The sequence below is a fragment of the Streptomyces sp. PL-25 genome (assembly GCF_058344915.1).
This window is the reverse complement of sequence record NZ_CP136997.1, coordinates 1-55794: the sequence shown is the minus strand read 5'-3', so window position 1 is coordinate 55794 and position 55794 is coordinate 1. Positions and strand designations below refer to the sequence as shown.

General features: G+C 72.5%; 57 protein-coding genes and 1 pseudogene (1 of these 58 only partly in view). 32 read left to right on the top strand and 26 right to left on the bottom strand.

The genetic code is table 11. The annotated features are described in order from the left end of the window. A protein-coding gene (locus R4Z62_RS00290; RefSeq protein WP_491518773.1) for a LacI family DNA-binding transcriptional regulator crosses the window boundary here: on the bottom strand, positions 1-665 show its 5' portion. 517 nt of this gene lie to the left of the window's left edge; the window shows 665 of its 1182 coding nt (coding positions 1-665); the start codon lies at positions 663-665; its stop codon lies beyond the left edge, outside the window. Positions 666-739: 74 nt separating this feature from the next. Beyond that, on the bottom strand, positions 740-1810 hold the full coding sequence (locus tag R4Z62_RS00285; RefSeq protein ID WP_491518772.1) for a hydroxyacid dehydrogenase: 1071 nt from the start codon (positions 1808-1810) through the stop codon (positions 740-742). 256 nt (positions 1811-2066) lie between these two features. On the opposite strand from R4Z62_RS00285, the gene R4Z62_RS00280 reads away from it, so the two are divergent. From R4Z62_RS00280 to R4Z62_RS00245, 8 genes are all read left to right on the top strand, one after another. Next, positions 2067-3026 (top strand): ABC transporter permease, encoded by a 960-nt coding sequence (locus tag R4Z62_RS00280; protein ID WP_237305267.1) that lies wholly within the window; start codon positions 2067-2069, stop codon positions 3024-3026. Positions 3027-3117: 91 nt separating this feature from the next. Then, positions 3118-3978, top strand: a complete 861-nt coding sequence (locus R4Z62_RS00275) for a carbohydrate ABC transporter permease (RefSeq protein ID WP_491521814.1) — start codon at positions 3118-3120, stop codon at positions 3976-3978. Positions 3979-4098: 120 nt separating this feature from the next. Continuing rightward, on the top strand, positions 4099-5772 hold the full coding sequence (locus tag R4Z62_RS00270) for an extracellular solute-binding protein (protein ID WP_491518771.1): 1674 nt from the start codon (positions 4099-4101) through the stop codon (positions 5770-5772). Then, positions 5769-7226 (top strand): M1 family metallopeptidase, encoded by a 1458-nt coding sequence (locus tag R4Z62_RS00265; RefSeq protein ID WP_491518770.1) that lies wholly within the window; start codon positions 5769-5771, stop codon positions 7224-7226. Before R4Z62_RS00270 ends, R4Z62_RS00265 begins: the two co-directional genes overlap by 4 nt. Next, the gene (locus R4Z62_RS00260; RefSeq protein WP_491518769.1) at positions 7223-7393 is read left to right on the top strand and encodes a hypothetical protein; all 171 of its coding nucleotides are present in this window, start codon (positions 7223-7225) and stop codon (positions 7391-7393) included. The genes R4Z62_RS00265 and R4Z62_RS00260 overlap by 4 nt, the downstream gene beginning before the upstream one ends. Before the next feature lie 140 nt (positions 7394-7533). After that, positions 7534-9279, top strand: a complete 1746-nt coding sequence (locus R4Z62_RS00255; RefSeq protein ID WP_491518768.1) for a right-handed parallel beta-helix repeat-containing protein — start codon at positions 7534-7536, stop codon at positions 9277-9279. Continuing rightward, a complete protein-coding gene (locus R4Z62_RS00250; RefSeq protein WP_491518767.1) occupies positions 9183-9758 on the top strand; it encodes a discoidin domain-containing protein in 576 nt (191 codons plus the stop codon). Before R4Z62_RS00255 ends, R4Z62_RS00250 begins: the two co-directional genes overlap by 97 nt. 121 nt (positions 9759-9879) lie before the next feature. Then, positions 9880-11079 (top strand): Gfo/Idh/MocA family protein, encoded by a 1200-nt coding sequence (locus R4Z62_RS00245; protein ID WP_491518766.1) that lies wholly within the window; start codon positions 9880-9882, stop codon positions 11077-11079. A gap of 97 nt (positions 11080-11176) precedes the next feature. Here R4Z62_RS00245 and R4Z62_RS00240 read toward each other — a convergent pair whose 3' ends face one another. The 3 genes from R4Z62_RS00240 to R4Z62_RS00230 all read right to left on the bottom strand — a co-directional run bounded on the left by R4Z62_RS00240 (position 11177) and on the right by R4Z62_RS00230 (position 13678). Continuing rightward, the gene (locus tag R4Z62_RS00240) at positions 11177-11350 is read right to left on the bottom strand and encodes a CGNR zinc finger domain-containing protein (RefSeq protein ID WP_079158774.1); all 174 of its coding nucleotides are present in this window, start codon (positions 11348-11350) and stop codon (positions 11177-11179) included. An 11-nt stretch (positions 11351-11361) separates the two neighbouring features. Then, positions 11362-12165 (bottom strand): acetoacetate decarboxylase family protein, encoded by an 804-nt coding sequence (locus tag R4Z62_RS00235; protein ID WP_491518765.1) that lies wholly within the window; start codon positions 12163-12165, stop codon positions 11362-11364. A gap of 175 nt (positions 12166-12340) precedes the next feature. After that, positions 12341-13678, bottom strand: coding sequence for a hypothetical protein (locus R4Z62_RS00230; protein WP_159393051.1), 1338 nt, complete (start codon positions 13676-13678; stop codon positions 12341-12343). A 446-nt stretch (positions 13679-14124) separates the two neighbouring features. On the opposite strand from R4Z62_RS00230, the gene R4Z62_RS00225 reads away from it, so the two are divergent. Continuing rightward, the gene (locus tag R4Z62_RS00225) at positions 14125-14958 is read left to right on the top strand and encodes a PIG-L family deacetylase (protein WP_064530832.1); all 834 of its coding nucleotides are present in this window, start codon (positions 14125-14127) and stop codon (positions 14956-14958) included. A 137-nt stretch (positions 14959-15095) separates the two neighbouring features. Then, on the top strand, positions 15096-15962 hold the full coding sequence (locus R4Z62_RS00220) for a class I SAM-dependent methyltransferase (RefSeq protein WP_491518764.1): 867 nt from the start codon (positions 15096-15098) through the stop codon (positions 15960-15962). Positions 15963-16078: 116 nt separating this feature from the next. Here the strand turns inward: R4Z62_RS00220 and R4Z62_RS00215 are convergent, their stop codons facing one another. Beyond that, complete coding sequence (locus tag R4Z62_RS00215; protein ID WP_491518763.1) at positions 16079-17722, bottom strand: APC family permease; 1644 nt, start codon at positions 17720-17722, stop codon at positions 16079-16081. Between the two features lie 166 nt (positions 17723-17888). Between R4Z62_RS00215 and R4Z62_RS00210 the strand changes: the two genes are divergently transcribed. From R4Z62_RS00210 to R4Z62_RS00190, 5 genes are all read left to right on the top strand, one after another. After that, positions 17889-18851, top strand: coding sequence for a helix-turn-helix domain-containing protein (locus R4Z62_RS00210; RefSeq protein ID WP_491518762.1), 963 nt, complete (start codon positions 17889-17891; stop codon positions 18849-18851). 286 nt (positions 18852-19137) lie between these two features. After that, entirely contained in the window at positions 19138-20004 is an 867-nt protein-coding gene (locus R4Z62_RS00205; RefSeq protein ID WP_491518761.1) for an ABC transporter ATP-binding protein, read from the top strand. A 135-nt stretch (positions 20005-20139) separates the two neighbouring features. Continuing rightward, positions 20140-21210 (top strand): iron-siderophore ABC transporter substrate-binding protein, encoded by a 1071-nt coding sequence (locus tag R4Z62_RS00200; protein WP_491518760.1) that lies wholly within the window; start codon positions 20140-20142, stop codon positions 21208-21210. Next, positions 21207-23306, top strand: a complete 2100-nt coding sequence (locus R4Z62_RS00195; RefSeq protein ID WP_491518759.1) for an iron ABC transporter permease — start codon at positions 21207-21209, stop codon at positions 23304-23306. The genes R4Z62_RS00200 and R4Z62_RS00195 overlap by 4 nt, the downstream gene beginning before the upstream one ends. 85 nt (positions 23307-23391) lie before the next feature. After that, positions 23392-24495, top strand: coding sequence for a peptidase C39 family protein (locus R4Z62_RS00190; protein WP_491518758.1), 1104 nt, complete (start codon positions 23392-23394; stop codon positions 24493-24495). 770 nt (positions 24496-25265) lie between these two features. Here the strand turns inward: R4Z62_RS00190 and R4Z62_RS00185 are convergent. Next, on the bottom strand, positions 25266-25733 hold the full coding sequence (locus R4Z62_RS00185) for a VOC family protein (protein WP_064530825.1): 468 nt from the start codon (positions 25731-25733) through the stop codon (positions 25266-25268). A gap of 109 nt (positions 25734-25842) precedes the next feature. On the opposite strand from R4Z62_RS00185, the gene R4Z62_RS00180 reads away from it, so the two are divergent. The 3 genes from R4Z62_RS00180 to R4Z62_RS00170 all read left to right on the top strand — a co-directional run bounded on the left by R4Z62_RS00180 (position 25843) and on the right by R4Z62_RS00170 (position 28595). After that, on the top strand, positions 25843-26826 hold the full coding sequence (locus tag R4Z62_RS00180) for a helix-turn-helix transcriptional regulator (protein ID WP_382850279.1): 984 nt from the start codon (positions 25843-25845) through the stop codon (positions 26824-26826). A gap of 192 nt (positions 26827-27018) precedes the next feature. Continuing rightward, entirely contained in the window at positions 27019-27468 is a 450-nt protein-coding gene (locus R4Z62_RS00175; protein ID WP_491518757.1) for a universal stress protein, read from the top strand. Further along, complete coding sequence (locus R4Z62_RS00170) at positions 27465-28595, top strand: adenylate/guanylate cyclase domain-containing protein (RefSeq protein WP_491518756.1); 1131 nt, start codon at positions 27465-27467, stop codon at positions 28593-28595. Before R4Z62_RS00175 ends, R4Z62_RS00170 begins: the two co-directional genes overlap by 4 nt. On the opposite strand, the gene R4Z62_RS00165 is transcribed toward R4Z62_RS00170, so the two are convergent. The 4 genes from R4Z62_RS00165 to R4Z62_RS00150 all read right to left on the bottom strand — a co-directional run bounded on the left by R4Z62_RS00165 (position 28561) and on the right by R4Z62_RS00150 (position 32131). Beyond that, positions 28561-29451 (bottom strand): epoxide hydrolase N-terminal domain-containing protein, encoded by an 891-nt coding sequence (locus tag R4Z62_RS00165; RefSeq protein WP_491518755.1) that lies wholly within the window; start codon positions 29449-29451, stop codon positions 28561-28563. The genes R4Z62_RS00170 and R4Z62_RS00165 overlap by 35 nt on opposite strands. A 75-nt stretch (positions 29452-29526) precedes the next feature. Further along, on the bottom strand, positions 29527-30297 hold the full coding sequence (locus tag R4Z62_RS00160; RefSeq protein WP_389595616.1) for an SDR family NAD(P)-dependent oxidoreductase: 771 nt from the start codon (positions 30295-30297) through the stop codon (positions 29527-29529). A 98-nt stretch (positions 30298-30395) separates the two neighbouring features. Beyond that, a complete protein-coding gene (locus tag R4Z62_RS00155) occupies positions 30396-31844 on the bottom strand; it encodes an MFS transporter (protein ID WP_491518754.1) in 1449 nt (482 codons plus the stop codon). Beyond that, a complete protein-coding gene (locus tag R4Z62_RS00150) occupies positions 31841-32131 on the bottom strand; it encodes an Atu4866 domain-containing protein (RefSeq protein WP_064530818.1) in 291 nt (96 codons plus the stop codon). The genes R4Z62_RS00155 and R4Z62_RS00150 overlap by 4 nt, the downstream gene beginning before the upstream one ends. 139 nt (positions 32132-32270) lie before the next feature. On the opposite strand from R4Z62_RS00150, the gene R4Z62_RS00145 reads away from it, so the two are divergent. Further along, the gene (locus R4Z62_RS00145) at positions 32271-33134 is read left to right on the top strand and encodes a helix-turn-helix transcriptional regulator (RefSeq protein ID WP_491518753.1); all 864 of its coding nucleotides are present in this window, start codon (positions 32271-32273) and stop codon (positions 33132-33134) included. A gap of 71 nt (positions 33135-33205) precedes the next feature. Here the strand turns inward: R4Z62_RS00145 and R4Z62_RS00140 are convergent, their stop codons facing one another. Genes R4Z62_RS00140 through R4Z62_RS00120 form a run of 5 tightly spaced genes read right to left on the bottom strand, consistent with a single transcriptional unit; the run spans position 33206 to position 35587 of the window. Beyond that, positions 33206-33598 carry a VOC family protein gene (locus R4Z62_RS00140; RefSeq protein ID WP_355482406.1) on the bottom strand — a complete coding sequence of 131 codons (393 nt, stop codon included), beginning with the start codon at positions 33596-33598 and terminating at the stop codon, positions 33206-33208. 50 nt (positions 33599-33648) lie between these two features. Then, positions 33649-34011, bottom strand: a complete 363-nt coding sequence (locus tag R4Z62_RS00135; RefSeq protein WP_491518752.1) for a DUF3817 domain-containing protein — start codon at positions 34009-34011, stop codon at positions 33649-33651. Further along, the gene (locus R4Z62_RS00130; RefSeq protein WP_491518751.1) at positions 34008-34469 is read right to left on the bottom strand and encodes a hypothetical protein; all 462 of its coding nucleotides are present in this window, start codon (positions 34467-34469) and stop codon (positions 34008-34010) included. Before R4Z62_RS00130 ends, R4Z62_RS00135 begins: the two co-directional genes overlap by 4 nt. Next, positions 34466-34789 carry a hypothetical protein gene (locus tag R4Z62_RS00125; protein ID WP_491518750.1) on the bottom strand — a complete coding sequence of 108 codons (324 nt, stop codon included), beginning with the start codon at positions 34787-34789 and terminating at the stop codon, positions 34466-34468. Before R4Z62_RS00125 ends, R4Z62_RS00130 begins: the two co-directional genes overlap by 4 nt. A 48-nt stretch (positions 34790-34837) precedes the next feature. Then, positions 34838-35587, bottom strand: coding sequence for a DJ-1/PfpI family protein (locus tag R4Z62_RS00120; RefSeq protein WP_491518749.1), 750 nt, complete (start codon positions 35585-35587; stop codon positions 34838-34840). A 198-nt stretch (positions 35588-35785) separates the two neighbouring features. On the opposite strand from R4Z62_RS00120, the gene R4Z62_RS00115 reads away from it, so the two are divergent. The 7 genes from R4Z62_RS00115 (at position 35786) to R4Z62_RS00085 (ending at position 43016) form a co-directional block, all read left to right on the top strand. Then, on the top strand, positions 35786-36724 hold the full coding sequence (locus tag R4Z62_RS00115) for a GlxA family transcriptional regulator (RefSeq protein WP_491518748.1): 939 nt from the start codon (positions 35786-35788) through the stop codon (positions 36722-36724). Positions 36725-36891: 167 nt separating this feature from the next. Then, the gene (locus R4Z62_RS00110; RefSeq protein ID WP_491518747.1) at positions 36892-37146 is read left to right on the top strand and encodes a hypothetical protein; all 255 of its coding nucleotides are present in this window, start codon (positions 36892-36894) and stop codon (positions 37144-37146) included. Next, entirely contained in the window at positions 37146-39434 is a 2289-nt protein-coding gene (locus R4Z62_RS00105; protein WP_491518746.1) for a heavy metal translocating P-type ATPase, read from the top strand. Before R4Z62_RS00110 ends, R4Z62_RS00105 begins: the two co-directional genes overlap by 1 nt. Further along, complete coding sequence (locus R4Z62_RS00100) at positions 39431-39961, top strand: copper chaperone PCu(A)C (protein ID WP_064530808.1); 531 nt, start codon at positions 39431-39433, stop codon at positions 39959-39961. The genes R4Z62_RS00105 and R4Z62_RS00100 overlap by 4 nt, the downstream gene beginning before the upstream one ends. 157 nt (positions 39962-40118) lie before the next feature. Further along, positions 40119-41183, top strand: a complete 1065-nt coding sequence (locus tag R4Z62_RS00095) for an ABC transporter substrate-binding protein (protein ID WP_491518745.1) — start codon at positions 40119-40121, stop codon at positions 41181-41183. A gap of 65 nt (positions 41184-41248) precedes the next feature. Then, positions 41249-42214 carry a FecCD family ABC transporter permease gene (locus R4Z62_RS00090; RefSeq protein WP_491521813.1) on the top strand — a complete coding sequence of 322 codons (966 nt, stop codon included), beginning with the start codon at positions 41249-41251 and terminating at the stop codon, positions 42212-42214. 7 nt (positions 42215-42221) lie between these two features. Next, positions 42222-43016 carry an ABC transporter ATP-binding protein gene (locus tag R4Z62_RS00085; protein WP_491518744.1) on the top strand — a complete coding sequence of 265 codons (795 nt, stop codon included), beginning with the start codon at positions 42222-42224 and terminating at the stop codon, positions 43014-43016. 28 nt (positions 43017-43044) lie between these two features. Here R4Z62_RS00085 and R4Z62_RS00080 read toward each other — a convergent pair whose 3' ends face one another. Continuing rightward, positions 43045-43260, bottom strand: a complete 216-nt coding sequence (locus R4Z62_RS00080) for a heavy-metal-associated domain-containing protein (protein WP_064530805.1) — start codon at positions 43258-43260, stop codon at positions 43045-43047. A 267-nt stretch (positions 43261-43527) separates the two neighbouring features. Here R4Z62_RS00080 and R4Z62_RS00075 point away from each other — a divergent pair, with 267 nt between their 5' ends. Together R4Z62_RS00075 and R4Z62_RS00070 are read left to right on the top strand one after the other, a co-directional pair. Then, a complete protein-coding gene (locus R4Z62_RS00075; RefSeq protein ID WP_064530804.1) occupies positions 43528-44304 on the top strand; it encodes a hypothetical protein in 777 nt (258 codons plus the stop codon). A 172-nt stretch (positions 44305-44476) separates the two neighbouring features. Continuing rightward, positions 44477-45076 (top strand): sigma-70 family RNA polymerase sigma factor, encoded by a 600-nt coding sequence (locus tag R4Z62_RS00070; RefSeq protein WP_064530803.1) that lies wholly within the window; start codon positions 44477-44479, stop codon positions 45074-45076. Between the two features lie 128 nt (positions 45077-45204). Here R4Z62_RS00070 and R4Z62_RS00065 read toward each other — a convergent pair whose 3' ends face one another. Next, entirely contained in the window at positions 45205-45846 is a 642-nt protein-coding gene (locus tag R4Z62_RS00065) for an MBL fold metallo-hydrolase (RefSeq protein ID WP_064537148.1), read from the bottom strand. 90 nt (positions 45847-45936) lie between these two features. On the opposite strand from R4Z62_RS00065, the gene R4Z62_RS00060 reads away from it, so the two are divergent. Then, the gene (locus tag R4Z62_RS00060; RefSeq protein WP_491518743.1) at positions 45937-46377 is read left to right on the top strand and encodes a MarR family winged helix-turn-helix transcriptional regulator; all 441 of its coding nucleotides are present in this window, start codon (positions 45937-45939) and stop codon (positions 46375-46377) included. 107 nt (positions 46378-46484) lie between these two features. On the opposite strand, the gene R4Z62_RS00055 is transcribed toward R4Z62_RS00060, so the two are convergent. Next, positions 46485-46793, bottom strand: coding sequence for a hypothetical protein (locus R4Z62_RS00055; RefSeq protein ID WP_491518742.1), 309 nt, complete (start codon positions 46791-46793; stop codon positions 46485-46487). 75 nt (positions 46794-46868) lie between these two features. Here R4Z62_RS00055 and R4Z62_RS00050 point away from each other — a divergent pair. Continuing rightward, a pseudogene (locus R4Z62_RS00050) lies at positions 46869-47771 on the top strand (SulP family inorganic anion transporter); the annotation flags it as partial. 180 nt (positions 47772-47951) lie between these two features. Here R4Z62_RS00050 and R4Z62_RS00045 read toward each other — a convergent pair. From R4Z62_RS00045 to R4Z62_RS00015, 7 genes are all read right to left on the bottom strand, one after another. Further along, complete coding sequence (locus tag R4Z62_RS00045) at positions 47952-48101, bottom strand: hypothetical protein (protein WP_173860787.1); 150 nt, start codon at positions 48099-48101, stop codon at positions 47952-47954. Positions 48102-48168: 67 nt separating this feature from the next. Next, positions 48169-48375 (bottom strand): hypothetical protein, encoded by a 207-nt coding sequence (locus R4Z62_RS00040; protein ID WP_064530800.1) that lies wholly within the window; start codon positions 48373-48375, stop codon positions 48169-48171. 66 nt (positions 48376-48441) lie between these two features. Continuing rightward, on the bottom strand, positions 48442-49032 hold the full coding sequence (locus tag R4Z62_RS00035) for a DUF5947 family protein (RefSeq protein ID WP_382849611.1): 591 nt from the start codon (positions 49030-49032) through the stop codon (positions 48442-48444). Then, positions 49029-49616: a NifU family protein gene (locus R4Z62_RS00030; protein WP_491518741.1), complete on the bottom strand. Its 588-nt coding sequence runs from the start codon at positions 49614-49616 to the stop codon at positions 49029-49031. The genes R4Z62_RS00035 and R4Z62_RS00030 overlap by 4 nt, the downstream gene beginning before the upstream one ends. Next, positions 49609-51408: a nickel-dependent hydrogenase large subunit gene (locus R4Z62_RS00025; protein WP_064530797.1), complete on the bottom strand. Its 1800-nt coding sequence runs from the start codon at positions 51406-51408 to the stop codon at positions 49609-49611. Before R4Z62_RS00025 ends, R4Z62_RS00030 begins: the two co-directional genes overlap by 8 nt. A gap of 55 nt (positions 51409-51463) precedes the next feature. Then, a complete protein-coding gene (locus R4Z62_RS00020; RefSeq protein ID WP_491518740.1) occupies positions 51464-52552 on the bottom strand; it encodes an NADH-quinone oxidoreductase subunit B family protein in 1089 nt (362 codons plus the stop codon). A 201-nt stretch (positions 52553-52753) separates the two neighbouring features. Then, positions 52754-54334, bottom strand: coding sequence for a hypothetical protein (locus R4Z62_RS00015; RefSeq protein WP_491518739.1), 1581 nt, complete (start codon positions 54332-54334; stop codon positions 52754-52756). A gap of 327 nt (positions 54335-54661) precedes the next feature. On the opposite strand from R4Z62_RS00015, the gene R4Z62_RS00010 reads away from it, so the two are divergent. Continuing rightward, the gene (locus R4Z62_RS00010; RefSeq protein ID WP_491518738.1) at positions 54662-55201 is read left to right on the top strand and encodes a hydrogenase maturation protease; all 540 of its coding nucleotides are present in this window, start codon (positions 54662-54664) and stop codon (positions 55199-55201) included. Positions 55202-55344: 143 nt separating this feature from the next. After that, positions 55345-55734 (top strand): hydrogenase maturation nickel metallochaperone HypA, encoded by a 390-nt coding sequence (gene hypA / locus R4Z62_RS00005; protein ID WP_491518737.1) that lies wholly within the window; start codon positions 55345-55347, stop codon positions 55732-55734. Positions 55735-55794 lie beyond the last annotated feature (60 nt).

The window sequence follows — 55794 nt, the reverse complement described above, 5'->3', positions numbered from 1 at the left end:
AGGTAGAGGATCCGCTCGTGGCCCTGGGTGATCAGATGGTCGGTGATCGCGAAGGCGCCGCCCTCGTTGTCGTACTCCACCCCGACCGTCGGGACGTCCTCGCCGAGCGAGGGCCGTCCGCACAGCACCAGCTTCGAACCGCCCGCGTCCAGTTCGCGCGCCCTGCGGGCCAGTTCGGCCTTGTAGGCGCGGTCCTCGACGCTGCCGCCGACCAGCACCACGGCATCCGCGCGCCGCTCGTGCATCAGCTCGATGAAGGCGAGTTCCCGCTGCGGGTCGCCCTGGGTGCAGCACACCAGGCAGAGCCGGTCACCGGCGGTGGCCTCGCGTTCGACGCCGCGCGCGATGTACGCGTAGAACGGGTCGATCAGTTCCCCGACGATGATGCCGACGGTGCGGCCGGAGGCACCGGCCAGCGCCCGCGCATGGGCGTTGACCACATAGCCCAGCTCCCGCATGGCCGCCTCGACGCGTTCGCGTGTGGCCGCGGCGACCGGGTAGTTGCGGTTCATGACGCGCGAGACGGTCGCCGTGGACACACCGGCCCGCCGCGCGACGTCGACGACGGTCGCGCGGCGCTGCCCGCTCCGCTCCCCCTGCCCGTCGCCCTGTGCCTCGCCGTCCGGCCCGGGTGCCGTGGAACTCTGCCGGGACATCCGGTCCACCCCCTGATGGTCGTGCTGGTCTGCCTGTGCTCGGCCCGCCGCCCCAGAGACTATGGCGTGCGGCGCGGCTGCGCTCACGCGATCCGCTCCAGGTCCTCCAGGAGCACGGCGTGCGCCAGCGGCACGCCGCGCGCGTACCGGGCCAGTTCGTCGACGGCGAGCGCGCCGAGCCGGCCCACCTCGTTGCCCTGGGCGCCGGCCAGATGCGGGGTGATGAAGACGTTGGGCAGGTCCCACAACGGGTGCCCGGTGGGCAGCGGTTCGGGATCCGTGACGTCGAGAACGGCGTCGATCCGGCCGCTGACCAGGTGGTCCGTGAGGGCGGCGGTGTCCACGAGCGGACCGCGCGCGGTGTTCACGAGGAGCGCGCCCGGACGCATCAGGCCCAGCCTGCGGGCGTCGAGCAGGTGCCGGGTCTCCGGGGTGTCCGGCGCGTGCAGGGTCACCACGTCGCTGGTCGCCACCAGGGTGTCCAGGTCGGTGCGGGTGGCGCCGAGCAGCCCCGCCTCGGCGTCGCCGATGTACGGGTCGTACAGCAGCACCTCGGCGTCCAGGGTGCGCAGCAGCTCGGTGACGCGGCGGCCGATGCGGGAGGCGCCGACCACGCCGACGGTGATGCCGCGGGTGCCGAGCCAGTGGTGGCGGTCCAGGTCGGCGTCGGTGCGGTGGGTGCGCCGGTCCTGGAAGAGACGGGCGAGCGGGAAGGCGCGCTTGGCGCCCAGGATGATCGCGGCGAGCGTGAACTCGGCGACCGGCACCGCGTTGGCCGCCGCCGCCGAGGAGACGGCGATGCCGCGCTCGTAGGCCTCCCGGCCCAGGAACGTCTTCACGGTGCCGGCCGCGTGGATCACCGCGCGCAGCCGGGGCGCCCGGTCGAGCGCGGCCCTGTCGACCGGCGGGCAGCCCCAGCCGGTGAGCAGGACCTCGCACTCGGCGAGGGCCGCGCGCGCCGACGGGCTGGTGAACTCCGCCACGACCGACGGAGGCCGGATGTCCGCGGTCTCCTCCAGGCGCGCCCGTACGGACGGCGGGAAGACGTCGTCCACGACGGAGGAGTCCATCGCGAGAACCGTGCGGGGCCGCCGCGGGGGCGGTGTGGCGTCGGCGGCCGTGGCCTCGACCGGCGCCTCGTCAGTGGTACGCACCCTGCCTCCGGACAGTAAACGTGTTCTATGGCGGACCGAACGCTAGGGAGCGCGCCGCTGGACCGTCAAGGTCGGGAAGAAAATCTGACAGCCGAGTTGCCCCGTTTGCAGCAGAAATACCCCGCATAACTGGCCTGTTCGCGCCGTCATCACGACCCGTCAGATCGACGGATCTATTGACGGTGGGGTTAACCGCTTACTAACTTGCCGCCGCAGATACCAGTTCCTGCGCCAACCGGCCGAACAGGACCGCTCCATGACTGTCTCCGTACCACCGACCGCCGTCGACCGCGTTCCCCGCAAGACCCTCTGGCAGCGCGTCAAGCGCGACAAAGTGATGCTGCTGCTGTGCCTGCCCGGCTTCCTGTACTTCGTGGTGTTCCACTACGTACCGCTGCTCGGCTACCTGGTGGCCTTCCAGGACTACCAGCCCTACCTGGGCTACATGCACAGCGCCTGGACCGGCTTCACCAACTTCTCGACGGCCTTCGCCGACCCCGACTTCTGGTCGGCGACCGGCAACACGCTGGAGATCGCGCTCGTCCAGCTCGTCCTGTTCTTCCCGGTGCCCATCGCGCTCGCCCTGCTGCTCAACAGCATCGTCAGCGACAGACTGCGCCGCTTCGTGCAGAGCGTCGTCTATCTGCCGCACTTCATCGGCTGGGTGATCATCGTCTCGATCTTCCAGCAGATCCTGGGCGGCGCGGGCGTCGTGCCCGACGTACTCGGATCGCTCGGCCTGCCGCGCTACGACATGACGACCGACCCGAACGCCTTCCCCTGGCTGCTCGCGCTCCAGGTGATGTGGAAGGACGCCGGCTGGGGCACCATCATCGTCCTCGCGGCGCTGCTCTCCATCGACCGCGGCCTGTACGAGGCGGCGGCCATGGACGGCGCGGCCCGGTGGCGCCGCTTCTGGCACGTCACCCTGCCCGGCCTCTCCCCGGTGCTCGTCCTGCTGCTCATCCTGAACCTCGGCAACATCCTCACCGTCGGTTTCGAGCAGATCCTGCTCCAGCGCGACGCCGTCGGACCCGACGCCGGTGAAGTCCTCGACACCTACGTCTACTTCCACGGCATCAAGGACAACCAGTGGGGAACGGCCGCCGCCGTCGGCCTGGTGAAGGCAGTGATCGGCACCGTCCTCGTCATCGGTGCCAACAAGTTCGCCCACCGGCTCGGCCATGAAGGGGTGTACCGCGGTGCTGACCGTTGAGACGTCCGCTGTGAAGACGCGCCGCGTGCGCGCCGCCCGGCCCGCCCCGGAGGCGGGAGAGCTGCGCCCCTCCGGTGCCCGTCCCCCGTGGATGGAGAAACCCACCCGGATGGGTCTCGTCCTCAAGGGCCTGGCCCTGGTGCTCGTCGTCGGCCTGGTGGCGTACCCGCTGCTCGGGGTGATCGGCACGAGCTTCGCCTCGCAGAGCGACATCATCAAGTCCAACGGGCTCGTCCTGTGGCCCGACCACCCGAGCCTCGACGCCTACCGGACCGCGTTCACCGGCGGACGGGTCACCCGCGCCCTGTTCGTCAGCGTCGGCGTCACCGTCGTGGGCACCGCCTGCAGCCTCCTCGCCACCATCGGCATGGCGTACGGGCTGTCGCGCCGGGGCATCGTCGGCGGCCGGTCCATCCTCATGACCGCCCTGTTCACCATGCTCTTCAACGCGGGCGTCATCCCCAACTTCCTGCTGGTCAAAGAGTTGGGGCTCTACAACACCTTCGCCGCGCTCGTCCTGCCCACCATGGTCAGCGCCTTCAACCTCGTCGTGATGCGGGCCTTCTTCATGAACCTGCCCGAGGAGCTGTACGACGCGGCGAAGGTGGACGGCGCGGGCGACTTCCGGACCCTGGTCCGCGTCGTCCTGCCGCTCTCCAAGGCGGTCATCGCCGTCGTCGGGCTGTTCTACGCCGTCGCCTACTGGAACGCGTACTTCAACGCGCTGCTGTACCTCGGCGACAACGACAAGTGGCCGCTGCCCATGGTCCTGCGCACCTTCATCCTCCAGGGCCAGAACCTCGACACCGCGGCGGCCGGCGAGGTCGTCGCCCCGCAGCAGGCCGTCCAGATGGCCGTACTGGTCATCGCCGTCGTACCGATCCTGCTCGTCTACCCCTTCCTCCAGCGGTTCTTCACCAAGGGCGTCCTCACCGGCGCCGTCAAGGGCTGACCGCGCCGCCGAAGGGCGGGGCCGCCGCGTCCGGCCGCACCACCCGGACCGCCCCGCGGCCCCGTGCATCCCCCGCACCCCGAATCCTCCCGTGCCCGCCTCGTATTGAGGAGTCCCGCCATGTCCGGCACCACATCCGTCGACCGCCGCACCCTGTTCCGCTGGGGTGCGGGCGCCGGTCTCGCCGTCGCCGCGGCACCGCTGCTCGCCGCGTGCGGCGACGGCGGCACCGCGGCCAAGGCCGAGGCCAAGAGCGCCGGTCTGCTGCCGAGCACCACGGTGCGCAACATCGGCATCAAGGCCGACCTGCCCGGCACCGCGGCGGGCGTCCCGAACGCCTTCCTGAAGTACCCGGCCGAACTGGCCCGCGCCACCCGGGGCACCCCGCTCAAGGGCGCGAAGAAGATCACCGCCGTCACCGAGACCTTCGCGCCGCTGCCGCCCGAGCGCGGCAAGAACGCGGCCTGGCGGGAGATCGAGAAACTGCTCGGCACCGAGGTCGACTTCACGGCCGTACCCGCCGACGACTACCCGGCCAAGTTCTCCACCATGGTCGCCGGCGACCAGCTGCCGGACATCTTCATGTACCCGGAGACCGGCGGCGTCGACAACATGGGCTCGTTCCTCGCCGCCAAGTGCGCCGACCTCGGCCCCCACCTCTCCGGCGACAAGGTCAAGGACTACCCGAACCTCGCGGCCGTCCCGCAGTACGCCTGGCGCGACGCCATCAAGGGCGGCAAGCTCTACGGCATCCCCATCGCCCGCTCGGGCACCGGCGGCGCGGGCTTCTACCGGGCCGACCTGCTGCGGCAGGCCGGTGTCACCGGCCTCGACCAGATCGACAGCATCGAACGGCTCGTCGAGCTGGCCAAGGACCTCACGGACACCGGCAAGAGGCAGTACTTCTTCACCGGCAGCGGCACCATCCTGCTCGCGATGTCCGCCGGCGCCCAGCACTTCTGGCACTTCGACCGGCAGACCGGCAAGTGGCGCTACCAGCTGGAGGACGACAAGTACCGCTACGCGGTCGAGACCGCCGCCAAGCTCTACAAGGCGGGCTGCTTCTACCCGGGCACCGTGCAGATGTCCGGGGCCCAGAAGGCCCAGTACACGGACCTGTTCAAGAACGGCAAGGCCGCCTACGTCTACGACGGCATGCCCTCGTACCTGACCACGGCCACCGGCTACGTCGACTCCATGGCGGCCATCGACAAGTCCTTCGACGTACGGCCCATGGTCCCCGTCGGCAAGGACGCGGTCACCTGGACCGACAACGTCTCGCTCCAGAACTGCTACATCACCAAGGCCGGAGAGCAGCGGGTGAAGGAGCTGCTGCGCCTGGCCGACTTCGCCGCCTCGCCGTTCGGATCCCTCGAATACACGCTCATCAACTACGGCGTGGAGAACACCGACTACCGGCGCGACGCGAACGGCACGCCCGTCCTCACCAAGCAGGGCACCCAGGACGTGACCGTGCCGTGGGGCAAACTCGCCTCCGCGACACCCGCGTTCTTCAGCGCCACGCATCCCGAGGCCGCCCGCTATGTACACGAGGCGTACACGGTGCTCATCCCCAGGCTCATCGAGGACCCCACCCTCGGCTACTCCTCGCCGACCTGGGACTCCAAGGGGTCCGGCAGCCTCTACACCATCCACCTGGACGGCCTGAAGGACCTGATCACCGGGCGCAAGCCGATGTCCGCGTACGACGCGCTGGTCAAGAAGTGGCGCCGCGCCGGAGGCGACACCTGCCGCGCCGAGTTCGAGCAGGCCTCGCAGAAGGGGAAGAAGTGACCACCAGCAGACGCGCGTTCCTCACCAAGACGGCGGTCGCCGCCGCGGTCACCGTACCGGTGCTGGGCTCGCCCGCCCAGGCCGCGGGCTTCGACCCCCGCCCCGGCTCCGACGGCGTCGGCGACCCCCTCTTCCCGACCCTCGGCAACGGCGGCTACCAGGTCGACCACTACGACCTCACCTTCGACTTCACCCCGGTGACCTACGACTTCACCGCGCTGGTGAAGCTGAACGCGCGGGCGACGCAGGACCTTTCGGCGTTCAACCTGGACACGGACGGCCACACCATCGACTCGGTCACCGTCAACGGCCGCCGCGCCTCCCACACCCTGTCCCTCGGCATGTCGGGCCAGGAACTGACGGTCACCCCGGCCGCACCGCTCCGCAAGGGCGCCCCGTTCCAGGTCGCGGTCGCCTACCACGGCAACGGCAAGGCGGCGCGGTCCGGGCTGACCGGCTGGCGGTTCGGCTCGGACGGCGGCTTCGCCTGCGCCGCGCAGTCGTCGCGGGCCGACACCTTCCTGCCCTGCAACGACACACCCTCCGACAAGGCCACCTGGACCTTCCACCTCTCCGCGCCCGCCGGATACGTCGCGGCCGCCAACGGTGTCCTGACCCGCAAGGACAAGCGTGCCGACGGCGCGACCGTCTGGCACTTCGCCCTGCGCGAGCGCATGCCGACGGAACTGCTCGGCATCGCCGTCGTCAAGGGCACCTATCTGTACGGCACCTCGCACACCGGGCTGCCGCTGCGGCACATCGTCCCGCGGGGCCGCGAGGACGAGTACGCGCCGGTCGTGGCTCGCACGGCCGACCATCTCGCCTGGCTGGAGCGCAAGTTCGGCCGCTACCCGTTCTCCGTGTACGGCATCCACATCTACGACGGATACACCGACGCCCTGGAGAACACGACCCTCACCCTGATGGGCACCAACTGGTTCAAGCCCGACGCCGACGGCCACCCCACGTACGAGAACACCATGGTGCACGAGCTGACCCACCAGTGGTTCGGCGACAGCGTGACGCCGCACGACTGGCAACAGGCATGGCTCAACGAGGGGCCGGCCGTGTACTACGCCGCGCTCTACAGCCAGGAGCGCGGCTGGTCGGACATGGCCGCGAAGATGAAGGCGACGTATGCCAAGCTCGACGCGGTCCGCGCGAGCGACGGGCCGCCCGGACTGCCGGCCGCCCTCGGCGGCACCAACATCTACGACGGCGGCGCACTCGTCCTCTACGCTCTGCGACTCCGTGTGGGATCGAGGAAGTTCGACCGGATCATGGGCCTGTGGCCGCGCCGCTTCAAGGGCCGCACGGTCACCAGCGAGGACTTCATCGCCCACGCCGTGACCGTGACGGGCGACCGGTCGCTTGACCGGTTCCTGCGGGACTGGCTGTTCGGCGCGAAGAACCCGCCGATGCCGGGACACCCGGACTGGACGACCACGGCATGACCGAGCCCGGCATGACCGGCCATGGCGTGACCGGTCCCGGACTCACCGGTCCCGGACTCACCGGTCCCGGACTCACCGGTCCCGGACTCACCGGTCCCGGACTCACCGGTCCCGGACTCTCCGGCCCCGGCACGACCTGCCACCGGCCGGTGCCGATGGCCGGCTGACCCGGCAGGACCCGCCCCGCCGCATCCCCGCCGTCCCGCCCCGCGCGAAAGAAGCGTGCCCCACCCTCGCACCCGAACGCCGCACCCCATCGTCCCGGCCCGCCCCTGTGCGGCGGGCCGTCCGAGCGGAAGGTCCTCGCATGCGACCATTCACCCCCGCGGCCCGCGCCGCCGCGGCCGCCCTGCTCACCGGCGCCGCCCTGCTCCTCGGCCCGCTGCCCGCCGCCCAGGCGGCCCCCTCGCCCAAGGTCCTGCACGCCGCACCCCATGGCTCGGGATCCCGCTGCACCCAGGGGCACCCCTGCTCCGTCGAGGGGGCGCGGAACGCCGCCCGCGCCATCGGCGGCCGGGACGTACGCGTCGAACTCGCCGGCGGGACATACGAACTGGACGCGCCGCTGCGGCTCGGTGCCCAGGACTCCAAAGTCATCTGGATCGCCGCGCGCGGCGCGCACCCCGTGCTCTCCGGCGGCCGCACCCTGACGGGCTGGTCCGTGAACGCCGACGGCACCTGGACAGCGAAGGTGCCCGGGGGCGTCGCGCCGCGCCAGCTGTTCGTCGACGGGCGACGCGCCGTGCGCGCCCGGGGAGGGGCCTGCGCCGCCGCCGTCTGCGACGCCACCAAGTCCGGTATGACCGGCGCGGAGAAGACCGGCATCGCCCACTGGGCCCGCCCCACCGACGCCGAGGCGGTCATCAGCGTCCGCTGGCGCAACTACCACTGCCGCATCGCCGCCGTCACCGGCGACCTCCTGACCTTCGCCCAGCCCTGCTGGACCAACTCCGCCTCCGGAACCGACCGCACCGGACCGTCCTGGGACACGACGACCGTCGACTCCGCCCGCTACAGCGGCGTCGCCCACTTCGAGAACGCCCGCGAACTCCTCGACACACCCGGCGAGTTCGTATGGGACTCGGCCGCGCACACCGTCACCTACCTGCCCCGCGAGGGCGAGAACCCGCGCCGCTCCCGGGCCGTCACCCCGGTCACCGAGGGGCTCCTCGTCCTCGACGGCGCCCATGACGTCCGCGTCAGCGGCATCGGCTTCGCCTACGCCGCCTACCGGCAGCCGGACACCGACGAGGGCTACGCGGGCACCCAGGCCGGACTGACCCTGACCGGCGCCACCGGCCCCGTCGACCACGCGGGCCGCTTCTACACCAAGCCCGCCGCCGCCCTCACCGTACGCGCCGGCCGCCATGTGGTGATCGACCACGGCAGCTTCACCCACCTCGGCGGTGCGGGCGTCGTCTTCGAACAGGGCACCCAGGACTCCACCCTCACCCGCTCCCGCTTCACCGACCTCTCCTCCGGCGCCGCCTACATCGGTGACACCGAACCCATGCCGGCCCCCGAACTCACCGGGGCCCGCAACACGGTCTCCTACAACACCGTCAGCCGCACGGGCGTGGAGTACACGGACTCCGTGGGCATGTGGGCGGGCTACGAGGCCGGCACCGTCATCGACCACAACACCCTCGACCACCTTCCCTACTCCGGCATCTCCGTCGGCTGGGGCTGGAACCAGCCCGAGGCCCGGCAGTCCGTGCTCCGCGACAACCGCATCACGGACAACCGGATCACCGACGTCATGCTCGTCGAGGACGCACAGCACGACGGGGCCGCCACACCCAGGGCGCCCAGCCCGGCACCGTCGTCTCCGGGAACTACATCAACCGGAGCGCGTACGGGAACACCGAGCGCGACGGCAACGGCATCTACCTCGACGAGCAGTCCAGCCACATCACCGTCGCCCGGAACGTCATCACACGTGTCGGCTACAAGTGGGTGTCCAACTGGGCCGACTACGGCATCGACAACCACGCCACCGGGAACTGGACCGACACCGACGCCCCGACTCTCGGCGGCACCGGCTCGACCATGACCGGCAACCGCACGAAGCTGGACCGGCTCCCCGCCGAAGCCGCCCGGGTCGCCGCGGCCGCCGGCGCCGGACGCGCGGGCGGCGTCGAACAGCTCCGCCCCGACCTGGCCCGTACCGGCACCGCCACCGCCACCCAGTCGTCCACGGACGGCACGGCGACAGCGGCCCGCGCCACCGACGGCGACACCTCCACCGACACCCGCACCCTCTCCGAGGCGGGCGCCTGGTGGCAGGTGGACCTGGGCGCCGTCCACCACGTCGGACAGGTCGAGATATGGAACGACAGCGCCATGACCACCACCGACTTCGACGTACAGCTCGCCGCCTCCGCCGACTTCTCCGACGCCGTCACCACGCACATCACCGGCAAGGCACTGCGCCCCACCCTCCTGGACACCGACACCCACGCCCGCTACCTCCGCGTCCGGCTCACCGGCACCGGACGGGTCGCGCTCGCCCACGTCCTGGCGCATCCGTAGCTCCCGCCCCCGCAGTGACGCGCCGCGGACCGCTCACCGGGTCCGCGGCGCACGCACGCTCCCTGCTCCCTCGCCGCACGGCACCACTCGATCCACGATTCAACGGAAAGGCGGTCACGTCATGACCGACGCCCCCAGCGACCTGCGCCTCGGCGTCATCGGATACGGACTGCGCGGCAGCATCGCCCGCACCGCGCACCGGCCGGGAGCCGGCTCCCGGGTCACGGCGCTCGCGGACCACGACCCGGCCGCGCGGGCGGACGCGGCCCAGGCGTTCCCCGGCGCGCTGATCTGCGGCGACCACCACAAGGTGATCGCGGACCCGGACGTCGACGCCGTCCTCGTCCTCACCCCCGACCACACCCACACCGACATCGCCCGCGAAGCGCTCGAAGCGGGCAGGCCCGTCTTCGTCGAGAAGCCTCTCGACATCACCGTCGAACGCTGCGACGCCCTCCTGCGCACCGCCCACGACACGGGAAGCCGCCTCTACGTCGGTCACAACATGCGCCACATGCCCGTCGTCCGGCTGATGCGCGACATCATCGCGCGCGGCGAGATCGGCGCGGTCAAGACGGTCTGGGTACGGCACTTCGTCGGCTACGGAGGCGACTGGTACTTCAAGGACTGGCACGCCGAACGGCAGTACACCACGGGCCTGTTGCTACAGAAGGCCGCCCACGACATCGACGTCCTGCACTGGCTCGCGAACGGCTACACCCAGCGGGTCCAGGCCCTCGGGGACCTCATGGTCTACGGCGACAGTCCGCACCGGCGTGCACCCGGTGAACCCAAGCACGAGGACTGGTACACGAAGGACGGCCACTGGCCGCCGCACACCCAGCGCGGCCTGAACCCCGTCATCGACATCGAGGACGTGTCCCTCGTCAACATGCGCCTCGACAACGGCGTACTCGCGGCCTACCAGCAGTGCCACTTCACCCCCGACTACTGGCGCAACTACACCGTGATCGGGGACGCGGGACGGCTGGAGAACTTCGGGGACGGCCCCGGGGCGGTGGTGAAGGTGTGGAACTCCCGCCGCTCCGTCCACCGCCCCGAAGCCGACGCCGAGTACCCCGTCCCGGACGCCGCGGACGACGCCGGACACGGCGGCGCCGACCCCCTCCTGATCGACGAGTTCGTGCGCTTCGCCCGCGACGGCGGTGTCACCGACACCTCGCCGGTCGCCGCGCGCATGGCCGTCGCGGCCGGGGTGCGGGCCACCGAGTCGCTGCGCGCGGGCGGCACACCCCACGAGGTCCCCGCCCTCGACCCGGAACTGGCCGCGTACTTCGAGCGAGGCCAGACGAAGCGGTAGCGGGGACCCGCGCCCTCGGCCGATGCCGGGAGAGCGGGAGTGGCGTCGGGCGCCGACGCGCCGGCCCGGCCCACGCGGACGGCGGCGTCGCCGCGGGTCACCGGCTCCGACGGCGGTGGGCGGCGACCCGGACCCGCGTTCCGCAGCGGGTCGAGCAGGAGCGCTGCGGGGCGCGGCGTCCCGTGTCGATGAAGCGGAGGTCGCAGCAGGGTGCGGCGCAGCGGCCCCATGCGCGGTAGCCGTGTGCGCCGAGCCAGAGGGAGGTGGCCATGACGGGACTCCTCACTCCGGGCTCCGGACCGAGGTCGGGACGGGCATGTGCAGGGCGAGCTGACCCTCGGTCATGACGTCGAACCGGACCGGCCGGACGGGCCTGAGGGAACGCAGGTCGTCGGCCATCCGGCCCTCCCCGACCTGGAGCGCGACACCGCGCGGGAGGAGTGCGGTCCCGGCCGACAGCACATGGGTCTGGCTCAGCGTCGCGTGCCACGCCCCGCCGATCGATGTGTACGAGGTCAGGGACGAGACCCGCTCACCGCTGCGGTGGGTGGTCTGGGCCGGTGTCGCCGCCGAGAGCGCCAGGTCGGTCCCGCCGGCGTCGTTGGCCACGCGCGCCGTCGTCCGGTCGGTGCCGATGCCGACGTCCAGCCCGGTGACCCACTTCGGGAAGCCGTAGCCGTCGTGGCCGCGCACCTGGGCGATCTCCGTGCTCACCGGCAGCGACAGGACGTAGGTGTCGAGGTGCTCGTTCTTGAGGTCGGCGACCAGATCGACGAACCCGAGCCTGCCGTGCCGTGCCGGCTTCACGGCGACGCCCACGGCGGCTTCGGTGTAGAAGTCGATGTCGCACACGTCGTACCGGAAGAACATCACCGACACCAGTCCCAGACCCGGCGCGACCTCCAGCGGCGCCAGCTCCCGGGGCAGCCGGGAGCGGACCGCGCGGGACGGGGCAAGCATCGTCAGCCGGGCGGTCGAGACGCGGTAGTAGAAGTTCGGGGTGAGGGTGGGGCCGATGGGGGAGTCGACACGTGTCTTGGGCAGCCGCCGGAAGGCGATGACATGGCGCTGCTCCCTCGCTCGCATGTTAGCGGTGATTACATCACGGTAGCCGTGGATGTAAGCACCGTCAACAAGGGGGGCGTGGTGCCGGACGGCCGGCCCGGAGTGGCCCGGACCGCGAGGGCGTACGGGGTCGGGGTGGCCGTCCTCCGGGCGGCCACCCCGACCGGGGCCTCGAACGGACCTGCTGGGAAAGGGCTCAGCGCTGGGGTGTGGTGCCGGGCCGGAACGTCACGTTCGGGGTGTAGTAGAAGCTCCCGCCGCTGACCTGGTTGCCGGTGACCAGGACATCGCTCACCGGTGAGACGAACCCGACCGTGTCCGCGCTGACGCGCACCGCGTTGCGCGCGACTCCCGAAGCGCCTGGCGTGATCGTCACCTGGTTGTCGACGATGTCTATCCCGGAGATGGGATTCGGTCCCCCCTGGACGGGCGGCTGGCTGCCCGTCCTCGCCGACACGGAACTGACGTAGACCCCGCCGACGCTGTTGTTGATCGTGTTGCCGCGGACGGTGATCTGGGTGGTGTTCATCGCGCCGATGGCGTCCCACTTGGCGTTGTCCACGACATTGCCCTCGATCAGGACGCGCGCGTGCACCTGGCCGACCTTCTCGCCGCCGGTGTGCGAGCCGACCAGCTTCGCCCAGGACGGCTGGGAGCCGGACGCACCGGCGTAGTTGCGCTGGACCTGCACATCCACGGTCGGTGTGCCGTCACTGGCCCCCGCCCAGGTGTTGTTCGCGAGCGGGAGGTCGAGCTGGACGGCCTCACCCTGCCACAGGCCCCACGTGGGATTCTCGACCCAGCCCTTGAAGAAGCAGTCCCGGACCGCGCCCCGGCGCACGGCGTTGAGTTCCACCGCGTGCCACCACTTGACGTTCCAGACCGTCACGCCTTCGACCTCCACGTCCTGGGTGTGGGTGAAGGTCAGCACGTTCATCGGCGGGGCCTTGTCGGCACGCGCCCGCGCCGCCCCCGAATCCGCCCACACCCACGCCGATATGGGGTCCCACTCACCGCCCTTGACCATGATGTTGCCCGGGGCCGAATAGCCCGTCGTGCCCGCGGCGACATGGTTGATCAGCATGGTGGACCTGGTGCCGCTGACGGCGGGCGCGGTGAACATGCCCTGGCTGTCTGTCACGTACGCGGGACTGGGGGAGTGCGGATTGGTCCGGTCCAGCTTGTACTGCCGCATGACGGTGCCGAATTTGGCGACGAACCGCGCACCGGTGGCGTCCAGAGCCGTGTTGCCGCCGATGACCAGGGTCTTGAGCAGCGTGTAGGTGGGAACACCCGCGTACCCGGCCTTCACGATGATCCGGCCCTTGCCGTCGACACCGTGCGGGCCGACGATGCCCGCCGCCGCGTCGTCCAGCGCCTTGCGCAGCGTCCGGACGTGCGCCGCCTCACCCGCAACCGTCGGATTGATTCCCGCGGCACTGGCTCCGGCCCCCGCGGCCGCGCCCCCCAGGACCGTGACGGCCCCCGCCACCACACCCCCGCGCAGCAGCCCCCGTCGACTGATTCCTGCCATTTCCTGCCCCCACCTCTCGGCCACCGGCCGACCTGTTCGAACAGCCGCGGATACATGGGCGACCGGCGCATCCGCGCAGCGGTCCGGTGGGTCCCGTACCGCCGACACGGCGCCGACGGCACCCGTCCCCGAACTCTAGGGTCGGCGGCCGGACGACTGGTAGCCCGCGTCGGCGCTCCGCCGTGCCGGGCGCCCAGATCGGCTGGAGATCACCTCTTGACCCCGGTGTCGCCGGCCACCCCGCGATCCGGTGCCAAGATGTTCGGTGCGGCCGGGAACAGCCGGTTCGTCCGGCGCTGTTGCATGGACCGAGGGGGCGGGACCGCACGGGCGGGGACACGGAGGACAGGACCGTCGTCCCGGGTCCCGGCAGGATCCGGGCCCTCGCGACCCGCGGCAGACCCGCCGCACACGCGAACCGACACATGTATACGCAGGAGGACCTTATGGCCGACCGGCCCTTGACGCTCATGGCCGTGCACGCCCACCCCGACGACGAGGCCACCGGAACCGGGGGGATCCTCGCGCGGTACGCGGCGGAGGGCGTCCGCACGGTTCTCGTGACGTGTACCGACGGCGGCTGCGGGGACGGGCCGGGAGGTGTCAAGCCCGGCGATCCGGGACACGACCCGGCGACCGTCGTCGCGATGCGCCGTCGAGAACTCGAAGCGAGCTGCGAGATCCTGAAGATCAGCGACCTGGAGATGCTGGACTACGCCGATTCCGGGATGATGGGCTGGCCGGGGAACGACGCGCCGGGATCCTTCTGGCGGACCCCCGTGGAAGAGGGCGCCGCCCGGCTCGCGGAACTCATGCGGCACTACCGGCCCGACGTGGTCGTCACCTATGACGAGAACGGCTTCTACGGCCACCCCGACCACATCCAGGCCCACCGCATCACCATGGCGGCAGTGAAGATGACCGACCTGACACCGAAGGTGTACTGGACGACGATGCCCCACTCGACGATGCGGCGCTTCGAGGAGGCCATGCGCGAGTTCCACGAGGACATGCCGGAACCGGATCCCGCCGAGGCCGCCGCGATGGCCGAGATAGGTCTCCCCGACGGTGAGGTCACCACCTGGGTGGACACCACCGCGTTCAGCGGCCAGAAGTTCGACGCGCTGGCCGCGCACGCCAGTCAGGGCGAGAACATCTTCTTCCTCAAGATGGGCCAGGAGCGGTTCGGCGAGCTGATGGGCATGGAGACCTTCGTACGCGTCCAGGACACCACCGGAGCGGCCCTGCCCGAGGACGACCTCTTCGCCGGGCTGCGCTGACCCCGCACCCGGAGGTCCCCTGCTCCCCGTACGACCGTTGACTCCGCCGCTGCCGGATCGCACCGATCCGGCAGCCCAGGGCACGACGAGCGACGCCCGGTGGGCCGCTCGTCGTGCCCGCCGTCTACGCTGACGCGGTGACTGATGACCAGGAGCGGCTGCGGCCTTCGGGGGTCTGGGCCACGGCCGTGGGGGTGGCGAGGGTCCGGGCGCTGGAGACCGAGCGGGAGGACGCGCTGTTCCGCGACCCGCTCGCACGGGCCTTCGCCGCGGCCGGCGGCCTGTGGCCCTCCTCGCCGCCGCCCGGCGACGAGGCCGCGCGCCGCCGCCGGTCGGCCGTGTCGTTCTCCATCGTCATCAGGACGAAGTTCCTCGACGACCTGGTGCGGCAGGCCGCCGATTCCGGCATCCGGCAGGTCGTGCTGCTCGGCGCCGGCATGGACAGCAGGGCCTTCCGGATCGACTGGCCCGCGGGCACCAGGCTGTTCGAGGTCGACACCGCCGCGCCCCTGGATTTCAAGGCGTCGGTGCTGCGCCGGGAGCGGGCCGTCCCGCGCTGCGAGCGGATCACCGTCGCGGCCGATCTGCGGGAGGACTGGCCGGGCGCGCTGGCCGCCGTGGGGCACGACCCTGCCGTCCCGACGGTATGGATCGCAGAGGGTCTCCTGATCTATCTGCCCGAGGACGCGGTGGAACTGCTGCTGGCCCGGATCAGTACGCAGTCGGCGGCGGGCAGCCGGATGGGGCTGACCCTGGGCTCGCGCGGCACGATCGAACGCTTCGGCGCGGACGCCGCGCCGGGCTCGGCGGCTTCCATGTGGGTCTCGGAGATGCCCGACGACCCGGTGGCCTGGCTGGCGGGACACGGCTGGGAGGCCGTCGGCCACACCCTGCGCGAGCGCGCCGCCGCCTACGGCCGCCCGGTCAGCACCCCGCCGCGGCGCGCGGAGCAGCCCGGCGGACTGATCTCGGCGATCCGCCGGGAGAACGCCTCCCGGTCCTGACGGGTATCGGGTGCCGGGTCCCGGATGCGGGGTCCGGCGCAGGCGGTGAGCGTTCCCCGGGCCCTTCTCGCTCCTCACCCTCCCCGACACATGGCCGGCCACTCCTGCTCGTACGCCTACGGGCGCGGTGAGGAGCCCTCCGGTGACGTGGCGCCGGGCAAGGGGCCTCCGCCCGTGCGCCGGGACTCCCGCAGCCAGCCCGTGCCCGCCCGTACCGCCCAGAAGAACACCGCGAAGGCGAACGCCGCCACCGTCAGTGAGTCCCACGGTGCCGGGAGCCGTCCGGAGCCGCCGAACGAGCCGAGCCAGGACAGGAGCGTGAGCACCGCGAGGAACACCACCAGCCACGCACCCGTGCGAAGCTCCGCGGCGAGCGGCCGCCCCGCCGCGGTGCCGCGGTGCATGGCGAGGAACACCAGCAGCCCGGCCAGCACCAGCGGCAGCGCCAGCCGCAGATCGTGCCAGCCCGACCAGTACACGAACTCGGCCGCCACCGCGAAGCTCACCGGAGCGATCCAGCGCAGTCCGGGCACCCAGCCCGCGGTGCCGCTGTCCGGGTCGGCCAGGAACACCGCGGCCGCCACCGCGGAGGCCGCGTAGGTCAGCAGATACATGTCGCCCATCACACTCACGATGTGCTGCCAGCCGCCGAACGGCAGCAGAAACACCACGATCACCGCGAGGTTCAGCACCAGCGCCCGGCGCGGGATTCCCGAGCGCGGCTCCACCGCCATGAACCAGCGCGGCAGGGTGCCGTTCTTGGCCAGCGCGTAGGTGTGCCGGGCGTCCAGCGCCACCCCGACGTACGCCGAACCGCCCGGCGAGACGACGGCGTCCGCGTACAGCAGCACCGACAGCCAGTGCAGGTTGAGCAGCAGCGCCAGCTGGCCGAACGGCGAGTCGAAGTCCACGCCGTGCCAGCCGTGCCCGAGCGCCCCCTCCGGCACCGTGAACAGGAACGCGACCTGCAACGCCAGATACATCGCGACGGCCAGGGCGATGCCGGTCAGCACCGCGGCGGGCACGGTGCGCCGTGGGTCGCGGGTCTCGCCGGAGAAGTCCAGGGGCGCCTGGAAGCCGTTCACCGAGTACACGATGCCGCCGCCGGCGAGGGCCGACAGGCAGGCGGCGTAACCGTACGGCGCGAATCCGCCGTGGTCGGTGAGGCGCCCGGCGTGCCAGCCGGACGCCAGCAGCGCCACCACCGTGACGACGGGCACCGCGATCTTGAAGACCGACAGCAGGTTGTTCAGCCGGGCGAACAACCGCACCGCGAACCAGTTCAGCACCGTCAGGACGATGCTCAGCGCCGCGGCCACGCCGAGACCGGCGGCGGTCAGGGAACCGCCGCGGTAGATGCCGGGCAGGTAGTGCCCGGCGTACTGCATGATCGCGCTGATCTCCGCCGCGGTACCGCCCACCGACAGCAGCACCGACCAGCCGATCAGCGTGCCCACGAGCCGTCCTCCGGCATACAGCGGCCAGCGCACCGTGCCGCCGCCCTCCGGCCGGGAGGCGCCCAGTTCGATCATCACCAGCGCCACCAGGACGCACAGCAGCCCCGCTCCCACCCACGACAGCAAGGACGCCGGGCCCGCGGTCTGCGCCGCGTACATCGCGGCGAACAGCCACCCGGAGCCCACGATGTTGGAGAACGCGATCGCCGTCAGTCCCCAGAAGCCCAGGTCCCGGCGCAGCCGCCGTTCCTGGTCCACCGCCGCCGGGGCCGCGCCCCCACCGGCCGACCGGTCCTGAGGCACGGGACCGCCTCCTCGCTCTCGTCGCAGGTGCGTCGAGAGTAGCGGCCACGCAGGGCCGAGGCCGAGAGGACGACCGCGTCGGCGGACGGCTGTCGACGCGATGGTGCGGCGCCGCCCGAGCGCCCCGTCCGCCGGGGGCTCGGCGCCCCCGGATAGACTCGGGCGCATGGTCCGCTCGTCCCGCAGTGCAGCGAACCCCGGGATGTGGCGGCGCGAGAAGGGCACCGTGGTGCGCCGGGCCGCCGCGATGCCCGCTCGGGCGCAGGACGCCTTCGTCATCACCGCCGGGCTGCATGTGCCCTCCGTTCCCACGGAATGGGCGCCGCACTCGCACGTCCTGCACGAACTCGTCTGGGTACGCGGGGGCACGTTGACGTCCCGGGTGGCGGACCGCGTCTTCACCGTGTGCGAGGGGCACGGGCTGTGGCTGCCCGCCGGAGTGGTGCACGCGGGCCGGGCGACGGCCGGCGCCCGGTTCCACGACGCCTTCTTCGCGCCCGACCGCACACCGTTCGCGTCGGCGGAACCGCAGGCGATCGCGATGACGCCGTTGCTGGAGGCGCTGCTGACCCATCTGTCCCGCACGGATCTCGACACGGCGGCCAGGGCGCGGGCGGAATCGGTCGTCTTCGACGTGCTCCGGCCCTCGCGGCACCGGTTCGCGTTGCAGCTGCCCGGCGACCCGCGGATCGACACGATCGCCGAGACCCTGCTGGACGACCCCGCCGACGGCCGTTCGCTGGAGGACTGGGCGGGCTGCCTGGGCATGAGCGACCGCACCATCACCCGGGCGTTCCGCCAGGCGACCGGACTGTCGTTCGCGCAGTGGCGGCAGGTGCTGCGTGTGCACCGGGCGCTGACGCTCCTGTCCGAGGGGTTCGACGTGATGACCGTCTCCGAGACGCTCGGCTATGCGCAGCCCAGCACCTTCATCGCCGCCTTCCGACGGGTGATGGGCACCACACCGGGAGCCTTCTTCGACTCGACGGGCTCGACGGGCTCGACGGACGCGGCGGACTCGCCCGATGCGGCTGGCATGACCGGCTCGGCCGGCTCGACCGGTGCGGCCGGCTCGACCGATCCGACCGGTGCGGCCGACTCGGTCGAGGGCCGTACCGACGCGGCCTGACCCGGCCCGACACGTCCCGGCGCGATGGCCGGGCCCGCCGCTCCGCGCCGCCCGGTGCCGCTTCCCGCGGTGTCCGGAATCCCGTATCGGGTGTCCAGATCTCCTGATTGTCGACGTGGCGAGCGGAATATAACCTGCTCGGAGTTAGGTAACCCTTAGTTGTTGCTCACCGCGCACGGCACCGCCGTTCGGGGGAGAGTCCGCTGCCCGGCCGGAGACGGCCGGACGGAGGGTGCCACAGCCCTTGTCCCACAGCCCTTGTCCCTCCGACCGTCCGGACCCACCGATGCTCACAAGCCCCTCCCGGCCCGCCGGCCCCGCGGCCGACGCCGGCCCCGCCAAGCCGGTATCCGCCCTCACCGGGCACGACCTCGTCCTGCGCTACGGCGGCACCCCGGTCGTCCACGGTGTCTCCCTGGCCCTGGAACCCGGCCGTGCCACCGCACTGGTGGGCCCGAACGGCAGCGGCAAGTCCACCCTGCTGCGCGCGCTGTGCCGACTGCACCGGCTGGACGGCGGCCGCGTGGCGCTCGGCGCCGCCCCCGGACGGCCCGAGCGCGACACGGCCCTGCTCAGCGCCCGTCAGTTCGCCCGCGAGGTCACGCTGTTCTCCCAGTCGCGCCCCGCGCCGCAAGGGCTGACGGTCGCGGAGGTCGTGGCGTTCGGCCGCCACCCGTACCGGCGCGGCTTCGCCGGACCGAGTGCCGAGGACCGGAGCGCCGTCGAGCACGCGATGGGCGTCACCGGCGTACGGGACATGGCCGGGCGGCCGGTCGGGGAACTCTCCGGCGGCGAGATGCAGCGCGTCTGGCTCGCCGCCTGTCTGGCCCAGGACACCGGCGTCGTCCTGCTGGACGAACCGACCAACCACCTGGACCTGCGCTACCAGATCGAGACGCTCGACCTGGTGCGCGACCTCGTCGAGGACCACGGCATCGCGGTCGGGATCGTGCTGCACGACCTCGACCACGCGTCCCGCGTCGCGGACACGCTGGTCCTGATGCGCTCCGGCCGCGTGCACGCGGCCGGAGCCCCGGTCGATGTCCTGACCGCGGAGAACATCGGCGAGGTCTACGACATCCGTGTAGAGGTCGCCCTCGACCCGCGCACGGGCCGGCTGCGCATCGACCCCCTCGGACGCCACCCCGCCTGAACCGGCGCCACCGTCCTCGCACCAGAAGCGGCGTCCCCCCCGGCCGCACCCGAAGCGGCGCATCCACCGCCGTGACGCGCCCACGCGCCATCGCGACAACGCAAGAAAGCAAGAAAGCAAGAAAGAGGAACCTCCATGAACCGTGCCCACCGCCTGGCGGCGTCCGCCACCGCGGGGCTCTTCGCCCTCGCCGCAACGGCCTGCGGCACGACCGCCGTCGACAGGCCCGAGGCAGCCGGCAGTGCCACCGCGAGCGCGTCGCCCGTGTCGAAGAGCTGCGCCCAGGACACCACGACCACCTCGACGAAGCCGGTCTCCTTCACGGACGGCGTGGGCCGCACGGTGAAGCTCGACAAGCCCGCCCGGCGGATCGCGGTCCTGGAATGGCAGCAGGTCGAGGACGCGCTGACCCTGTGCGTCACCCCCGCCGCCGTCTCCGACGCGAAGGGGTACAGCACCTGGGTCAGCGCGGAGAAGCTGCCCGCCGGGGTCACCGACATCGGCACCCGCGAGGAGCCCGACCTCGACACCCTCTACGCCGCGAAGCCCGACCTGATCGTCGTGGAGGCGTTCAAGGCCGACGACGAGATGATCAAGAAGCTGGAGAAGCGGGGCGTCCCCGTGATGGCCACGAAGGGCGCCGACCCCAAGGACCCGATCGGCAACATGCGGAACGTCTTCAGCATGATCGGGAAGGCGACGGGCCGCACCGAGCGCGCCGACCAGGTGCTCAAGGAGTTCGACGACCACCTCGCCAAGGCGAAGCAGCAGGTGACCGACGCCGCTCTGCCGACGAAGGACTTCCTGTTCTTCGACGGCTGGCTCGAGGGCGGCAACCTCACCGTCCGCCCCTACGGCAAGGGCGCCCTGTTCACCGAGATCGGCGAGCAGCTCGGCATGAAGCCGGCCTGGACCGACGCCGTCAACAAGGCACACGGGGACGGGGGCGTCGATCCCTCCTACGGCCTCGCGCAGACCGACGTCGAAGGGCTCACCGCCGTGGGCGACGCCAACTTCTTCTACGCCAACGACGAAGGCGCCGGCGGCTACGTGGCGGCGCTGCAGAAGAACCCGATCTGGAAGACCATCCCCGCCGTCAAGGAAGGCCGCGCGCACGCCTTCCCGGCGCGGGTGTGGGGCGCCGGCGGCCCCCGCTCCTGCGAGCAGGCCATCGACGCGTACGTCGACGTCCTCGACAAGAAGTGAACGCCCTTCAGGAAACGGCGACCCGGACGGGCACGCCGCCGCGCGCCGAGCGCGGCGGCGGCCCCGCCGGGGCGGCCGTCCTCGCGGTGCTGCTGGCCGCCACCGTGCTGGTGGGCCTGTGGCATCTGACCCAGGGAACGTCGGGCGTCGGCGTCGGTGACCTGGTGCGCTACCTCGCCGGGGAACGCGACGGCGGCGGGGCGCCGGTCGCCGAGATCATCACCGGCTCGCGCCTGCCGCGGCTGTTCGCGGGCGTGGCGGTGGGCCTCGCCCTCGGCTGCGCCGGAGCGCTGCTCCAGTCCGTCACCCGCAACTCGCTCGCCTCCCCGGACACGCTCGCGGTCACGGCCGGGGCCTACTTCACGCTGTCGCTCGTCGCGGCCGCCGGTCTCACCGTCCCGCTGTGGGCGTCGGGCGCCGTCGCCTTCGCGGGCGGGCTGGCCGCGGCGGCGCTCGTACTGCTCCTCGCGGGCCGGGCCGCCGGTACCACCGGCACCCGGCTGATCCTCGCCGGTTCGGCGACCGCGATGGCGCTGGACGCGGGGACGTCGATGCTGCTCATCCTGTTCAGCCAGAACACCACCGGCCTCTTCGCCTGGGGGAGCGGCTCGCTCGCGCAGCTGAACATCGACGCCTCGGTACGGGCCTTCCCCGTGGTGGCCGCGGTGCTGTGCGCCGCCCTCGCGCTGTCCAGGAGGCTGGACGTGATGGGCCTCGGCGACGACGCCGCCTCCGCCCTGGGCGTGCCGATCCGGTCCACCCGTGTCGCCGCGGTGCTCTGCGCGGTGGTGCTGACCGCCACCGCGGTGACCCTCGCGGGCCCCATCGGCTTCGTCGGCCTCGGTGCCCCCGTGCTGGCCCGGCTGCTCGCCGGACGGGTCCGGGCCCTGCGCAGACACCTGTACCTGGTGCCCGCGGCCGGGCTGTTCGGTGCGCTGCTCGTCCTGCTCGCGGACGCCTCGCTGCGCGCGGTGCAGGGCGCGGACGGCGCCGCCTCCATCCCCACCGGCGTGCCCACGGCACTGCTCGGCTCCGTGGTGATCGTGGCCCTCGCGCTCCGCCTGCGCGACACGGGCGGGCTGCGGCAGACCCCGCACACACGGGTCGCCGTACGGTCGCGTCGCGCCTTCGTCCTCGTCGTGTGCGGCGCCACGGCGCTGCTGGCGGGCGCGGCCCTCGTCGCGGTCCTCGCGGGAAGCCTCTGGCTGCGCACGGGCGACCTCGCGCTCTGGGTACAGGGCGCTGCCCCGGACCTGATCGGTCAGGCGCTGGACGACCGGGTCCCGAGGGTGACGGCAGCGGTCGTCGCCGGAGCGGCGCTCGGACTGGCCGGCTGCGTCGTGCAGAGCGCGGTGCGCAACCCCCTGGCGGAGCCGGGCGTGCTCGGCATCACCTCGGGTGCCGGACTGGGCGCGGCGGCCGTCGTCACCTCCGGCCTTCCCGGCGGGCGGCCGCTGCTCATCGTGGCCGCCGTCGCCACCGGGCTGGCCACGTTCGCGCTGATCGCCCTGCTGTCCTGGCGCGGCGGCTTCCTGCCCGACCGGTTCGTGCTGATCGGCATCGGCTGCGGGTACGGCCTCAGCTCCGTCACCACGTTCCTCCTGCTGCGCGCCGATCCGTGGAACACGCCCCGGATCTTCACCTGGCTCTCCGGTACCACCTACGGCCGTACGCTGTCCGACGTCGTACCCGTCGCGGTCGCCCTGGCCCTCGCCCTCCCGGTGCTGCTCGCCCTGCGCGACCGGCTCGACCTGCTCGCCGTCGACGAGGACACCCCGCGCATCGTCGGTGTCCGCCCGGAACGCGCCCGCTTCACCGTCCTCGCGATCGCCGCGGTGCTCGCCGCGCTCAGCGTGGTCGCCGTCGGCGTGGTCGGATTCGTGGGTCTCGTCGCCCCGCACCTGGCCCGGTCGCTGGTGGGCGCCCGGCACGTCCGCGCGATCCCGGTCTCGATGCTGCTCGGCGCGCTGCTGGTCTGCGTGGCCGACGCCCTCGGCCGCACCCTCATCGCCCCGTCCCAGCTGCCGGCCGGCCTCATGGTCGCCCTGGTCGGTGCGCCGTACTTCGTCTGGGTGCTCCGACGGTCGCGCGCATGAGGCGGGCCGCCGACACACACACGCCGCGGCGAGACCCGTCACGACGAGACACACCACAACAGGAAACACACAGCAGGAAACACCCGTGAAGAAGAGCACCGTGGACCAGCGCATCGTCCTCCCGTTCGTGCCCGACGTGCCGCCGCCCCCGCTGCGGCGGCTCGGCCCTCCTGAAGTACTGGAGCGCTGGCGCACGACCGACCGCGCCTCCCAGGCCCCGCACCTCGTGGCCGTACCGGACGGCGACGGCGAGGAGTGGAGCGCCGCCGCGCTGGTGACGGCGCGCCCGCACACGTCCTATCTGAAGATCGTCGACGCGGTCGGCGACGTGCCGGCAGCCGTCGCCGCGGTCGTCGCCCACGCACGCCGCCAAGGGCTCGCACAGGTCAAGTGGGAAGGCTGGACGGCGAGTCCCGAGACCACCGCCGCAGCCGGCTTCACCCCGCTGTACCCCCCGCTCGCGCAGGCGGCGGACGCGGTGGGTCCCGGGACCGGCTACGTGCGCTGGCTGGGCGACGACCCGGTGGCCGAACCCCCGTACTACGGCCAGACCACGCACTTCACGTGCGGCGCGGTCACCGCCCTGGTCGCGCAGGCGCACGCGGGCGCGCTGCCGCGGGAGGCCCTGGACCGCGAGCGGGAACTGACACTGTGGCGCGGCGCGACCAACTTCCCCGCGTGCGAACCCGTCGGACTGGGGGTCGCGGTGCGCCGGGCGTGGCCGGCGTCCCCCGTCACGGTCCACCTCGACACGGACCGGCCCGTCCTGCTCGACCATCACCCGGAGCACGAACGGGAATGGCGCGCCCTGCTCCAGCACGCGTCACGGACGGACGCCGAGCGGACCGGCGTCCCGGTCGACCCGCGCCACCTCCCCATGGCGGAGATCCGGGGCGCGCTCGGCCGGGGGGAGCAGGTGCTGCTCCTGGTCTCGCTGGCCGCGATGCAGGGCTTCGACGTCCCGCACTGGGTGCTGTGCCACGGGGCGGTCCCCGGCGCCGTCGTGATCGAGGACCCCTGGGCCAACGCGGCCACGGGCGACACCTGGGTCGACGCACACCTGCTGCCCGTTCCCGACGCGTCGCTCGACTCGATGTCGGTCCTCGCGCCGGGCGGCTTCCGCGGCGCCGTGACCATCGGCGCACCGCAAGGGTGCTGCCCGCCCACGTCCGCGCGCGCCGCCCGCTGACACCGACGCTTCCCGGGTCCCTGCCCGCCCGCCCGCGTCTTCCGCGGCGGATTCGTCACGTACCGGAGACCGGGCGACAGCCGGGTCACCGGTGATCTGCACGGCGCGGTCCCTTACTGGTTCCACTACCACTTGCTCAAGGCCGCCGTCTCCGTCCTGCTGCTCCTCAGCCTCGGCCTGCCGAGCGCCGTCCTGTGGAACGCCTTCCGCCGCAGCTGGCGGTTACGTCCCCGCCGCGTCCGCCACCGGGACGGCGCTGCTCACCCTGGCCGCCCTGGTGGCCGCGATGGCCAACGTCCAGGCAGCGGCGGCCCCGTTCGCCTCGCTGCTCCCGATGCTGACCCGCGGATCCCCCCGTGGTGAACTCGCCGCCACTCTCACCCAGGCCGAGCAGCGCCTGCACGACGACCCGGGGGAGCGTACGGCCGTACGCCGCCGCCCCTGGACGCCAGGGTCTCCCGGTTCGCCGAGTACCGCGCCGTCCTGGCCGCTCTCGCCGCGGCCGTCGCGCTCGCGTTCCTCGCCGCGAGCGTGCCCGCGTGGCGCGCCCTCCGGCGGTCCGCCCCGGCCGACCGGCGCGTGCGGCGCGTGGCGGCGTGGCCCGGCGGCTCCAGCGTCGTGCCGGCGTCGGCGTTCGCCGTCCTCGTCCCCTCGCCGACGCCAAGAACGCGCTCGCCCCGGCCGAGGCCCTGGCAGTCTTCTTCGACGGGTCGTGGTGACACCCCGCGAGAGAACGCTCCGCACCGGCGAGCGGTTCTCCGACGGCGGTCCTACTCCGCCTGGTGGGCGGCGGCGACGTCCAGGACCCACGTGACCCCGAAGCGGTCGGTGAGCATCCCGAAGCCCGCGCTCCACGCCGAGGCGGCCAGGGGCTCGACGACCGAGGAGCCGGCGGACAGCTTCTCCCAGTACGCCTCGACCTCCTCGAAGGTCTCCCCGCGCACCGAGACGAAGAACGGCTGCGTGGTGATCGTGGTGCCGTTCTCCCGGCGGGTCGAGCCCGTGCCGCCGGCCGGGCCGCCGGAGGGACCCGGGATGTCGTAGGCCATGACGCGGAACCCCTCGGCGGTCTCGACCTGGCCGAAGACCACGTTCCCGGCGCCCGGGAGGTCCTTCGGCATGCCGAGATCGCCGTACGTGGCGAGGGTGACCTCGCCACCGAAGGCGCCCTGGTAGAACTCCAGGGCCGCGCGGGCCTCGCCCCGGAAATTGAGGTGGGGGGTCGTCCTGATGCTCACAACTGCTCCTTGCGCACATACATGTGGTGTCCGGGCCTGTCCCGGCACCACCGACTCTCGCAGCAGTGGAGGACAGGTCGTGTCCCACACTCGCGTTACGGTCGGGAACATGGCGACGACCACTTCCCGGCTGCTCCGTCTGCTGTCGCTGCTGCAGGCCAGGCGCGACTGGCCCGGCGCCGTGCTGGCCGAACGACTGGAGGTCAGCCACCGCACCGTGCGGCGGGACGTCGACCGGCTGCGCGAGATGGGCTACAGCATCCGGACGACCATGGGCCCGGACGGCGGCTACCGGCTCGACGCCGGCACGGAACTGCCTCCGCTGCTGTTCGACGACGAGCAGGTGGTCGCCCTGACCGTCGCCCTGCAAGCCGCCACCGTGATCGGAGCGGGCACCGAGGACGCAGCCCTTCGGGCACTGACCACCGTCCGCCAGATCATGCCCGCCCGCCTGCGGCACCGGATCGACCAGCTCCAGTTCACCGCCGTCCCCCGCCCCGGCGACGGACCCGCGCTCCCCGTGTCCCCTCAGGTGCTCGTCACCCTCTCCGGCGCCGTCCGCGCCCGCGAAGTGCTCCGGTTCGACTACGCCTCTCCCCGGCGAGAGGGTGACGAGCCCGTGCCACCGCGCCGGGTCGAGCCCCACCACCTCGTGACGTCCCACGGCCGCTGGTACCTGGTGGCGTGGGACCTCGAACACGGCGACTGGTACGTCTTCCGCGCCGACCGCATCTCCCCGCGCACCCCGGCCGGGCCCCGCTTCACCCCTCGGGAGATCCCCGGCGGCAGCGTCCAGGACTATGTCTCGGCGCGCTTCAAGGGTTCGGACGGGGCCAACACCTGGCCCTGCGTGGGCACCGTCGTCCTGGGGAAGCCCGCCGCCGCCGTCGCACCCTTCGCCGGCGACGGCACTGTCGAGGATCTCGGCCCCCACCAGTGCCGCTACACCGCGGGATCATGGTCCTGGATCGCTCTGGCGGCCTCCCTCAACCGCTTCGACACGGCCGTCACGGTCATCAGCCCACCGCAACTCACCGAGGCGTTCGCCGAACTCGCACTCCGCAACGCGGCGACGGCCACCGGTCAGGCGTGAGGGGCGGCAGCCCGCTCCACGGTCCCCCTGGTCCCGCCGCGCCGCCCGAGGGGGCGACGCCGCCCTCCCCGCATCCACCGGTGTGCTGTTGGCAACAGCACGTCCGTACCACGTGTCGCACCCCTTGCCCGACGAGTCGGCCGCATCCTATTTTACTCGACAGTAAGTTTACTTAGGAGTAAGGGGATTGCCTTGGCCGCCTATCGCACTGTCCTGGTCGGCACCGACGGCTCGGAGTCGTCGTTCGCCGCGGTCGAGAGGGCGGCCCGGCTCGCCGCCGCCTGCGGCGCCGAACTCGTCATCGCCTGCGCGTACACGCCCATGAGCGGACCCGAACTCGACCTGGCCCAGGACCAGTTAGGAGCTGAGGCATACCAAGTGGTGGGCTCCGCGCCCGCCGAGGACACCCTGCGGGTCGCCGGCGACCGGGCCCGCGCACAGCATGCGGCGGACGTGCGGACGGTCGCGGTACGGGACGAACCGGTCGCCGCGCTCGTGCGGGTCGCCCGAGAATGTTCGGCCGACCTCCTGGTCGTCGGGAACCGGGGGCTGCGCTCGATCGCCGGCCGCATCCTGGGCTCCGTCCCCGCGGACGTCGCCAGAAAAGCCGGTGTCGACGTGCTGATCGTCCACACCACATGAGTGCGGCAGAGCCGGCGGCGGAACCCGGCGCTCCGTCCGGCATCGGCGAACTGCATCGGAGCATCGAGGCACTGCTGCTCGGCGGCGGCCGCACCTGGACGAGGCGGGAGGTCGCCGAGCGGGTCGGGACAGGGGCCGAGCGCACCATGGAGATCTGGCGCGCGCTCGGCTTCCCGGTGGTCGACGACGACGCGCGGGTGTTCACCGACGCCGACATCGAGGCGCTGCGCGCGGGCGAGCGGATGATCGGCGCCGGACTCATCACCGCGCAGAGCGAGGCGATGATGGCGCGCGCCCTCGGACACCATCTGTCCCGCCTCGCCGAGTGGCAGGTGTACACCCTCTGGTCCTGGATGAACCGCGCCTCGGACGCGCCCCTGGACGGTGGGGAGTTGACGGCCCGCGCGGCGGCGCTGCTGCCGGAGATGGAACTGGTGCAGCGGCATGTGTGGCGCCGCCATCTCGCGGCGTACGCCGAACGGATGCTGGCCGAGGCGGAGGAGAGCGGCCCGGCACCGGGACCGGCACGGGGGAAGGACCAGCCCGGCGGCGCGGCCCGGGGCGGGGCGGTGCCTCCCGGCGAGGGCGCCGGCCTCCGAGACCTGGCGGTGGGGTTCACCGACATGGTCGGCTACACGCGCATGACCCGTGGACTGGAGAGCGGTGAACTCCTCGCGGTCCTCGACCGGTTCGAGAGCCTGACCGGCGACGTGGTCGCCGACGGCCGGGGCCGGGTGGTGAAGACCATCGGCGACGAGGTGCTCTTCACCAGCGAGTCGGCGTCCGCGGCCGCCGACATCGCCCTGGAACTCACCGCCCGCGCCGAGGCGGAGCCGGTACTGCCGCACGTGAGGACCGGGCTGGCCCACGGCGCCGTCCTCAACCGTTTCGGCGACGTCTACGGGACCGTGGTGAACATCGCGGCCCGGCTCACCGCGGTGGCACGCCCCGGCACCGTCCTGGCCGACACGGCGTTCGCCGGTGAACTCGCGGGAGTGGACGCGTACGAACTCAAGGCGCTCCGCCCGGTGTCGGTGCGCGGGTACAGCAGATTGCGCCCGGTGCTGCTGCGGCCGGCCCCGGTCCACCCCCTCAGGGGCGCGGGAAGCGGCGGGCGGTCCGGGTGACACCAGATCCTTCCGGGGCGGCGGGACCCGGGCGCGAGGGGACGATCACGGTGAAGGTGTCCCGGGCGTCACCGCCGTGGCGGGACGGGGCGGCCAGCCGCTCGGCGAGGGCGGTGAGTGCCAGGACGGTGCTCGGCCGGCCGTGGGTGAGCACGATCGGCAGGGCGTCCGGATGCTCGGCGTCGTATTGGAGGTAGTGCACCGGTGTGCCGTCGATGTCGGCGAAGCGGGACGGCAGGGCGTTGACGGCGGCTTCGTGGGTCCGCCACGCGTAGTCGGTGGCCCAGTGGCGGACGAGGCGGCGGAGTTCGGCGGCGTCGGTGCCCGCCTCCCAGCCGTCGACCGGCCAGGGCTCGGGCCACCGGGTCGCGCGCAGCCGGGCACGAAGGTCCTCCACATCGGCGTCGCTGACCTTGATGACGGGGGCGGCGGCCAGCAGGGTGTGCTCCTCGGCGGGTCGGTGCTCAGGGGGTGTGTGACGGCGGAGGTGTTGGCGGCGTCCCGGCGTGTGGTGTGCGTGGCGCCGCACAGGCTCCCGGTACGGGTGCGCATGTGTCCGGTCCGCCGGCCGGGACGACCGTCTGCACGATGGCCGCCCGGGTCGTCGCACGCGGTTCCCGCTCCGTGGACAGCAACGTGTGCGTGATCCTGCCTCCAGGAGGGCGTCGAGGCGGGCGGCGGTCTCGGTCCCGGTGAAGCGGGCCGGCGCCGCCCGGCTCGACCTGGTCCACTCCTGGGTCAGCGCGCGCAGCGCAGGATCGCGCAGCGCGGCCAGATGCAGTTCGAAGCCGAGCACCGCGCTGCGGTCCCGGCACGGCCCGCCCCGCACCAGTTCCACCAGGACGTCGACCAGCACCTACCTTAGGAACGAACGTTCTTATCTCGGTATCCGCGCCCCGCAGACGGTGGACGCCGGACGCCGGACGCCGGATCAGGCCGCAGTGAAACCGCCGTCCGCGGCGAGCACGGCGCCCGTGACGAAGGAGGACCGCGGCGAGACGAGGAAGCAGAGGACTTCGGCGATCTCGCGGGGCTGCGCCACTCTGCCCAGGGGGTGGGCGTCCGCGAAGGACGCCAGGTAGGCGCGGCTGTCGGGGCGGAAGGTGTCGAGGAAGTCCGTCTCGACGACACCCGCGGCGACGAGGTTCGCGCGGATGCCCAGGGGGCCGCCCTCCAGCGCCAGTACCTTGGTCAGCTGGGCCAGCGCGCCCTTCGACGCGCTGTACGCGGCACCCGAGGGCAGGCCGACGGTGGACGCGTAGGAGCCGGTGCTGACGATGGCGCCGCCACCCCCGCGCTCCTCCATGGCGCGGAAGGCCTCGCGGGCGAGGAAGAAGGCACCGCGGGCGTTGACGTCCATGACGCTGTCCCAGTCCTGGGCGGTGGTCCGCGTGACGGGCTTGTTCAGGGTGCGTCCGGCGTTGTTGACGAGGATGTCCAGCCCGCCGAAGGCGTCGACGGCGGACCGTACCGCACGGGCGGCGGTCTCCTCCGCGGTGACATCGCCGGGCACGGTCACGACTCCGGGGAACTCCTGCTCCAGCGAAGCCAGTTGGGGCCGTATGTCGAGGGCGGCGACACGTGCGCCGCGGGCGTGCAGGAGGGCCACGGTCTCCTTGCCGACGCCGCGCGCGGCGCCGGTGACGAGAGCCGTCCGCCCGGCGAACTCGGCTGCTTCGGTGGACGGGGGCGTGCTGGTCATACGGTGCTCCTTGCGAGGTAGGTCGGGGCGGGTGTCCGTACGCGGTCGGCGCTCACGGACGACGGCGTGGCGGGGGGGGGGCGGGACCGGGACCGTCGTCAGCGCTCCCGGCCGCCGGGCCGGTGCGGCCGGTGCCGGATGAGGACGGTGGCGCCCAGCCCGGCCAGCACGGTGGCGACGATGACCGCGGTGCCGGGGCGGTAGCCCGCCAGGGGGTCGCCGGGGTGCGTCCGCCGCCCGGCGTCGACGACCGCGGTGACGAGGGCGAGGACGACGGCACCGCCGATCTGCATGAAGGTGTTGAGCAGCGCTCCCGCCAGTCCCTGGTCCCGGTCGGGCACTTCGGTGACCGCGCTCATGTTCAGCGCGGGAAAGGTCGCGGCGGTGCCGATCCCGTTGACGACCATGACCGGCAGGACCACGGTGAGGAACGGGCTGCCGGGGCCGATCCGGAAGAACAGGGCGTAGGACAGCGCGAGGAGCAGCATCCCGGCGGCGATCACCCTGCGCGTGCCCAGCCGGGCCGCGATCCGCCCGGCGAACGGCGCCAGCGCGCCGTTGGCGAGGCCCAGCGGGACGAAGGCCCCGGCGGTCTGAAGCGGGGTCCAGCCCAGCACGTTCTGCAAGTAGAGCGTGGCGAGGAACGCGAACGACGTGTACGCGCCCCACATGGCGAAGATCGTCAGATTGGCGCCGGCGGTCGCGCGCCGGGCGAGGAAGGACAGCGGCACCAGGGGCCGACGGGCACGGGCCTCGACACGGAGGAACAGGACCAGCAGGCAGACCGCGGCGGAGAAGAGGACGAGGGTGCCGGGGGACAGCCAGCCGTGCGAGGGAGCCCGGGTGAGGCCGTAGACCAGGAGCACCAGTGCTCCGGTGGCCGTCAGCGCGCCGGGGATGTCGAGCCTCTCGCGGTCGCCGCCCCTGGGGTCCGCCGGAAGCAGCCGCAGCCCCGCGAGCAGAGCCGCCACCGCGATGGGCACCGGGAGCGCGAGCACCAGCCGCCACGACGCCTCGGTCAGTACACCGCCGAGGACGAGCCCGCCGACGAAGCCGCAGGCACCGGCGGTGGCGTACCACCCCAGAGCACGGCCGCGCCGCGGGCCCTCCGGCCAGCCGGTGGTGATCAGGGAGAGGGCCGCCGGTGCCAGGAAGCCCGCGGCGACACCCTTCACCAGCCGTGCCGCGACCAGCAGACCGCCGGTCGGCGCGAGCGCCCCCAGCACGCTCACCGCGCCGAAGACGGCGACCGCGGTCAGAAAGGCGCGGCGCCGGCCGAACAGGTCGGCCACCCGGCCGCCCAGCAGGAGGAACCCGCCGTAACCGAGCGCGTAGGCGGACACGACCCACTGCAGGGACCCGGGCGCCATGCCGAGGTCGCGCTGGATCGCGGGCAGGGCCACGCCCACGTCGGACAGGTCGATGGCGTCCATGAAATGGGCCGCGCACAGCACCAGCAGGGCCGGGTGACCGGGTGCTGGGGAGACCTGGGCGTGTCCGTGAAGGTGGGTACGGGGAACGAGGGCGCTGCCGCTGTGCTTCCTCACGAGGGCCTCTCCGCCCGGTTCTCGCGGTGGAGGACGAGGTGCTCGTGGTGGAGGACGCCGTCGCGGATGTCGCCGGTGGCGGTGAATCCGGTGTCGTCGACGTAGTCGAGGTGGTCGCCGGTCACCGTGTACCGGCCGGTGTACGCGCTGCGCCGGTCTCCCCGGGCCTCGTCGTAGCGCCCGTCCGGCAGCAGCTCCTGGCGGATGTGACCGTCCGCGGTCACCCACATGCCGACCACGTCGGCGTTCCCGCGGGTGTGGTCGCCGCTGCGCGCGTCGTCTGTCATCGGACTTCCCTTCGTCGGTGGGCGTCGGCTGTCGTGCCCGGCCGAGTCTGCGCGGCTCGGCGAAGGGGTACCAGGGTCCTCTCTGCCTGGGTGCGGCACACCCAGGCAGCGCGCGGGGACACCGCCTAGCCTGGGGGCCATGGACGACAACCACCTGGGGGAGTTCCTCCGCGCGCGCCGCGCCCGCCTGCGGCCGCAGGACGTCGGCATGGCCGGTCACGGCGTACGCAGGGTCGCCGGGCTGCGCCGCGAGGAGGTCGCCGTCCTGGCCGGCGTCAACGCCGACTACTACACGCGCCTGGAGCAGGGCCGCGAGCGGCACCCCTCGCCCCAGGTCCTGGACGCCCTCGGCCGCGCCCTCCTGCTCGGTCCGGACGCCCACGCCCACCTGCACCGCCTGGCCGGGGTGGCACCGCAGGGCGGCTCCCTCCACGCCACGGAGCGGGTGAGTCCCGCGCTGCGCCAGCTGATGGACGGCTACGCGCACACCCCGGCGTTCGTCATGAGCCGCACCCTCGACCTCCTGGCTGCCAACGCCCTGGCCGACGCGCTCCACGCCCCCTTCGCCCCCGCGGACAACCTGGCCCGCATGACCTTCCTCGACCCGGCCGGACGGCAGTTCTACCAGGACTGGGACCGGGCCGCGCAGGCCGCCGTGGCCAATCTGCGCCAGGCGAGCGGCTTCGACCCCGAACACCCGCGCCTGCGCCGTCTCGTGGACGCACTGGCCGAACACAGCGCCGAGTTCCGGCGGCTGTGGGCGCGGCACACCGTGCGCGGCAAGACCCAGGACGCCAAGCGCCTCCTCCACCCGGAGGTCGGGCCGCTCTCCCTCACCTACCAATCCTTCGACGTCCGCGACGCCCCGGGCCAGCAACTCGTCATCTACCACGCAGAACCGGGCAGCCCTACCGCCCAGGCCCTCACCCTCCTCGGCTCCCTCCACGCGGCGGCCCACGGGTCACGCCCCGTCGCGCCGGGCGGTGAGAACCGCGACTCATGAACACCGCCTGCCGCACGGAGCGTGCTTCACTTCACGACGTCGCGACGCTCCGTGGCCGGGCCACGGAGTGTTCAGCCCTGCTTGGGGGCCGTGATGGGCATCAGCCGCAGTGTGAAGGAGTGACCGGCCGGATCGGCGTATCCGCGTTCCTCGTACGGGCCCGCCGGGTCCTTGGTCTCGACCGGCCGGCCGCCGAGGCCCACCACTCGCCGCTCGGCCTCGTCCAAGTCCTCGACGAAGAAGACCAGATGGGCCTGGAGGGAGTTCTCCGGGCGCGGCCAGCTGGGCGAGGTGGCGTTCAGGTCGCGGCGGAAGGCCAGCCGCAATCCGTCGGCGCCGCGCACCTCCACCAGGTTGGCGGAGGCCTCTGTCTGCTCGCCCTCCAGCAACTGCTCGTAGAACGCGGAGAGTTTCTCGGGCTCGGCGCAGTCGAGGACCACGACACCCGCCTTCACCACTGCCATGCTTCCTCCCAGGGACGGCCTGTTTCTACGGATGTCCGCTGCCGTCGGATTCAGTCCGCGGACGGCGGCGTGACTCCCGACACCGGCCCCCCCGGACGAACAGGACGAACAGGACGAACAGGGCGGACAGGGCGGACTGGACGGACCGGCCCTACGCGGTCGAGGTGGCGCAGCGCGAGCAGCCCGCCCGCGCCAGGTAACAGGGCCAGGACCTTGGCGGGGGCCGGTGCCCGCCGAAGACGCCAGGTCGCGATCACCACGAACAGGTAGGCGCAGCCGTGGGTGGGGCCCATCAGCGATGAGACGGGCTTGAGGTGGACGGTGAACAGGTTGGCCAGCATCACGATCAGGGAGATCAGTTCGGCGTGCGCCGCGAGGCGCAGACGGCGCGGCGAGCGGAGGCGCACGGTCACACTCCCGTGGTGGAACCGGGCCGGACGATCATCAGCACGGTGACGGCGGCCCAGAGCAGGTTGAAGAGGCCGGTGACCATGGCGAGACGGCCGGGCTCCCAGGGGAGTCGAGCCGACGAGTCGGCATCCGTCGTCCCGGTCAGCGCACGCTCCTGGGCGGGCAGGATCAGCAGGCCCAGGACACCGGCGGCCGCCGCGGTCAACAGGATCGAGACGATCAGCCAGGCGTCGCCGAGGACGCCGAGACTGCTGGCCGTGGCCAGGCCGAGCAGGGGCACCGCGATGCCGATGCCCGCGTAGACTCGGCAGATGCGGTGCAGCGTCCGCAGGGTCGTACGGGCGTCCTGATCGCCGGGAGTGCGGCGCAGCACCGCGGGGAACATGCTCGCGGCCACGGTGACCGGCCCGACGGTGACGAGGGCGGCGAGCACGTGCAAGGACAGGAGGAGTTTGTTCACGCCCGGCGCTCCGACGTGGACCGGCGCTCGCCGGTGACCTCCGGGGCCGGAAGGCGGCCCGCTCCGCAGGCGCCCCGGAGGGTGCGGCCGTCGACCGTGACGTCGAACGCCAGGTCCAGCCGCATGGGCCTGCTGACGGCCTGCGTCCAGGTGAGCCGGTCGCCGCCCTGGACGACGTCGTTCAGGGGTACGGGTACCTCCGCACCGGCTCCGTACGCGGTTGCGGTCAGGACGCAGACGCGTCGGCGGAGTTCGACCACGGCCTCCATCCGGCGGATCGGGGTGGAGACGGCGAGGTGCCAAGTGTCTTCGACAGACATGCTGGTGTCCTTTCTGACGGTACGTCACAAACGGGTGGGGGTGTGTGGTCAGAGAACGGCGGGAGCCGCTCCCCGGGCGCGCCACACGGTGCCGCGCCGCTCGTGGGCGAACAACTCCTCGACGGCGTGAGCGATACGAGGACCGACCTCGCGCTCCAGCAGATAGAGCCCGAGGTCGAGCCCCGAGGTGACACCGGCGCCGCTGACCAGGTCGCCGTCGTCCACGACACGAGCGCGGACCGCATGGGCGCCGGTGGCGTCGAGCATGTCCAGGCCCAGGTGGTGGGTGGTGGCGTGACGCCCCTCCAGCAGACCGGCCATGGCCAGGACGAGCGAGCCACCGCAGACGGTGGCGACCGTGACCGTCGGGTCGTCCATCGCCTGCCGCAGAAGCGCGGGGAGCCCGGTGGTCAGCGTGCGGCCCAGGAGCACCGGGACGGACGCGTCCTGCTGCGACACGTCGGCGCCTGCCTCGTCCTGCCTTGATCCGCCAGTGCCCGTCTCATCCTGCTTCGACCCGCCGACGCCCGCCTCTTCCTCCGGCGGCTCGCCAGGTCCGCCGACGCGGCCGGAGGCCCCGGGCACCAGGAGCACGTCCGCCCGCCCCGGGTCGAGGACGCCGACGGCGCGCAGCGCCAGCCCCCCGGTGCCACTGATCACCTCGCGGGCACCCTCGGCGGAGACCAGCTCCACGGTCACCGCGCCGTCCGATGCCGTGCCGCCGGCGTGCAGCACCTCATAGGGGGCGATGACATCGAGCGGGTCGAAGCCGTCGAACAGGACGATCTGGATGTGCATGGAGGGGTTCCTTCGACAAGGTTCCGGCTGTGACGCCACAGAAGTCAACCGTCCGCCGCCCCGGTCGCCCAGTGGCACAAGTGACAGGCTTCGACGGGAAAACGCCATGCGCTTCCCAGGGCCTCCGGAGTGCGGTGACCTGGTCCCACCCGGGCACCGGTTCGGGAACCCCGTGCCGTGAGGAGATAGGTTCCGGCCATGCACACCGTCGCGGTTCTCGCTCTGGATCAGGTGATCCCGTTCGACCTGTCCACCCCGATCGAGGTCTTCTCCCGGACACGCCTGCCCGACGGGCGGCCCGGCTACCGGGTCCGGGTGTGCGGCGAGCGCGACGAGATCGACGCCGGGGCCTTCACCCTGCGCGCCCTCTGGGACCTGTCGGCCCTCCGGGACGCGGACACGATCATCGTGCCGGGCGTCGCCGACGTCACCGCCCCGCTCTCTCCCGCCGTACACGACGCGCTGCGGTCGGCGGCTGCCGACGGCACCCGGATCGCCTCCCTCTGTGTGGGCGCCTTCCCTCTGGCCGCCACCGGGCTCCTCGACGGGCTGCGCGTCACGACCCACTGGCGTGCGGCCGGGCTGCTGGCCGAGCTCCACCCGGACATCGAGGTCGACCCGGACGTCCTCTACGTGGACAACGGCCAGTTCCTCACGTCGGCCGGCGCCGCCGCGGGCATGGACCTGTGTCTGCACATGATCCGCCGTGACTACGGCTCGGCCGTCGCCGCCGACGCCGCCCGCCTGTCGGTGATGCCTCTCGAACGGGAGGGCGGGCAGGCGCAGTTCATCGCCCATGACCACGTTCCCGTGCCGCAGGGCTCCGAGTGGGAGGCGCTGCTCACCTGGCTGCGCGAGAACCTCGCCCGCGATCTCACCCTGGCCGACATCGCCGAGCGGGCCGGGACCAGCACCCGCACCCTGATCCGGCGCTTCCGCGACCAGACCGGCACCACCCCGCTGCAATGGCTGCACCGGGCCCGCGTCCGCCAGGCGCAGCACCTGCTCGAAACCACGGAGCACTCCGTCGAACGCATCGGCGGTCAGGTCGGCTTCGGGTCGTCCACCACCTTCCGCGACCGCTTCAAGCGCACCACCGGTGTCAGCCCGCAGACCTACCGGCGCGCGTTCGGCTGAGCCGGGTGCATCCGCCCGCCCCGGCGGGCGGCGCACCGAGACCCGCGCAGGAACGTGGTGACGCACCTCACGTGGGCTGCCGGGAGCGGGACCGCTCGCGCGTCCGACTACTGACAGGACACCGCGGAACACCGCGCTTCCCCGGGCCCGTGCGATCAGGAGCCACAGTGAGCCAAGTCCCCGAAGGCGACAGCGCCTTCCCGCCTTCCGACGACGGCCGGGGAGGGCGCCTGGCGCCGCCGGCCGCCCTCTTCGGCTTCGTTCTGCTGCTGGTGCTGATGTTCGGTGCCGCCTACGGCGTCGGGCGCACCGCGGGGCCGGTCGCGCCGGGCCTGCACGGGACCGGGAGCGGCGGCTCCGGCGGCCGGGGCGGCTCCGGTGACATGGGCGGCATGACCATGGACCACGGGAACGGCGGCTGATGGGCGCCGGAACCATGCCGTCCCTGGCGGTCACCGACCTCGCGGTCGGCGGGATGACCTGCGCCGCGTGCGTACGGCGGGTGGAGAAGAAGCTGGCCGGGCTCGACGGGGTCAAGGCGAGCGTCAACCTCGCGACGGGCAGCGCCCGGATCAGCCACCCGGCGGACATCAGCCCGCTGCGACTGGTGGCGGCCGTGGAACAGGCCGGATACACGGCGCGGCTCCCCGGGCCGGAGACCGGAAGAGGACGGGAGGACGACGAGCGGTCCGACGCGGAGCGCGTCGAACGGCAGCGGCTCGCGATCGTGGCCCTGCTGTCGCTCCCGGTGATCGTCCTGTCGATGGTGCCGTCGCTGCAGTTCCGCGACTGGCAGTGGCTGTGCCTCATGCTGGCCGCGCCGGTCGCCCTGTGGGGCGCGTGGCCCTTCCACGCGCGGGCGTTGCGCGGAGCCCGGTACGGCACGGCGACGATGGACTCCCTGGTCTCGCTCGGGGTGGGCGCCGCGTTCGCCTGGTCGGTGTACGCGCTGTTCCTCGGCGGCGCGGGCCGGGCCGGGATGCGGATGCCGTTCACCCTGGTGCCGTCCGGCTCCGACGGGGTCGCGCACCTGTATCTGGAGGCGGCGGTCGGGGTGCCGCTGTTCGTGCTGACGGGACGGCTCCTGGAGGCGCGTGCGCGACGGGGCACCGGGGCCGCGCTGCGGTCACTGGCCCGCCTCGGCGTCAAGGACGTATCGGTCCGCGAAGGCCGCGTCGAGCGGCGTGTACCGATCGAGGACCTGACGGTGGGCGACACCTTCCTGGTACGTCCGGGGGAGCGTGTCGCGACCGACGGAGTCGTGGTGGAGGGGAGCTCGGCGGTCGACCAGGCCCTGGTGACCGGCGAGAGCGAGCCGGTGGAGGTGGGGCCGGGGGAGTGCGTGACCGGCGGCGCCGTCAACATGGGCGGGCGGCTCCTCGTACGGGCCACCTCGGTCGGCGCGGACACGCAACTGGCACGCATCGCCCGCTCGGTGGCCGACGCGCAGGCCGGGAAGGCACGTGTCCAGCGCCTCGCGGACTCCGTCGCCGGAGTGTTCGTGCCGGTGGTCCTCGCGCTCGCGGTGACGACGCTGGGCTTCTGGCTGGGCGCGGGAGCGGGAGTACAGGCGGCGGTCACCGCGTGCGTGGCGGTGCTGGTGGTGGCGTGTCCGTGCGCGCTGGGGCTCGCCACGCCCACCGCTCTGCTGGCCGCGACCGGCCGGGGCGCGCAACTGGGCGTGCTGGTGACCGGGCCGCGAGCGCTGGAGGGCCTGCGGCACATCGACACCGTGGTGCTGGACAAGACCGGCACGCTGACCTCGGGTCACATGAGTGTCGCCGCCGTCACGTCCGTGCCGGACGGACCCGCGCGGGACGAGGTGCTGCGGCTGGCCGCTGCGGTGGAGGACGCCTCCGAGCATCCGGTGGGCCGGGCGATCACCGCGCACGCGGCGCGTGTGCCGGCCGACGTGACGCCGCCCGCCGTACGGGACTTCGAGGCGATACCCGGCTTCGGGGTCCGCGGCCGGGTGGCGGAGCGTCTTGTCGAGGTGCGCACCGTCACCGCTGATCTCCCCGACGTACTCGTGGACGCCCTGCGATCCGCCGAGGAGGCCGCGCACACCGCCGTACAGGTGCGGGTCGACGGTGCGCCCGTGGCGCTGATCGCGGTGGGGGACGTGGTCCGTGCGGGCAGCTACCGGGCCGTGGACCGGCTGCGCCGACTGGGCGTGCGTCCGGTCCTCGCCACCGGCGACCGCGAGGCCCCGGCCCGAGCGGTGGCGGCGCGACTGGCCATCGGCACCGTCCACGCCGCCTGCTCCCCCGAGGACAAGGCGGCGCTGGTCGCCGCCCTGCGGGCCGAGGGGCACCGGGTGGCCGTCGTGGGCGACGGCGTGAACGACGCGGCGGCGCTCGCCTCCGCCGACCTGGGGATCGCGATGGGCGCGGGTACGGACGTGGCGATCGGCGCCGCGGACGTGACGCTGGTGCGCGGTGACATCGAAGCACTGGCCGACGCGGTCCGCCTGGCCCGCGCCACACTCGCCACGATCCGCACCAATCTGGTGTGGGCGTTCGGCTACAACGTGGTCACCGTGCCGCTTGCCATGGTCGGCCTGCTCGATCCGATGCTCGCCGCGGCGGCGATGTCGGTCAGCTCGGTGCTGGTGGTCGCCAACAGCCTGCGGCTGCGCACCTGGCAGCCCGTGCCCGCCGCCGCCCGCAGGACGCACCAGACCCGTCAGCGGGCGAGGAGCGACCGGTGAGCGTGTCCGCATGCGGGACCGCGTCGGCTGCCGCGACGGTACGGCGCTTCGGGGCGTCCGCCCTCGCCGCCGCCGCTCCCGTGGCCGCGTGCCTGGTCGCGCTCGGCGCACTGACCCTCTGGACCTCGCTCGGCTGTGCCGGTTCGCCTCCCGACCTCGGCGTGACCCGGGCCCGCGTCTTCCAGCCGACCGGCGGCACCCCGGACACGGCCGCGTTCTTCCGCGTCACGAACGAGGGCGGCACGGCGGACGAACTCATCGAGGTGACGGCGCCGTCGGTGCCGGACGGCATCGCGCTCAGCCGGCACCGGATGACACCGGACGGCGCGGCCTACCGGGAAAGGGCCGACCGGCTGTCCGTGCCCGCCCACGGCACGCTGGACATGTCACCGCTGTCGAGCGACGTGACCGTGCCCGCGAACCCGAAGTGGCGGGTGGGCGACCGCGTCTGGTTCGAACTGCGCTTCGCGCACAGCGGCACGGTGCGAGTGCGCGCACGGGTCGTACGCCCCGGACCGCTCGATTGACGGAATAGCTCCCGCGAACGCACGAACGCACGAACGCACGAATCCGAGCGATCGGCAGGATCTCCTTCTTCCGGGAACTCTTCCCGGGCGCGGCCCGACCACTGATTCGGGAGCCGTCGCACACCCCCTGCCGTCCGTATGCCGAAGGAGCACACACATGCCCGTCCCGAGACGACTGGCCGCCGCAGCGGCCGCCCTGGCCCTGAGCCTTACCGCCGCCGCGTGCGGCGGCACATCTGGGACATCGGATGCATCCTCCACGTCAGACGGCGACGGAACGGCCGCCCAGCAAGGCGCCGCCCCGGGCTCCGGATACCCCGTGAAGATCGAGAACTGCGGCACGACCCAGGTCTTCGACAAGGCGCCCAGCCGGGTCGTCGTGATGAACGGCGCCTCCGTCGCCGAGGTCTCGACGCTGCTCGCCCTCGGCCTCGGCGACAGGATCACCGCGAACCAGCAGTCGTACGGCATGTCCGAGGTACCCGGCCGCGCCGAGGCGATCAAGAAGCTGCCGACCGGTGGCGTCCGGCAGAACGACGCCTTCGGCATCCCCCGCGAGTCGATGATCGGACTGCGCCCCGACCTCGTCCTGTCGACGACGTCGTACGGCTTCGACGCCAAGAACGGATTCGCCACCCGCGACGAACTGAAGAACGTCGGTGCGCGTTCCTACATATCTCCCCAGGGCTGCCACGACGAGAACTCGAAGCTCACCATCGAGGACAGCTACCGCCTGCTGCGCGACATGGGACGCATCTTCCACGTGCCCGACCGCGCGGAGAGGATCATCGCCGCCTCGCGCAGGCACATCGACGCCGTCGCGGCGAAGGTGAAGGGCAGGAAGAAGCCGAACGTCATGATGCTGTTCACGAACATGACGATGGGCAGCAACGACTTCAGCGCCGTCGTGGCCAAGGGGATCTACAACGACATCCTCGGCAGGGCGGGCGCCACCAACGTGTTCGAGAACGCGTCGAAGACGTCGTTCGCCGACCTCAGCAAGGAGAAGGTGGCGGCCACCGCCGTCGACGCGCTCGTCGTCATCGCCTACCAGGACCCGAACCCCGCGGCCTACGCCGAGAAACTGTTCAAGGAGTTCCCCCAGTGGCCGGCCGCGAAGAACCACATGTACGTGACGCTGTCCGACTCGATCTATCTGAGCCCCGACAACGATCTGGCCGTGGAACGCCTCGCGAGGAAGCTCCACCCCGAAGCGTTCTGACGCCGCCGGGCCGCCACCGCGCCGTCCTCGCGCTCTGCGTCCTCCCGGTCGCCCTGGTGGCCGTGATGCTGGTGGCCGTCAGCATCGGCGCGGTCGACGTCCCGCTGGGCGAGGTGTGGCGGATCGTCTGGCACCACGTCACCGGCCTCGGACCGGCGTCCGACGACATCGCCACCGACCAGATCGTCTGGACGTTCCGCACCCCGCGCGTCGTTCTCGCGGCCCTCGCCGGAGCCGGACTCGCCCTGTCCGGCGGGGTGCTGCAGACCGTGGTCGCCAACCCGCTGGCCGACCCCACCGTGCTCGGCTTCTCCTACGGAGCCGCCCTCGGCGCCGTCCTCGTCATCACCCTGGGCGGCGGAGCCGCCCTGTACGGCCTCGGTGTCCCGGCCGCGGCGTTCGCCGGATCGGTCGTCGCGGGTGCGCTCGTGTTCCGGCTCGGCCGGCGCCGTGGCCGGATGGCCCCCACCCGGCTCGTCCTGGCCGGGGTGGCGGTCGGCTACGTCTTCCTGTCGGCCACCAGCTACGTCCAGCTCCGGGCGACGCCCACCGAGCTGCGCACGGCCATGTTCTGGATGCTCGGCAGCGTGGCCGGCGCGCAGTGGCACCAACTGCCCGCCGTCGCCACGGTCGTCGTCGGTTCCGCCGTGCTGCTCACGTTGTTCGGCCGCCGGCTCAACGTACTGCTCGCCGGTGACGAGACCGCCACCTCCCTGGGAACCGACGTCAACCGGCTCCGTACGGTCCTGCTGCTGGTGAGCGCGCTGCTCACCGGCTCGGTGATCGCGGTCGCGGGCGGCATCGGCTTCGTCGGCCTCATGATCCCGCATCTGGTACGGCTCTCCGTCGGCGCCGACCACCGCGGACTCCTGCCGCTGTCGGCCCTGCTCGGCGCGGTCTACCTGGTCCTGGTGGATCTGCTGTCCCGCACGCTGAACCGACCCGATGAACTCCCGCTGGGCATCCTCACCGCGCTCCTGGGCGCCCCGTTCTTCCTGTGGCTGCTGCGCCGCGACAAGGGTCTGGACTGAACACACGATGCGTCTCACCGTCGACCACCTCCACGTCACGCTCGACCGGCACCCGATCCTCCACGGCGTGGAACTGCGGGCCCGCCCCGGCGACCTCGTCGGCCTGGTCGGGCCCAACGGGAGCGGCAAGTCGACGCTGCTGCGCGCCGTCTACCGCTCCCTGCGGCCCGACGGCGGTGCGGTCAGGGTGGGCGGTGAGGACATCTGGGAGCTGAGCCCCCGCGCCGCCGCGCTGCGTACCGCCGCCGTCCTCCAGGACGGTACGGGCCACACCGGCGGGCTCACCGTCACCGAGACCGTCGCCCTGGGCCGCGCCCCCCACCACGGACCGCTGGGACGTGACGGACCGGGGGACCGGAGGGCTGTCGAGGACGCCATCGACCTGTGCGCCGTACGCCACCTGGCCCACCGCGACCACGCGTCACTGTCCGGCGGCGAACGCCAACGGGTGCTGCTGGCCAGGGCACTGGCCCAGCAGCCCCGTCTGCTGGTGCTGGACGAACTGACCAACCACCTCGACATCCGTGCCCGGTTCGAGCTCCTGCACCTGATCCGCTCCACCGGCACCACCACGCTCGCCGTCCTGCACGACCTCGACCTCGCGGCACGCTTCTGCGACCACCTCGTCGTGCTGGACCGGGGCGCCGTCGTGGCCGCCGGTCCCGTGCTCGACGTGCTCACCCCGGGCGTGCTCGCCGAGGTCTTCGGTGTGTCGGCGTCCGCGCGCCGCGAGGCCGACGGCGTGGTCAGGATCAGCTACGCCGCCGAACCGCTGGCTTCCGTGTCCCCGGCGCCGCGCTGAACGGATGGACGGGGACCGTACGCCGCAATCAGACAGCGCCCGAGGAAGCCGCCTCGTACCCGGCGCGCTCGATGGCGGAGCGCAGCAGCGCGTCGTCGAGGCGCGTCCCGGTCACCCGTACCGTGTCGCTCTTGAGGTCGACGGACACCTCGGTGACGCCGGGGACGGCGTTCACCTCCGCCGTGACACCGGCGGCGCAGTGCCCGCAGGTCATGCCGCTGACGCGGTAGTCGATTCGCTTCATGGCGCAACTCCTGGAACGGGGAGACGTGCGTGGGTCTCCGGCTGTGTGCGTGAGGGTCCGGCTCTCGGCCGGCCCCGGTCCTCCACGAGTCGGCCGGGACCGCGACCCGGTTCCCCTGTGCCGCGGGCGTCACTCCGACGGGCTACGCCCGACGACGTGCGCCCGCCGCGCGGGTCCGGCGCGGCGTTCCGGACGGATACATGGCCGATCGGGTGTTTTCCCCACCCGGTACGGCTCGCCGCGCACGGGTGGTGCCAAGATGTCGCCGTGTCCGTCAGCCGGGTGTCACGCGTCTCGCGCGCCGCGATGTTCGCGGCCGTGTGCGTCGTGCTCGCCGCCGCGGGCCACGTACTGATGTCCGGCTCCCCACTGCCCTGGCCTGTACTGGCCCTGGCCCTCCTCGGTACCGCTCTGGCCGGTTGGGCGTTCGCCGGAAGCGAGCGCCGTCGGCGCACGGTGGTCGCGCTGACGCTGGCGACACAGACGTGTCTGCACATCGTGTTCACTCTGGCCCAGTCGGCCGCGAGTGTGCCGGCGGCACCACTAGGCACCCCTTCGGTGGGCGCCCGGGAGTGGGCCCGCGGCATGCTGTGCGGCGACCCGTCGCCCGAAGTGGCGGCCCGCGCCCACGACTTGGCGGTACGGACCGGACTCGCCCCTGGCACGCCCATGCCGCCCTCGCACGGACACGGCGCGATGGCGCACGACATGGCGGCCATGGCCGGCCAGACGACCATGGCCGGCATGCACCACATGGGCGGCATGTCGGCCACGGCTTCATGGGGCATGGTCGCCGCCCACGCGCTGGCCGCCCTGGTGTGCGGCGTGTGGCTGGCCCAGGGGGAGCGCGCGGTGTTCCGCGTCCTGCGGGCCGTGGCCGACCGGACCTTCGTACCGCTGCGGCTGGTCCTCGCCGTACTGCCGACCGCCCAGGTGCCCCCGCCGCCCCGTCGCGCCGTCGCCGTCGTACGACGCCTTCGCTCGCGGCTGCTCGTCCACACCCTCGCCACCCGAGGTCCCCCGGGAGCGCTCACTGTCGCATGACAGTACGTGCCACGCGTCCGGCGGCCGAACGCTGCCCGGATGCGCTCCCGTGCACGCGCCCTGAGCGGCACGGCTTTTCCTCCGCCTTCCCGCGACGCGCTTTTGGACCTGCGGACACCTGTGCCGTCGGCCTGCCGCGCGCTCGGCGGGATCCGAGAAGGGACCTCGGGCAATGACTCCTGCCCCGCCCGCGGTGGCCGACGACACGGTCACCGCCATCGCCCTCGCCGCCGCGCGCGGTGACGGCGACGCCAGCGAACGCTTCGTACGCGCCCTCCAATGGGACGTACGCCGATTCGTGACCTACCTCGCCAAGGACGCGCAAGCGGCGGACGACCTCACCCAGGACACGTTCCTGCGCGCCCTGTCGAGCCTGCACCGTTTCGAGGGCCGGTCGTCGGCCCGCACATGGCTGCTGTCCATCGCACGCCGTGTGGTCGTCGACAGCCTGCGGCAGGCCGCCGTACGACCCCGTATCGCCGACACGTCCGACTGGCAGGGCGCCGCCGAACGGTCCCAGCCCCAGGGGCTGCCCGGCTTCGACGACGGTGTCGCGCTGATGGAGCTGGTCGACGGACTGCCGCCGGACCGGCGGGAGGCGTTCGTCCTCACCCAGCTCCTCGGCCTGTCCTACGCGGAGGCCGCCGCGCTCGGCGGGTGCCCGGTCGGCACCGTGCGCTCGCGTGTGTCACGAGCACGTTGCTCCTTGGCGAGCCGCCTCACGGACGTCCCCTCGGCGCCGGACGGTGTGACCGCACTGGTCACCGCCTGAGACCGCCCCGCACCGGGCCGACCCCTCACCTCGCCCCGCTCGGGACGCGAGGCTGAGGCGTCGGCCCGCCCCGGTCACCGCAGCCGGGCCGCGGTGAAGGAAATCACCGCCGAAGGCCGCCCAGGCGGTCAGCGGAGCCCGATGGACTCACCCGCTGCCAGACGGCGGTACGGGGCCCCGGAGCCGGGGCCCTTGTCTCCCAGGAAGCCCTCGATCATCGCGGTGCCGATGTCGTTGAGGGCACCGTCGTGGATGGCGTACGTCTGCCGCGGTGCCACCGCCCGTACGTAGTCGATGAGCTGTCCGGTGGTGGACCAGGGGCCGTGGACGGGCAGCAGAAGGGTGTCGACGCCGGTGTCCGGGACGGTCAGGGCGTCACCGGGATGGAACAGGGCGTCGTCGACGAGGAAACCGATGTTCCCGATGCGGGGGATGTCGGGGTGGATGGGCGCGTGCCACGTCCCGTGGACCTTCACGTCGAAGCCGGCCGCGGTGAAGGTCTCGCCCTCGCCGACGGCCGTGACCCGGGAGCCGAGACCGTCCAGGTGCCGGGCGACGGAGGAGTTGGTCCAGATTCTCAGCGCCGGGTTGCTTCGAGCGGCTGAGCGGAGTGTCTCCTCGGAGAAGTGGTCGAAGTGTTCGTGGGTGACCAGGACGGCGTCGGCGCGGTCCAGCGCGCGCGGGTCGGTCAGCCCCCCGGGGTCGACGACCAGGCGGCGGCCGTCCTTCTCGACGCGTACGCAGGCGTGGCCGAACTTGGTGAGCTGCATGGACATGTCTCTGACCCCTCGGCAAGTGTGCAACCTAGTTGTACAGCTACCTTACACAGAGGGGTTACATACTTCGGCTAAGGTGGGGTCATGAGCGATGACGCGCTGGCTGAAGACCTGCGGCAGGCGATCGGCGAGCTGGTCCGCGCCGTACGAGCCGCGGACACCATGCCCTCCGGAGAGGCTGCCCTCCTCGGTCATCTCGACCGCGGCGGCCCGCTCACCACGGCCGACCTGGCCCAGCTGCGCGGTGTGACCCACCAGGCGGCCGCCAAATCCGTGAAGGCACTCCTCGGCGACGGCCTGGTGCGCGCCGAACCCCACCCGACCGACGGCCGCAAGCTGCTGCTGCACATCACGGACACCGGCCGCGCCCGCCTCCAGGGGGAGCGCGCGCAGCGCGCCGTCTGGCTCAACACGGCCATCCGGGACACGCTCAGCCCCGACGAGCAGCGGCGACTCCGGGAGTGCGTTCCCCTGCTGCACCGCCTGACCGCCCGTATCATCCCGCAGCGCGGCCGGCTCTGCTGAGATGATGACCGAAGAGAGCCCCGAGGGGCGCCGGTTGGGTCGGCGCCCCTCGGTCCTTCATCGCCGCGCGAGTGCCGGGCCGGCGCCGCGCGTGTGCTGTTCTCCGGTCACTGCTCCTCGGAGCAGGTGCCCAGGACGGTCACCCAGATGTTGCCGTCGCCGGTGGTGCCGCTGCCCACCACCGTGGAGTAGCAGCCCGCCGGGAGCTTGTAGTCCGCGTTCGCGCGGGCGCCGTCCAGCGAGCTGCCGACCCCGGTGACGTAGACGTAGTAGGTGGACGCGTTCGCCGCCCCCGCCGTCACCGCCGCCGGAGCCGGTGCGGCACCGGCGGCCGCTGCCGGGGCGGCGAGCGCCACCCCGGCCAGCAGGGTCGCCGCGACTGCGGCGAGTGTGGTTGTCGCGAGCTTTCCGTTCACGGAGTCCTCCCGATCAATAACCCTGCGGCGCACGGTAGTGACGCCGCACGCATGAAATCTAGAGAGCAACTACACATGCCGCAACAGGAGTTGCACCCTGCGCAACCGCGAGTCATCGCCGCCGTTCCGGGGCGGAAGAAACCCCGTCTCCCCTTCCCGAAGGAGAACCTCGCCGCTTCCCTCGTCGTCTTCCTGGTGGCGCTGCCGCTGTGCGTCGGCGTGGCCGTCGCCTCCGGTGTGCCGGCCGAACTCGGTCTGGTCCCCGGCATCGCGGGCGGCATCGTGACCGGGCTGATGCGCGGCAGCAGCCTGCAGGTGTCAGGCCCGGCGGCTGGCATGACCGTGCTGGTCCTCAAGGCGGTCAAGGAGTCCGGGCTGCCGGTGCTCGGTGTGATCGCGCTGGTCAGCGGAGTGCTTCAGGTGGCCATGGGTCTGCTGCGGCTCGGCCGTTGCTTCCGGGCCGTCTCCGTCTCCGTCGTGGAGGGCAAGCTGGCCGGAATCGGCGTGGTCATCGTCGCGGGACAGCTGTACCCGGCGCTGGCCGCGAAGGCCCCCGAATCCGGGCTCGGCAAGATCACCGCACTGCCCGGTGCGTTGTGGGACGCCCTCGGCGGCGACGACTCCCTGGCGTCGCTCGCGGTGACAGCGGGGACGATCGCGGTGCTGCTGTGGAAGCACGCCCCGCCGAAGGTGCGCGCGGTACCCGGTCCGCCGACCGCGGTCGGGCTCGCCGCGCTGGCCGCGTTCGCGCTGGAGCTGCCCGTGGCCGCGGTGGAGGTGCGGGGCCTACGCGGCTCGATCCAGCCCCCGCCGCTGAGCGCTTTCGGTGAGCTGGCCGGGGCCGGGCTGCTGGGCACGGTCGTGGCCTTCACCCTGATCGCGTCCGCCGAGTGATTGTTCGGCGCGGCGGCTGTGGACCGGCTGTACTCCGGGCCGCGCACCCAGTACAACCGGGAACTCGTCGCGCGGGGCGCGGGCACCCTGGACCACGCCTGCCGTACGGCCCTGGAGAACTGGGCGGCACGCCACAGTGCCGAGGGCACGGAGCCGGTGAAGCTGGTCAAGGCCGCCTGAGCACCGGCCCGTGGGCCCGGGACACCGGGACCTCCCGGTGTCCCGGGCCCACGGGCGCCGCCGAACCGACCGGCACCTGATCCGCTAGCGGGCGCCTCGGGCCGCGCCGCGGAAGCCAACCATGCGGAAGATGCGCAGCTCACGCCGCACTCCCGGCAGCTCGGAGATCAGCAGGGCCAGGAGGGCGCCGCCCAGCAGCACCGCCTCAGCCGTCAGAATCCGTTTGGCCGTCATCGCCTCTCCCTGCTCGCTCGTGTCTGTGACGCCGTGCCGCGTCCGGTCAGCCGGTCATCTCATCCGGTCATCCCGGGGAGAGGTCCGGCATGACCTCCATGATCGTGTCGTGCCGCTTCCAGTGCACCCCGGTGGACCTGCGCGCGTCGGAGGTGCCGTCCTCGTGGTGTCCGGGCTGCTTCCGGTACGGGCCCGCGTTGCCCTGCCGGATACCGGAGACATGACTGGCTGTGTCGGGTCGCACATCGGGCTTGCCGATCCTGATCTCGCCCATGACATGTTCCTTCCTGTCGGATCTCCCGGCCTCCGGTGCCCGCGGGCCGTGCGGGCCGCCGCTCCGTCACGGCCGTTCGGTCAACTCCGAGAAGAACTGCTCGACGGCGGGCCAGACCCGGCCGCCGCCGGACAGGCCCCGCCATTCCCGGCGTACCAGAGCGACCAGCCGGTAGCAGTCGTCGACCGGCACGATCCAGTGGTGGCGCAGCCCGCGGGCGGTGTTCACCAGCAGCGCCTCCACCTCGGGTGCCACGGAGGCGAGATCGGTACACCGCGCGACCGCCTGCCGCCAGGCCGCGGGATCCACCTCCCAGCGGGTGGCCCCTGCCGGGCTCGGGTAGTGCGCCGACACGGTGCCGTCCGCCCGGGGCACGAAGAAGGCCAGCCCCACGGGCACCCCGAGCGGCCCGGTCTCGACCGGCGGCAGCCGCAGTCGCCGCCGCCGGATCAGCCGGTAGTGGCCGTCACCGGCCTCCTTCTCCGCGAAGAGCAGCGAGCACGCCTGGCACGCGCACAGCGTTTCCTCACGGTCGGTGTCGTACAGATGGCGGTGGTCGGCGGTGACGGGTTCGCTGCACAGGTCACAGCGCTCCTCGGGGCCGCCGGTGGGCCGGTCGGCGGACGAGCGGATGAGCCGGGCCAACGTGCCGGTCACGACACGCCCTGGCGCTGGGTCGGCCGGCGCGTCAGCGCTTCGATGGGGACGAACGCGCCCGCACCGGCCTCCGGCACCGGCTCGACCGCCGTCAGTTCCGGTGCCGCCGCGAGTACGGCCTCCCGGACGGCCTCCTCGACGTCGGTGGACGCGGAGCCGCAGCCGGAGCCGCAGCCGGGGGTCTTCAGCCGGACCCGGGCGGCCCGCTCGTCGACGTCGACCAGCTCCACGTCACCGCCACGCTCCTGCAGGACCGGCCGCAGCCGCTCCACGGCGCGGGCGGCCCGGCGCGCGGGCGGCTCCGGGTGGATGCCGTGCAGCACCAGCAGATGACCGAGCAGCTCGTCCGCGGCCAGCTGCTCTGTGAGCGCGCGGTCAGCGTGTTCAGCGTGTTCGGCATGGCTCAGGACGCGGGCCAGGGCCTCGCCGTACACCTCGGTGAGCGCGCGCACGGCGTCCAGGGCCGCGCGGGCCGTGGGACCGGGCGCGTTCTCGACCTTCTCCAGCAGCTCGTCGACGCGGGCGATCCGTGCCGCGACCTCGCCGTCGCCGAGCCGCGGCGGCGTGCGCACCGGCTCAGCCATGGGAGGCTCCGTACATGGGGGAGTGCTGGGTGGTGAGCGTCCTGCCCTTGCCGAGGTACATGTGCACCCCGCAGGGCAGACAGGGGTCGAAGCTGCGGACGGTGCGCATGATGTCGACGCCCTTGAAGTCGTCCGGACCGTTCTCCTCGAAGATCGGCTGGCCCTGGACGGCGTCCTCGTAAGGCCCCGGAGTGCCGTAGCTGTCGCGGGGGCTGGCGTTCCACGGGGTCGGCGGATACGGGTGGTAGTTGGCGATCTTCTTGTCCTTGATGACCAGATGGTGCGAGAGCACCCCGCGCACGGCCTCGTGGAAGCCGCAGCCGATCGCCTCGTCGGGCACCTCGAAGTTCTCGAACACCTTGGTCTGCCCGGTCCGCACCAGCCCCATCGCCTCCTCCAGGAACTGGAGCGCCATCGCGGCCGCGTAGGCGACGAAGTAGGGACGGGCGCGGTTGCGCTCGATGGTGTTGCTCCACTGCGGGATGCGCCACTCCAGCGTGGCCTCCGGAAGCTTCTCGCTCCGGGGCAGCGAGATCTGGACGCTGTGCCCGGTGGCCTTGATGTACGGCGTGTCGACCAGGCCGTTCAGCGCGGTCGACCACAGGCGGGCGAGCGGGCCGCCGCCGGTGTCCAGGGCCAGGTGGTCGCCGCTCCTGCTGTCGTACCACCGCGGGCTCATCACCCAGCTGTAGGTGGAGTCGAAGTCCCGCTTCTGCGGCAGCGGCACCGTGGTCTGGTTCCACGGGTGGCGCATGTCGACGGGGTTGCCGAGCGGGTCGTGGGTGACGAACGGCTCCTGGCCGGCCCAGTCCTCGTAGTAGGAGCTGCCCAGCAGGATGCGCATGCCGAGGTTGATGTCGACGAGGTTGTTGGTGACCAGCTTGCCGTCGACGACGATGCCGGGGGTGACGTACATCGCCTTGCCCCACTCGTTCATCGTCTCGTAGCGGTAGTCGACGACGTCGGGGTTCTGCCAGGCGCCCCAGCAGCCGAGCATGATGCGGCGGCGGCCGACCTCCTCGTAGCCGGGCAGGGCCTCGTAGAAGAAGTCGAAGACGTCGTCGTTCATCGCCACGGCCTGCTTGACGAAGTCCAGGACCCCCATCAGGCGGGACAGGTAGTCGGTGAACGTGCTGGGCTGCGGCATCGTGCCGACGCCGCCCGGATAGAGCGTCGACGGATGGACGTGCCGGCCCTCCATCAGGCAGAACATCTCCCGGGTGACCCGGCTGATCTTCAGGGCTTCCTTGTAGACCTCGCCCTCGAACGGGTTGAACGCCCGCATGATGTCGGCGATCGTCCGGTAGCCGTGCAACTGGCCGCGCGGTGCCTCGGTGCGCTCCGCCCGCGCCAGGACACCGGGGTTGGTCGCCTTGACCATCGCCTCGCAGAAGTCCACGAAGACCAGGTTGTCCTGGAAGATGGTGTGGTCGAACATGTACTCGGCCGCTTCGCCGAGATTGACGATGTGCTCGGCCAGCGGCGGCGGCTTGACGCCGTAGGCCATCTGCTGGGCGTAGTCGGAACACGTCGTGTGGTTGTCGCCGCAGATGCCGCAGATGCGCGAGGTGATGAAACCGGCGTCGCGCGGGTCCTTGCCCTTCATGAACACCGAGTAGCCGCGGAACAGCGACGAGGTGCTGCGGCACTCCACCACCTCGCGGTTGGCGAAGTCGATCTTCGTGTAGATCCCGAGGTTGCCGATGATCCGGGTGATCGGGTCCCAGTTCATGTCCACGATCTGCGGAGGTTTCCGCCCGGCGGTACCGGCCCGGTCCTCGGTTGTGGTCATGTGTGTTCCTGCCCTCGCTGCTCGGTGCGGTCGTCGGTCGGTGCGGCGCGCGGTCTCACGCGCGCCAGTACGGGTCGTAGCCGGAGGTCAGGGCCGGCTCGTTGCGGCGCCACTTGGGCTCGCGGTTGACGGCGGCGTTGGTGATGCCGCGCATCCGCCGGATGAAGGCGCCGTACGGCTTGATGAGGAGGGACGACAGGCTGCCGCCCGCGGGCTCGTCCATGAACGGCATGAAGGTGTCCGGGAACCCGGGCATGGTGCAGCCGATGCAGATGCCGCCCACGTTCGGACAGCCGCCGATGCCCGACATCCAGCCGCGCTTGGGCACGTTGCAGTTGACGACCGGTCCCCAGCAGCCCACCTTCACCTGGCACTTGGGGGAGTTGTAGTCCTTGGCGAAGTCGGCCTGCTCGTAGTAGGCGGCGCGGTCGCAGCCCTCGTGCACGGTCTTGCCGAACAGCCACTGGGGGCGCAGCATGTGGTCCAGTGGGGGCGGCGGCGCGGTGCCCGCCGCGTGGTAGAGGACCCAGACGAGGGTCTCCATGAAGTTCTCCGGCTGGATGGGGCAGCCGGGGACGTTGACGATGGGCAGGCCGCCCTGCGACCTGAACTCCCAGCCCAGGTAGTCGGCCAGCCCCATCGAGCCGGTGGGGTTGCCCGCCATGGCGTGGATGCCGCCGAACGTCGCGCAGGTGCCGGCGGCGACCACCGCCCACGCCTTCGGGGCGAGCCGGTCGAGCCACCAGTTCAGGGTGAGCGGCTCGCCCGTCACCTCGTCGTTGCCGAAGGAGGTCCAGTAGCCGTCGCCCTGGATGATGTCCTGGTTCGGGATCGAGCCCTCGATGACCAGGATGAACGGCGCCAGTTCGCCGCGCAGCGCCGCGCGGAACGGGGCCAGGAACTCCTCGCCGCCCAGGGTGGGGGAGAGGACCTTGTTGTGCAGGTTCACCTTGGGCAGGCCGGGGACGAGGCCCTGGACCAGGTCCTCGATGGCCGGCTGGCCGGCCGCGGTGAGCGAGACGGTGTCGCCGTCGCAGCTCATGCCCTCGGAGATCCACAGGACGGTGACCTCGTCGAAGCCGCCACGCTCCTCGGAGCCGCCCGGTCCGGGGGCCGCGTCGTGTGTGCCGCTGTCGGTGCTCATGCTCCGGGCCTCCGCTCCAGTCGGTCGTGGCGCCGGTCGCAGGCCGCGGGCACCGGTGCCACGAGGGCGGGCGCGGGCGGCGGATCCGGCACGCCGGGGTGCGGACGGACCGCCGCGGCCTGCTCGGCCTGCCGCGGGTCCCGTCCCGGGTGCTCGGCCTGCCGAAGCCGCCACGCCGTCCGGTGATCGCGCTTCAGCGTCTCAGGGGCAGCCATCGGGCCGTCCTTTCCCCGGCCCGTCGGCCAGTGGTCCGAGCGGCTCGACCTCGTCGGGCCGGAAGTGGTGGTAGCGGCCGTACCAGCTGTTCAGTTCCGCCGCCGGGTCGTCGTCCAGCGTGACGGCGAGATGCACGCTGCCGTCCACGTCGTGGAGGACCGCCGCGACCTCGGCGGTACGGCCGACCAGGAACATGTCCTGGGCGTCGGCGCCCCGGCCGCGCGGGCGCAGCCGCACCCGGCTGCCACCCCGCACGGGCGTGCCGTCGACGAGAACCGTGTCGGTGGTCGGCGACAGCCCGTCGTCGGCACCCTCCTGCCACCACACCGGCCGGCCGGCGAGGGCACCGGCCGGGCCGGCCGGGGTCACCGGCCGGGTCACGGGCGCGGACGGAGCCGGGGCCGGATCCAGTGAGCGGATGGCGCCGTGCAGCCGGGTCAGGATCTCCGGCGGCATGGTCTCGACCCGGTCGAGGATCCGGGCGGCACGCGGGTCGGTGGCGCGCGCCTCGCGCTTCTCCTCGTCGGTCAGCAGCAGGGTGCGCAGCGTCAGGATCTCGTCGATCTCCGCGGCGTCGTGGAGGTCACCCGGACTCTCCGGCGCCACCTGCGGGTGATCGGAGAGGATGATCGGCGCCGACAGCACGGCGCCCGCGGTGGACCCGTCTCCGGCTCCGGTGCCCGCGACATCCGGGGAAGGACGACCGGCCGTGGGAGGCTCGCCGCCTAGCACGGGGAAGGTGAACGCGTTGCGGCACTCGCGGGCGTGGAGCCGCAGTTCCTCCGGCGGGTCGATCAGCGAGACGAACCGCACACCGTCCCCGCCGACGAGCGTGTGCGCGGCGATCAGCGCGGTGCGCAGCGCCTCGCCGCGCGGCGCGCCCGTGACCGGAGCGGGGCCCGTGTTCTCGGTACGGATCCGGAGCCGGCAGACACCGTCGGCGACCCGCTCGGCCCGGACACCGGTGGACGCCTGGACGGCTGCGCGCCGCCGCACCACCCGTCCGGCGCCCCCGGGCAGCGACTCGACGTCCTCGCCGTCCGCCGCTCCCACCGGGAAGACGTTCTCGCGCCCCAGGAGGTCGTCGAGCGGGACGACGATGTCGTGTTCGCACGGCACCGCCTCGTCGAAGGTGAGATGCGTCGTGCCGTCGTCCGCGCGGATCGACGCGACCGGACGGCAGCGCTCTCCCCGGACGACCTCCTCGGCCTGCTTGTGCTGCCACTGGAGGTAGCGCACCCGCACCCGCACCACCGCGCCGGGCCGCTCGACGCGCAGCAGACACTCCGTCTGCTGGTACCAGGAGTCGGCGGACCCGGAGATGCCGGGAACGACCGGGCCGTCCCGCTCCACCCAGTCCCGGGGGAAGAGGACGCCGAACTGCCACCGCACCCGGTTCTTGGGCGAGGACCGGCGGTACGGGTAGAGCAGGTACCCCTCATAGAGGACGGCGTCGGCGACGGCGCCGAGCAGTTCCAGGTCGCGTCCTGCCCGGTCCGGCGGCAGAGCCGGGCCGGTCGTCGCGGCGGTGCGCGCGCAACCGTCCTCGACCGGAACCTTCGCCATCCCGCCTCCTCGTCACCGTGCGTGCGCCATTCCTTCCACCACGGTCACCCCGCTCACGCGTTCCCGCCCCTCCGGCGTCTTCGCGTTGAGCCGTTCAGGGGAACGACCGGCGCGAGCGGCGGGGGGCGAGCCGCGGCGTGCCGCGATCGGCTGCCGGACAGGGCCCGTGCCGTACGCCGCAGGACCGCGGATCACGGGCGCCCGCGACTCTTCCCGGCGCAGACGGGTGAAGACCGCGCGCAACCAGGTGGTGGGAGGCGCCGGCACCCCCGCCCCGGAGGATCCTGGCCGCCGTGAGCGTCGTCGTCCTCAGGAGGTGGCCAAGACGTGCGGGTACTCGTGGCAGGCATCGGGAACGTCTTCCTCGGCGACGACGGCTTCGGCGTCGAGGTGGCGCGGCGGCTGCGGATCCGGGGCGCACTGCCGGAGGGCGTCGAACTCGTCGACATCGGCATCCGCGGTATGCACCTGGCCTACCGGCTCCTCGACGGCTACGACGGCCTGCTGCTGATCGACACCATGCACGGCGACGGCCCGCCGGGCACGGTCTACCGGATCGAGCACGACCCGGACGCCCCGGCCCGGGGGAGCGGCCTCGACGGACACGGCATGGACCCCGGCTCGGTACTGGCCCTCCTCGGCGAGCTCGCCACCGCCAACGGCGTCCGCCGCCCGGTGGGCCGGATCCTCCTCGTGGGCTGCGAACCGGCCTCGCTGGACGAGCACATGGGACTGTCCGCACCGGTCGCCGCCGCCGTCGGACCCGCGCTCCTGGCCGTCGACGAACTGCTGGCCCTGCTGCTGGAAAGCCCGGCGGAGCGGACCGGCGACAGACCGGAGCGATCGGCGGCGCGGCGTGTCACATGAGCACCGAGCCGCCGTACGGGTCGTAACGTTCCTGTCCTGACGGTCCGGCACCGACGCTCGCACCGGACGATTCCGCAGGTCCTCCTCCTCACGGCACGCAGGCCGGCCCGGCACCGGCCGCCCCACACACCCCGGGAATCCGCATGCACGAGTTGTCGATCGCGATGGCCGTGGTGGAGCAGGTCCAGGAAGCCGCGGCGGAACACGGACACGATGCCGCCTCGTCCGTGTCGCTGAGGCTCGGGGAATTCGCGGGCGTGGTGCCGGAGGCACTGCGCTTCAGCTTCGGGCTCGCCGCCGCCGGCACGGTGCTGGAGGGCGCCCGGCTGTGCATCGAGCAGGTGCCGGGGCGGGCGCGGTGCGCGAGCTGCGACACCGAGTGGGCCACCGGCGTGCCCCCGTCCCTGTGGTGCCCGAGGTGCCGGGGCTCCGCGGCCGACCTGGTGTCCGGACGGGAACTGCAGATCGCCGAAGTCCGATGGACCGCCCGCACCGACCCCCCGGTAACCGCATCGCCCCACGAGGAGAGCTGACCATGTGCCAAGTCGCCGATCTCCAGCAGGCCGTCCTCGTCAAGAACGACGAGCGAGCAG

Coding starts and splice junctions, on each gene's coding strand:
- R4Z62_RS00255 (WP_491518768.1), top strand. CDS start 7,534: ATGCGACCATTCACCCCCGCGGCCCGCGCCGCCGCGGCCGCCCTGCTC.
- R4Z62_RS00060 (WP_491518743.1), top strand. CDS start 45,937: ATGAGCGATGACGCGCTGGCTGAAGACCTGCGGCAGGCGATCGGCGAG.
- R4Z62_RS00280 (WP_237305267.1), top strand. CDS start 2,067: ATGACTGTCTCCGTACCACCGACCGCCGTCGACCGCGTTCCCCGCAAG.
- R4Z62_RS00045 (WP_173860787.1), bottom strand. CDS start 48,101: ATGACGGCCAAACGGATTCTGACGGCTGAGGCGGTGCTGCTGGGCGGC.
- R4Z62_RS00020 (WP_491518740.1), bottom strand. CDS start 52,552: ATGAGCACCGACAGCGGCACACACGACGCGGCCCCCGGACCGGGCGGC.
- R4Z62_RS00210 (WP_491518762.1), top strand. CDS start 17,889: ATGGTCCGCTCGTCCCGCAGTGCAGCGAACCCCGGGATGTGGCGGCGC.
- R4Z62_RS00040 (WP_064530800.1), bottom strand. CDS start 48,375: ATGGGCGAGATCAGGATCGGCAAGCCCGATGTGCGACCCGACACAGCC.
- R4Z62_RS00205 (WP_491518761.1), top strand. CDS start 19,138: ATGCTCACAAGCCCCTCCCGGCCCGCCGGCCCCGCGGCCGACGCCGGC.
- R4Z62_RS00170 (WP_491518756.1), top strand. CDS start 27,465: ATGAGTGCGGCAGAGCCGGCGGCGGAACCCGGCGCTCCGTCCGGCATC.
- R4Z62_RS00085 (WP_491518744.1), top strand. CDS start 42,222: ATGCGTCTCACCGTCGACCACCTCCACGTCACGCTCGACCGGCACCCG.
- R4Z62_RS00180 (WP_382850279.1), top strand. CDS start 25,843: ATGGCGACGACCACTTCCCGGCTGCTCCGTCTGCTGTCGCTGCTGCAG.
- R4Z62_RS00230 (WP_159393051.1), bottom strand. CDS start 13,678: ATGGCAGGAATCAGTCGACGGGGGCTGCTGCGCGGGGGTGTGGTGGCG.
- R4Z62_RS00150 (WP_064530818.1), bottom strand. CDS start 32,131: ATGACAGACGACGCGCGCAGCGGCGACCACACCCGCGGGAACGCCGAC.
- R4Z62_RS00115 (WP_491518748.1), top strand. CDS start 35,786: ATGCACACCGTCGCGGTTCTCGCTCTGGATCAGGTGATCCCGTTCGAC.
- R4Z62_RS00015 (WP_491518739.1), bottom strand. CDS start 54,334: ATGGCGAAGGTTCCGGTCGAGGACGGTTGCGCGCGCACCGCCGCGACG.
- R4Z62_RS00080 (WP_064530805.1), bottom strand. CDS start 43,260: ATGAAGCGAATCGACTACCGCGTCAGCGGCATGACCTGCGGGCACTGC.
- R4Z62_RS00095 (WP_491518745.1), top strand. CDS start 40,119: ATGCCCGTCCCGAGACGACTGGCCGCCGCAGCGGCCGCCCTGGCCCTG.
- R4Z62_RS00105 (WP_491518746.1), top strand. CDS start 37,146: ATGGGCGCCGGAACCATGCCGTCCCTGGCGGTCACCGACCTCGCGGTC.
- R4Z62_RS00225 (WP_064530832.1), top strand. CDS start 14,125: ATGGCCGACCGGCCCTTGACGCTCATGGCCGTGCACGCCCACCCCGAC.
- R4Z62_RS00025 (WP_064530797.1), bottom strand. CDS start 51,408: ATGACCACAACCGAGGACCGGGCCGGTACCGCCGGGCGGAAACCTCCG.
- R4Z62_RS00235 (WP_491518765.1), bottom strand. CDS start 12,165: ATGCGAGCGAGGGAGCAGCGCCATGTCATCGCCTTCCGGCGGCTGCCC.
- R4Z62_RS00270 (WP_491518771.1), top strand. CDS start 4,099: ATGTCCGGCACCACATCCGTCGACCGCCGCACCCTGTTCCGCTGGGGT.
- R4Z62_RS00275 (WP_491521814.1), top strand. CDS start 3,118: ATGGAGAAACCCACCCGGATGGGTCTCGTCCTCAAGGGCCTGGCCCTG.
- R4Z62_RS00070 (WP_064530803.1), top strand. CDS start 44,477: ATGACTCCTGCCCCGCCCGCGGTGGCCGACGACACGGTCACCGCCATC.
- R4Z62_RS00145 (WP_491518753.1), top strand. CDS start 32,271: ATGGACGACAACCACCTGGGGGAGTTCCTCCGCGCGCGCCGCGCCCGC.
- R4Z62_RS00065 (WP_064537148.1), bottom strand. CDS start 45,846: ATGCAGCTCACCAAGTTCGGCCACGCCTGCGTACGCGTCGAGAAGGAC.
- R4Z62_RS00030 (WP_491518741.1), bottom strand. CDS start 49,616: ATGGCTGAGCCGGTGCGCACGCCGCCGCGGCTCGGCGACGGCGAGGTC.
- R4Z62_RS00200 (WP_491518760.1), top strand. CDS start 20,140: ATGAACCGTGCCCACCGCCTGGCGGCGTCCGCCACCGCGGGGCTCTTC.
- R4Z62_RS00125 (WP_491518750.1), bottom strand. CDS start 34,789: ATGTCTGTCGAAGACACTTGGCACCTCGCCGTCTCCACCCCGATCCGC.
- hypA (WP_491518737.1), top strand. CDS start 55,345: ATGCACGAGTTGTCGATCGCGATGGCCGTGGTGGAGCAGGTCCAGGAA.
- R4Z62_RS00240 (WP_079158774.1), bottom strand. CDS start 11,350: ATGGCCACCTCCCTCTGGCTCGGCGCACACGGCTACCGCGCATGGGGC.
- R4Z62_RS00120 (WP_491518749.1), bottom strand. CDS start 35,587: ATGCACATCCAGATCGTCCTGTTCGACGGCTTCGACCCGCTCGATGTC.
- R4Z62_RS00260 (WP_491518769.1), top strand. CDS start 7,223: ATGACCGAGCCCGGCATGACCGGCCATGGCGTGACCGGTCCCGGACTC.
- R4Z62_RS00160 (WP_389595616.1), bottom strand. CDS start 30,297: ATGACCAGCACGCCCCCGTCCACCGAAGCAGCCGAGTTCGCCGGGCGG.
- R4Z62_RS00140 (WP_355482406.1), bottom strand. CDS start 33,598: ATGGCAGTGGTGAAGGCGGGTGTCGTGGTCCTCGACTGCGCCGAGCCC.
- R4Z62_RS00090 (WP_491521813.1), top strand. CDS start 41,249: ATGCTGGTGGCCGTCAGCATCGGCGCGGTCGACGTCCCGCTGGGCGAG.
- R4Z62_RS00245 (WP_491518766.1), top strand. CDS start 9,880: ATGACCGACGCCCCCAGCGACCTGCGCCTCGGCGTCATCGGATACGGA.